The sequence below is a fragment of the Finegoldia sp. BIOML-A4 genome (assembly GCF_009679635.1).
Classification (GTDB): domain Bacteria; phylum Bacillota; class Clostridia; order Tissierellales; family Peptoniphilaceae; genus Finegoldia; species Finegoldia magna.
On the sequence record NZ_WKZC01000002.1, the window covers coordinates 1 to 57,671 of the forward strand.

At 31.6% G+C, this 57,671-nt stretch carries 60 protein-coding genes (1 of these 60 running past the window's edge); 22 read left to right on the top strand and 38 right to left on the bottom strand.

Annotated elements, in window-relative coordinates; all coding sequences use genetic code 11:
- The 18 genes from GKG01_RS02370 to GKG01_RS02455 form a co-directional block, all read right to left on the bottom strand.
- Positions 1-206: hypothetical protein (locus GKG01_RS02370; protein ID WP_154274621.1), on the bottom strand; the 206-nt coding region annotated here is incomplete at its 3' end.
- A complete protein-coding gene (locus tag GKG01_RS02375; protein WP_002838952.1) occupies positions 203-460 on the bottom strand; it encodes a hypothetical protein in 258 nt (85 codons plus the stop codon). The genes GKG01_RS02370 and GKG01_RS02375, both read right to left, overlap by 4 nt.
- A 17-nt stretch (positions 461-477) precedes the next feature.
- A complete protein-coding gene (locus tag GKG01_RS02380) occupies positions 478-3,444 on the bottom strand; it encodes a C40 family peptidase (RefSeq protein WP_154254037.1) in 2,967 nt (988 codons plus the stop codon).
- A 9-nt stretch (positions 3,445-3,453) separates the two neighbouring features.
- Positions 3,454-4,419, bottom strand: a complete 966-nt coding sequence (locus GKG01_RS02385; RefSeq protein ID WP_154254039.1) for a site-specific DNA-methyltransferase — start codon at positions 4,417-4,419, stop codon at positions 3,454-3,456.
- Positions 4,391-6,886 carry a VirB4-like conjugal transfer ATPase, CD1110 family gene (locus tag GKG01_RS02390; protein ID WP_022620875.1) on the bottom strand — a complete coding sequence of 832 codons (2,496 nt, stop codon included), beginning with the start codon at positions 6,884-6,886 and terminating at the stop codon, positions 4,391-4,393. The genes GKG01_RS02385 and GKG01_RS02390 overlap by 29 nt, the downstream gene beginning before the upstream one ends.
- The gene (locus tag GKG01_RS02395; protein ID WP_002838958.1) at positions 6,883-7,221 is read right to left on the bottom strand and encodes a PrgI family protein; all 339 of its coding nucleotides are present in this window, start codon (positions 7,219-7,221) and stop codon (positions 6,883-6,885) included. Before GKG01_RS02395 ends, GKG01_RS02390 begins: the two co-directional genes overlap by 4 nt.
- Positions 7,221-7,478, bottom strand: coding sequence for a hypothetical protein (locus GKG01_RS02400; protein ID WP_154254042.1), 258 nt, complete (start codon positions 7,476-7,478; stop codon positions 7,221-7,223). The genes GKG01_RS02395 and GKG01_RS02400 overlap by 1 nt, the downstream gene beginning before the upstream one ends.
- Positions 7,479-7,495: 17 nt before the next feature.
- Positions 7,496-8,359 carry a VirB6/TrbL-like conjugal transfer protein, CD1112 family gene (locus tag GKG01_RS02405; RefSeq protein ID WP_025194490.1) on the bottom strand — a complete coding sequence of 288 codons (864 nt, stop codon included), beginning with the start codon at positions 8,357-8,359 and terminating at the stop codon, positions 7,496-7,498.
- A gap of 1 nt (position 8,360) precedes the next feature.
- On the bottom strand, positions 8,361-8,576 hold the full coding sequence (locus GKG01_RS02410; protein WP_002838961.1) for a Maff2 family mobile element protein: 216 nt from the start codon (positions 8,574-8,576) through the stop codon (positions 8,361-8,363).
- Positions 8,577-8,900 carry a single-stranded DNA-binding protein gene (locus tag GKG01_RS02415; RefSeq protein ID WP_154254044.1) on the bottom strand — a complete coding sequence of 108 codons (324 nt, stop codon included), beginning with the start codon at positions 8,898-8,900 and terminating at the stop codon, positions 8,577-8,579.
- A gap of 191 nt (positions 8,901-9,091) precedes the next feature.
- Positions 9,092-9,955 (bottom strand): Abi family protein, encoded by an 864-nt coding sequence (locus GKG01_RS02420; protein ID WP_072470443.1) that lies wholly within the window; start codon positions 9,953-9,955, stop codon positions 9,092-9,094.
- Positions 9,956-10,111: 156 nt separating this feature from the next.
- Positions 10,112-11,899 carry a VirD4-like conjugal transfer protein, CD1115 family gene (locus GKG01_RS02425; RefSeq protein ID WP_346962827.1) on the bottom strand — a complete coding sequence of 596 codons (1,788 nt, stop codon included), beginning with the start codon at positions 11,897-11,899 and terminating at the stop codon, positions 10,112-10,114.
- 59 nt (positions 11,900-11,958) lie between these two features.
- The gene (locus GKG01_RS09295; protein ID WP_004829710.1) at positions 11,959-12,165 is read right to left on the bottom strand and encodes a hypothetical protein; all 207 of its coding nucleotides are present in this window, start codon (positions 12,163-12,165) and stop codon (positions 11,959-11,961) included.
- Positions 12,166-12,363: 198 nt separating this feature from the next.
- A complete protein-coding gene (locus tag GKG01_RS02435; protein ID WP_004837287.1) occupies positions 12,364-12,855 on the bottom strand; it encodes a PcfB family protein in 492 nt (163 codons plus the stop codon).
- Between the two features lie 4 nt (positions 12,856-12,859).
- Complete coding sequence (locus GKG01_RS02440; RefSeq protein WP_154254045.1) at positions 12,860-13,726, bottom strand: ATP-binding protein; 867 nt, start codon at positions 13,724-13,726, stop codon at positions 12,860-12,862.
- A 14-nt stretch (positions 13,727-13,740) separates the two neighbouring features.
- Positions 13,741-14,718, bottom strand: coding sequence for a replication initiator protein A (locus GKG01_RS02445; RefSeq protein WP_154271277.1), 978 nt, complete (start codon positions 14,716-14,718; stop codon positions 13,741-13,743).
- 86 nt (positions 14,719-14,804) lie between these two features.
- The gene (locus GKG01_RS02450) at positions 14,805-15,095 is read right to left on the bottom strand and encodes a CD1845 family protein (protein WP_154271280.1); all 291 of its coding nucleotides are present in this window, start codon (positions 15,093-15,095) and stop codon (positions 14,805-14,807) included.
- 43 nt (positions 15,096-15,138) lie between these two features.
- On the bottom strand, positions 15,139-16,344 hold the full coding sequence (locus GKG01_RS02455) for an ABC transporter ATP-binding protein (protein ID WP_154271281.1): 1,206 nt from the start codon (positions 16,342-16,344) through the stop codon (positions 15,139-15,141).
- A gap of 133 nt (positions 16,345-16,477) precedes the next feature.
- Between GKG01_RS02455 and scfA the strand changes: the two genes are divergently transcribed.
- From scfA to GKG01_RS02485, 6 genes are all read left to right on the top strand, one after another.
- Positions 16,478-16,627, top strand: a complete 150-nt coding sequence (gene scfA, locus GKG01_RS02460) for a six-cysteine ranthipeptide SCIFF (RefSeq protein ID WP_002835215.1) — start codon at positions 16,478-16,480, stop codon at positions 16,625-16,627.
- A gap of 149 nt (positions 16,628-16,776) precedes the next feature.
- A complete protein-coding gene (gene scfB / locus GKG01_RS02465; RefSeq protein WP_154253773.1) occupies positions 16,777-18,135 on the top strand; it encodes a thioether cross-link-forming SCIFF peptide maturase in 1,359 nt (452 codons plus the stop codon).
- Positions 18,128-19,372, top strand: a complete 1,245-nt coding sequence (locus GKG01_RS02470; RefSeq protein ID WP_154253775.1) for an aminotransferase class V-fold PLP-dependent enzyme — start codon at positions 18,128-18,130, stop codon at positions 19,370-19,372. The genes scfB and GKG01_RS02470 overlap by 8 nt, the downstream gene beginning before the upstream one ends.
- Before the next feature lie 60 nt (positions 19,373-19,432).
- The gene (locus tag GKG01_RS02475; protein WP_154253777.1) at positions 19,433-19,789 is read left to right on the top strand and encodes a GntR family transcriptional regulator; all 357 of its coding nucleotides are present in this window, start codon (positions 19,433-19,435) and stop codon (positions 19,787-19,789) included.
- Positions 19,786-20,490 (top strand): ABC transporter ATP-binding protein, encoded by a 705-nt coding sequence (locus tag GKG01_RS02480; protein ID WP_154253779.1) that lies wholly within the window; start codon positions 19,786-19,788, stop codon positions 20,488-20,490. The genes GKG01_RS02475 and GKG01_RS02480 overlap by 4 nt, the downstream gene beginning before the upstream one ends.
- A complete protein-coding gene (locus GKG01_RS02485) occupies positions 20,483-21,319 on the top strand; it encodes an antibiotic ABC transporter permease (protein ID WP_094206141.1) in 837 nt (278 codons plus the stop codon). The genes GKG01_RS02480 and GKG01_RS02485 overlap by 8 nt, the downstream gene beginning before the upstream one ends.
- A gap of 30 nt (positions 21,320-21,349) precedes the next feature.
- Here GKG01_RS02485 and GKG01_RS02490 read toward each other — a convergent pair whose 3' ends face one another.
- The 5 genes from GKG01_RS02490 to pfkB form a co-directional block, all read right to left on the bottom strand.
- Complete coding sequence (locus GKG01_RS02490) at positions 21,350-21,901, bottom strand: chromate transporter (protein ID WP_154253781.1); 552 nt, start codon at positions 21,899-21,901, stop codon at positions 21,350-21,352.
- Positions 21,888-22,451: a chromate transporter gene (locus tag GKG01_RS02495; protein ID WP_012290953.1), complete on the bottom strand. Its 564-nt coding sequence runs from the start codon at positions 22,449-22,451 to the stop codon at positions 21,888-21,890. Before GKG01_RS02495 ends, GKG01_RS02490 begins: the two co-directional genes overlap by 14 nt.
- 91 nt (positions 22,452-22,542) lie before the next feature.
- A complete protein-coding gene (gene fba, locus GKG01_RS02500) occupies positions 22,543-23,409 on the bottom strand; it encodes a class II fructose-1,6-bisphosphate aldolase (protein ID WP_002835224.1) in 867 nt (288 codons plus the stop codon).
- Positions 23,410-23,461: 52 nt separating this feature from the next.
- A complete protein-coding gene (locus GKG01_RS02505) occupies positions 23,462-25,333 on the bottom strand; it encodes a fructose-specific PTS transporter subunit EIIC (RefSeq protein WP_154271283.1) in 1,872 nt (623 codons plus the stop codon).
- Positions 25,323-26,246, bottom strand: coding sequence for a 1-phosphofructokinase (pfkB, locus tag GKG01_RS02510; RefSeq protein ID WP_154271285.1), 924 nt, complete (start codon positions 26,244-26,246; stop codon positions 25,323-25,325). The genes GKG01_RS02505 and pfkB overlap by 11 nt, the downstream gene beginning before the upstream one ends.
- A gap of 70 nt (positions 26,247-26,316) precedes the next feature.
- Between pfkB and GKG01_RS02515 the strand changes: the two genes are divergently transcribed.
- Both GKG01_RS02515 and GKG01_RS02520 read left to right on the top strand, forming a co-directional pair.
- Positions 26,317-26,955, top strand: a complete 639-nt coding sequence (locus tag GKG01_RS02515) for a nucleoside triphosphate pyrophosphatase (RefSeq protein WP_154271286.1) — start codon at positions 26,317-26,319, stop codon at positions 26,953-26,955.
- 11 nt (positions 26,956-26,966) lie between these two features.
- Entirely contained in the window at positions 26,967-27,404 is a 438-nt protein-coding gene (locus tag GKG01_RS02520) for a DUF523 domain-containing protein (RefSeq protein WP_110058567.1), read from the top strand.
- 213 nt (positions 27,405-27,617) lie between these two features.
- On the opposite strand, the gene GKG01_RS02525 is transcribed toward GKG01_RS02520, so the two are convergent.
- From GKG01_RS02525 to GKG01_RS02545, 5 genes are all read right to left on the bottom strand, one after another.
- Positions 27,618-28,643, bottom strand: coding sequence for a YeiH family protein (locus GKG01_RS02525; protein ID WP_154271288.1), 1,026 nt, complete (start codon positions 28,641-28,643; stop codon positions 27,618-27,620).
- A 104-nt stretch (positions 28,644-28,747) separates the two neighbouring features.
- Entirely contained in the window at positions 28,748-30,289 is a 1,542-nt protein-coding gene (locus GKG01_RS02530) for an ABC transporter ATP-binding protein/permease (protein ID WP_154271290.1), read from the bottom strand.
- Positions 30,290-30,344: 55 nt separating this feature from the next.
- Positions 30,345-31,199, bottom strand: coding sequence for a lipoyl synthase (gene lipA, locus GKG01_RS02535; RefSeq protein ID WP_094204063.1), 855 nt, complete (start codon positions 31,197-31,199; stop codon positions 30,345-30,347).
- Entirely contained in the window at positions 31,192-32,154 is a 963-nt protein-coding gene (locus GKG01_RS02540) for a lipoate--protein ligase (protein ID WP_154271292.1), read from the bottom strand. The genes lipA and GKG01_RS02540 overlap by 8 nt, the downstream gene beginning before the upstream one ends.
- A gap of 9 nt (positions 32,155-32,163) precedes the next feature.
- The gene (locus GKG01_RS02545) at positions 32,164-32,583 is read right to left on the bottom strand and encodes a PPC domain-containing DNA-binding protein (RefSeq protein WP_002835234.1); all 420 of its coding nucleotides are present in this window, start codon (positions 32,581-32,583) and stop codon (positions 32,164-32,166) included.
- A 145-nt stretch (positions 32,584-32,728) separates the two neighbouring features.
- Between GKG01_RS02545 and GKG01_RS02550 the strand changes: the two genes are divergently transcribed.
- From GKG01_RS02550 to GKG01_RS02570, 5 genes are all read left to right on the top strand, one after another.
- Complete coding sequence (locus GKG01_RS02550; RefSeq protein ID WP_094207516.1) at positions 32,729-33,199, top strand: acyl-CoA thioesterase; 471 nt, start codon at positions 32,729-32,731, stop codon at positions 33,197-33,199.
- Positions 33,196-35,442, top strand: coding sequence for an ATP-dependent DNA helicase (locus GKG01_RS02555; protein ID WP_154271294.1), 2,247 nt, complete (start codon positions 33,196-33,198; stop codon positions 35,440-35,442). The genes GKG01_RS02550 and GKG01_RS02555 overlap by 4 nt, the downstream gene beginning before the upstream one ends.
- A gap of 78 nt (positions 35,443-35,520) precedes the next feature.
- Entirely contained in the window at positions 35,521-35,781 is a 261-nt protein-coding gene (locus GKG01_RS02560) for a hypothetical protein (RefSeq protein ID WP_002835237.1), read from the top strand.
- Positions 35,781-37,124 carry a 23S rRNA (uracil(1939)-C(5))-methyltransferase RlmD gene (rlmD, locus tag GKG01_RS02565; protein ID WP_154271296.1) on the top strand — a complete coding sequence of 448 codons (1,344 nt, stop codon included), beginning with the start codon at positions 35,781-35,783 and terminating at the stop codon, positions 37,122-37,124. Before GKG01_RS02560 ends, rlmD begins: the two co-directional genes overlap by 1 nt.
- Before the next feature lie 238 nt (positions 37,125-37,362).
- Positions 37,363-38,664 (top strand): hypothetical protein, encoded by a 1,302-nt coding sequence (locus GKG01_RS02570; protein WP_154271298.1) that lies wholly within the window; start codon positions 37,363-37,365, stop codon positions 38,662-38,664.
- A 260-nt stretch (positions 38,665-38,924) separates the two neighbouring features.
- Here GKG01_RS02570 and GKG01_RS02575 read toward each other — a convergent pair whose 3' ends face one another.
- Entirely contained in the window at positions 38,925-39,878 is a 954-nt protein-coding gene (locus tag GKG01_RS02575) for an Abi family protein (protein ID WP_154271300.1), read from the bottom strand.
- A 295-nt stretch (positions 39,879-40,173) separates the two neighbouring features.
- Between GKG01_RS02575 and GKG01_RS02580 the strand changes: the two genes are divergently transcribed.
- The 8 genes from GKG01_RS02580 (at position 40,174) to GKG01_RS02615 (ending at position 45,944) form a co-directional block, all read left to right on the top strand.
- Complete coding sequence (locus tag GKG01_RS02580) at positions 40,174-40,566, top strand: ferritin family protein (RefSeq protein ID WP_154271303.1); 393 nt, start codon at positions 40,174-40,176, stop codon at positions 40,564-40,566.
- A gap of 87 nt (positions 40,567-40,653) precedes the next feature.
- Positions 40,654-41,217, top strand: coding sequence for a flavin reductase family protein (locus GKG01_RS02585; RefSeq protein ID WP_154271305.1), 564 nt, complete (start codon positions 40,654-40,656; stop codon positions 41,215-41,217).
- 151 nt (positions 41,218-41,368) lie between these two features.
- Positions 41,369-41,680 (top strand): hypothetical protein, encoded by a 312-nt coding sequence (locus GKG01_RS02590; protein ID WP_154271306.1) that lies wholly within the window; start codon positions 41,369-41,371, stop codon positions 41,678-41,680.
- Positions 41,681-41,694: 14 nt separating this feature from the next.
- Positions 41,695-42,135 carry a GNAT family N-acetyltransferase gene (locus tag GKG01_RS02595; RefSeq protein ID WP_154271308.1) on the top strand — a complete coding sequence of 147 codons (441 nt, stop codon included), beginning with the start codon at positions 41,695-41,697 and terminating at the stop codon, positions 42,133-42,135.
- A 248-nt stretch (positions 42,136-42,383) separates the two neighbouring features.
- A complete protein-coding gene (locus tag GKG01_RS02600; protein WP_154271310.1) occupies positions 42,384-42,800 on the top strand; it encodes a hypothetical protein in 417 nt (138 codons plus the stop codon).
- Between the two features lie 9 nt (positions 42,801-42,809).
- Positions 42,810-43,349: a DUF3783 domain-containing protein gene (locus tag GKG01_RS02605; protein ID WP_154271312.1), complete on the top strand. Its 540-nt coding sequence runs from the start codon at positions 42,810-42,812 to the stop codon at positions 43,347-43,349.
- 293 nt (positions 43,350-43,642) lie between these two features.
- Entirely contained in the window at positions 43,643-44,383 is a 741-nt protein-coding gene (locus GKG01_RS02610; protein ID WP_154271313.1) for an ABC transporter ATP-binding protein, read from the top strand.
- Complete coding sequence (locus GKG01_RS02615) at positions 44,370-45,944, top strand: antibiotic ABC transporter permease (RefSeq protein ID WP_154271315.1); 1,575 nt, start codon at positions 44,370-44,372, stop codon at positions 45,942-45,944. Before GKG01_RS02610 ends, GKG01_RS02615 begins: the two co-directional genes overlap by 14 nt.
- A gap of 65 nt (positions 45,945-46,009) precedes the next feature.
- On the opposite strand, the gene GKG01_RS02620 is transcribed toward GKG01_RS02615, so the two are convergent.
- The 4 genes from GKG01_RS02620 to cysK all read right to left on the bottom strand — a co-directional run bounded on the left by GKG01_RS02620 (position 46,010) and on the right by cysK (position 49,742).
- Positions 46,010-47,101 (bottom strand): glycerol dehydrogenase, encoded by a 1,092-nt coding sequence (locus GKG01_RS02620; RefSeq protein WP_154271317.1) that lies wholly within the window; start codon positions 47,099-47,101, stop codon positions 46,010-46,012.
- Positions 47,102-47,242: 141 nt separating this feature from the next.
- Entirely contained in the window at positions 47,243-48,244 is a 1,002-nt protein-coding gene (locus GKG01_RS02625) for a hypothetical protein (protein WP_154271319.1), read from the bottom strand.
- A 90-nt stretch (positions 48,245-48,334) separates the two neighbouring features.
- The gene (epsC, locus tag GKG01_RS02630) at positions 48,335-48,859 is read right to left on the bottom strand and encodes a serine O-acetyltransferase EpsC (RefSeq protein ID WP_154271321.1); all 525 of its coding nucleotides are present in this window, start codon (positions 48,857-48,859) and stop codon (positions 48,335-48,337) included.
- On the bottom strand, positions 48,846-49,742 hold the full coding sequence (gene cysK, locus GKG01_RS02635; RefSeq protein WP_154271323.1) for a cysteine synthase A: 897 nt from the start codon (positions 49,740-49,742) through the stop codon (positions 48,846-48,848). Before cysK ends, epsC begins: the two co-directional genes overlap by 14 nt.
- Before the next feature lie 108 nt (positions 49,743-49,850).
- Here cysK and GKG01_RS02640 point away from each other — a divergent pair, with 108 nt between their 5' ends.
- On the top strand, positions 49,851-50,516 hold the full coding sequence (locus tag GKG01_RS02640; protein ID WP_094206162.1) for a Crp/Fnr family transcriptional regulator: 666 nt from the start codon (positions 49,851-49,853) through the stop codon (positions 50,514-50,516).
- A gap of 358 nt (positions 50,517-50,874) precedes the next feature.
- On the opposite strand, the gene fusA is transcribed toward GKG01_RS02640, so the two are convergent.
- From fusA to GKG01_RS02665, 5 genes are all read right to left on the bottom strand, one after another.
- On the bottom strand, positions 50,875-52,932 hold the full coding sequence (gene fusA / locus GKG01_RS02645; RefSeq protein WP_154271325.1) for an elongation factor G: 2,058 nt from the start codon (positions 52,930-52,932) through the stop codon (positions 50,875-50,877).
- Positions 52,933-53,306: 374 nt separating this feature from the next.
- Positions 53,307-53,498: a hypothetical protein gene (locus GKG01_RS02650; RefSeq protein ID WP_172975081.1), complete on the bottom strand. Its 192-nt coding sequence runs from the start codon at positions 53,496-53,498 to the stop codon at positions 53,307-53,309.
- 438 nt (positions 53,499-53,936) lie between these two features.
- Positions 53,937-55,226 (bottom strand): DUF2254 domain-containing protein, encoded by a 1,290-nt coding sequence (locus GKG01_RS02655; protein ID WP_154271327.1) that lies wholly within the window; start codon positions 55,224-55,226, stop codon positions 53,937-53,939.
- 415 nt (positions 55,227-55,641) lie between these two features.
- Positions 55,642-56,991 carry an SIR2 family protein gene (locus GKG01_RS02660; RefSeq protein WP_347233091.1) on the bottom strand — a complete coding sequence of 450 codons (1,350 nt, stop codon included), beginning with the start codon at positions 56,989-56,991 and terminating at the stop codon, positions 55,642-55,644.
- 508 nt (positions 56,992-57,499) lie between these two features.
- A protein-coding gene (locus GKG01_RS02665; protein ID WP_154271332.1) for a UvrD-helicase domain-containing protein crosses the window boundary here: on the bottom strand, positions 57,500-57,671 show its 3' portion. 863 nt of this gene lie beyond the right edge of the window; the window shows 172 of its 1,035 coding nt (coding positions 864-1,035); the start codon falls outside the window, past its right edge; its stop codon occupies positions 57,500-57,502.

Genomic DNA, 57,671 nt, shown 5'->3' on the forward strand with positions numbered 1-57,671 from the left:
AATACTAGAATATTTGTCTTCTCTTTCTTTTCTAAGCCCTTATCACTAAAGGCAATTATATTTCCCTCAGAGGAATACATAAAATCATCTTCCGTCCACTCTACCTTATAATCTGTACTTGCATATACAGGACTTACAGCCACTATATTCACTAAACTTACAAGTAGCATTATCACAGCTAAAATTCCACTGGTTATTTTTTTCATAAATTTTCCTCACTTTCATTTGTATCTTTTCTTTTAAGTTCTTGTCTTTCTCTATTTTCTTCTTCCTTATTTTTTCTAACAATAAATAAAAATTCATCAAGAGATATTTTTCTACTTCGAAATTCCTTGATGACCTCTAAATTTTCTATTTCTTCTTGTTCCTCTGCTAATAACTGAAGTTCTATTTCAATTTCTTCTTTTTTCTTTCTTAAATTCTTCTGTTTTTCTATGTTTCTGATTAATTTTTTATTCATAGATTTTTACTCCCCCCTTATTTTGGTCTACCAAAGGAATAAAAGTGATTTTTCCAATACCTTGAGTTTATACTGGCATATTGGATAGGATCTCCTGCATGGAGCATCATTCCATTTCCGGCATATATCCCTACGTGAGAAATTGGCGTACCCGAATTATATGTGCCTTTAAAGAAAATAATATCCCCAGGTTTTGCCTCGCTTGGAGATATTGGATTACAATAGTTTTTATAAATAAGCCAAGCTGTAGTTCTTGGCATTCTCTTTACACCAGACTTTGTAAATGACCAACATACAAAACCTGAACAGTCAAAGTTAGATGGTCCACTTGCTCCAAACACATATCTTTTACCTATATGTTTTTCTGCTTCATTAAATAAGGCTTTGGCAGTTTCAGAATCAAAAGCAAGACCGGGATTTCCAAAGTTTGGATTGTCTATAATCTCTCCCAAGTTCCCATAGCTTGATCCAAAATATCCACTCATATTTCCCTGACTATCAAGTAATGCTAAATAATGAGCCATATTTGTTTCATAGTTTGCAAATTCTTCTCTTGCTATTTCATCAATACTTTTCTTTTTTATAGTTAATGTTAGAATTCTATAGGTGTATGGATTTCCTTCACTGTCATATTTTGTAATAGACTTTGAAGTATATTTTTTCTCATACATTTGATTAAATAGCTTTTTTAATTCCTTTTGTATCTCTTCAGCTGACTTAATCTCTCCATATCTTGCTGTTAAATAGCTAAAAAGCTCGTGTAGGTCATGACCAACAGAATCTCCTTTTATATGATATTCATCATAATTTGGATAATTTTCTTTAATACTATCTATTTCATCTTGTAAGGCATATTCATAACTTGTAAATTCATTGTTAATATCCATTAAAACTTCTTCTTTTGATAGATAGCTTGTAGCTATAACATTACTTGTTAATCCTGAAGTAAGACTGCCAACATTGCTAATTCCTTGAAATAGCATAAAAAAAAGTCCTAAAATACAAAGGGCAATTAAAATTTGCTTATATCCTTTGTTTTTTAAAGCTTCCAATGTTTTCTTTCCAATATTAGCGAAAGATTTCTTTACTCTATTTACTAAACCTTCCCCGTGTTTCTTCCTAAAATCTCTCTGAAACTTCTTTTTCATAAAAAATCGATTCAGTTTATTAGAGTTTTGATAAGCTTTAGTCTTCTTCAATTCTTCAAAATTTCTTTGAAATAGAAGTTTACTTTCTTTCTTATAAATTTTTCCTTCTAAAGATTTTATTTTTCTTTGAGTTTTTAAAGGTTTTTTTCTTCTAAAATGGCTAATTTCTCTACCTACAACTTCGGTAGTTCTACTAAGCTTATAAGCAGCGTTAACACCTGCATTATCATCTTTCCCACTATATAGATAGTTTGCCGTCATAGCACTCGCAAAAGTAATAGGTTTTTCTAAACCCGCTTTTTTTGACTTTTTCTTATACTTAATTAACTCTTTTTCTTTTTTATTCTTTTTCTCATATAGTTTTGATATTTTATCTTCCTTTTTATAAAACTTATCTTTTTCACTTTTGTTATCTTTTTTAGAATGGAATTTAGTTTTATTTTTTGTATCTACCTTATTTTCTTCAGATACATTTTTAGAATCCTGTACTTCTTTTTTTGTCCTGGTGTATTCTTTCTTTGGATCAAAGTTGCTTTTCTTTATAGTATTATCAAAAGCGTCTTTTATTTGTCTTTTCTTTCCCTTGTTTTTATTAGAAATTCCACTATGATTTAAATCAAGTTCATCTACTTCAAGATTCTCATTTTTTATTACGTTTTTTTCCTGTTTGAAGATTTCTTTTTTCGTGCCTATTTTTTCTTGATTCTTTTTATTTATATTATATTTATCTTTATTTTTTTCAGATTCACTTTTGAATCCTTCAGATAGGCTATCCTGTCTAAATTTCCCACTAGAAACCTTACCCATTAGCATATCTTTTTCTTCTAAATTTCTAACTTTGCCTTTGAAATATTTGCTATTTTGTTTTTTATTAGTATTCAGGTCTTGAATTATTTTTTTATCTTCTTCATTTGCCTTATATGATAGATATTTTCTTCTATACTTCCCATTTAAAGATTTTAATTCTACTTTTTCCCCTTTATCCTTAAACTGACTTTGAGATTGATAAAGTTTTTTAAAGGTGTTTTTTTGAAAGCTTTCTTTCCCTTTCTCACCAAGAATAGAATAACCATCCCAATTTTTTCTTTGCACATCAGAAGATGGTAAATACTTATAGTCATCTCTTGTGTCCCTATATGATACATTGCTATCACTAAAGTTCATGTCATAGCGATCTATGACACCATCATTATCTGAGTCCTGCGATAAGGGATCATATGTTGAACTTACCTCTATATTAAAATCCTTATCTTCTTCTTTTCTAAATCTCCTTATTTTTTTCTCTTGCACTCCATTAAAACTTTCACTCTCAACGTTTTTCTTCCATTTTAAATTACTATTCCCCTTGTAATTTTTTTGGGGAGAAGTGCTACTTTTTAAATTAGAGCTAGTTGAATTTGGTCTATCATTAAAATCTTCTTTAAAGTTACTTAGCCTGTATTCTGTTTCTTGCCCGTAATATTCACCATATCTACTTTCCTCATTTTCTTCCATTTTTCTATGCTGCTGTTGCGAATATTCTGGCTGATATTCATTATGATAGGAGGCTTCTGCAAATTTTTCCTCATGGTTTTTTCTTTGTCTTCTTCCTCTATTTGACTTATCTTTTTCGTTGAGTAAATCCTGACTATTTTCTTGCAAATGAGATGAATAATACTTAGAGTTTTCATCATTATTGTCTATGTTATTCCTGCTTTTTACTTTATTAATTTCTTTTTTTGAAAAATCTGATTTTCTCTCTGTACTACTGAATTTTTCATTGCTTTCTTCTTTCTTTTCTGATATAAGTTTGGTCTTTGGTACATCTCTTGGGTTTACTTTCCCTTTCTTTTTCATATATACCTCCTATTTCATATTTTTCTCTATCCTTTCTTTAGCTATTTGACAGTAGTCTTTGTTTATGTCAATTCCAATATATTCTCTGTCCATCCTAATAGCTACCATTCCAACAGTTCCTGAACCCATAAAGGGATCAAGAATTAAGCCTTTTTTAGGACATCCTGCTTTTATACAAAGTTCTACCAGTTTTGGTGGAAATACCGCATAGTGTTTTCCTTTAAACGCACTGGTGTTAATAGTCCAAATATCTCTATTGTTTCTAAACTTAGGGACATTATCTCCTATATATTCTCCATACTCTCTTGCTTCATTTATGCTCTGTCTTTTAGCTCCTGTGCCTTCTTGTAAATACTTATTATCTTTTCCTCTTGCCCTCATATATCTTTTCTTGCTTATTTCTTTTATTGGTTCTTTCATAGCGTCAAAGTTATAGAAATACTTTCTTGCTTTTGATAGTAGGAAGATATGTTCATAAGACCTTGATGGTCTATCCCTACAAGACTCAGGCATGGCATTTTCCTTATGCCAAATAATATCGCTTCTTAAATACCAACCATCCTCTCTTAATTTTAAAGCTAGTTGCCAAGGTATCCCCATTAAGTCTTTTGCCTTGTAGCCACTGAGTTTTTCTGTAATAGACTCTTTTTGACCACTTCTTCCTTCTATGTTTTTAGGATCTTTATATTTTTTTTTGCTTCTTGTACCTGCATAAGAATCTCCAATAACTACCCAAAGTGTTCCTTCTTTTTTTAATACTCTTTTTACTTCTCTAAAGACTTCAATTAATTTATTTAAATATTCCTCCGGACTTTCTTCTCTTCCAATTTGTCCTTCTGCTTTATAATCTCTAAGTCCATAATATGGAGGAGATGTAATACAGCAATCAAATATTTTATCTGGAAATTCCTTTAGAGCAGAAATTGCATCTAAATTAATAATATAGTTAGTTTTTAACTTCTCTCTGTCTATCAATTTCTATCCCTTCCTTTAATTCTTCTGGTTTAGTTGTCATTAACTTATACAATTTTGTATCTTTAGGAAATCTATCTACAAAAGGTACTATTGTGTTTCCATAGAATAGTAATCCCTCTCCCTCATTGGAATTTGTTACGTAGGATAACTGATAAAGAGATATATTTAACTTGTTAGCTAAAATTTCCCTATCACCACTAGCTTGATTAAGCATTAAGATAAAATCTGTATTATCAAATATATTTTCTATTTCGGGACTGGCTAAAAGGTCCTTTACATTTTGTGTTAATCCTGTTGGAATCCCGCCCCATTTTCTAAATCTCTTCCAAATTTCTATGGAATATGAGGCTGTTTGTTCTTCTCTTAAAAGCAAATGGAATTCGTCACAGTAATATCTGGTTTCCTTCTTATTTCTATTAATAGTTACTCTATTCCACACTTGATCTTGAACAATTAACATACCTATTTTTCTAAGTTGCTTTCCTAATTCCTTAATGTCATAACAAAGAATTCTATTTCCTGTATCTACATTAGTCCTATGGTTAAATACATTGAGGCTGCCTTTGACATAAATTTCCATTTCTACCGCTAATTTTTTCCCTACATTTTCTTCTTGTTTTAAAAGTAAATTATATAAATCTTCTAAAATTGGCATATTTTCAGAAATTGGATTGTCGAAGTAATCCTTATATAATATTGGAAGACATCTATCAATTACTGAAGTTTCTTCTGCACTTAACCCTTCCTTTCCTACTACAAGTTCAAACAGTGAAAGAATAAAGTCAGACTTTAAAGATAAGGGATTGTCTTCATCGGCATAGTCTACATTTATATCCAACGGGTTTATATAATCCTTACTTGTTGGCGATATTTTTATAACTTCTCCACCTAGTGCCTTAGTTAAATTTCCATACTCCCCTTCCGGATCACAGATAATGATGTCATCTTGTGTGATTAAAAAAGCATTGGTAATTTCTCTTTTAGCTGAAAAAGATTTACCGCTACCCGGTGTTCCAAGTATTAAACCGTTTGGATTCTTTAAAAGCTTTCTATCTGTCATAATGATATTACGACTTAAAGCATTTAATCCGTAATATAAGCTCTCTCCTTCTAAGCACAACTCTTCTGTTGTAAAAGGAATAAAGACTGCTGTAGAGCTGGTTGTAAGTCCTCTTTTTATTTCTATTTCATTTTTTCCAAGTGGCAGGGAAGAAATTAGTCCTTGTTCCTGTCTATAGTTAAGATTTTTCAATACACAATTATGCCTACCTGCTATTGAATTTAGTTGAAAGATTATATTACTCAATTTCTTTCTACTTTTTTCCATATTTGTAAACAAAATAGTTATGACAAACATTCTCTCATTATGATTTTGAAGTTCTACTAATAGTTTCTTAGCATCATTACCGTAGGTAATTAAATCGCTTGGAAGAATATCAATGTCATATCCTGATCTTATAGCCTTCTTATTTTCTTCAATTTTCATTTTATCCAAGTCTGTTATTTTTCTTTTAATCATCTTTATAGCTTCTGTTTGATCAATGGAATTTATATGAAATGTTACAATCATATTTTCTTCAACTCCTAAAAATTCTGATAATAATCTATCTGATAATTCAGGTGCTAGAATTTGTAGAAAGTTTACTTCTCCAAAGTATTCTCCAATTTTAAATTGATTGTTAGATGAAAAGTTAAATGATGCTGGTACTATATAATCCTTAGTAGATAGTCCACTATATTTTAGGTCTTCAAATGAAAAAACAAAATTCTTATTTGGATTTAAGATATCGTGAATAACCTTTAACCTTTCATATCCACTTAATACATAAGCTTTTACTCCCATCTGCTTAAAGTTATTTAATATATCCATTTCCATTCTTTCAAGTCTTGTAGTTGCCTCTTTTAAATCTTGTGCTTGTAAGCTAAAGGTGATATACATATATTTAGTAAGTCCATTATTTCCTTTTTGACTCTGATTTTTTAGCATTTCCCTGTACTCTTTTCGTATTTCATTATATGAATCGTTTCTATCCGGAACATTGATGTTTTTTTCTACTTCTTCATTTTTTCCTATGCGATTAATATATGAAAGTTCTATATCAACACTTGGATCAAAATAGTTTAAAAAACTTGAAAATTCATTAAATATACTTTCCTTATCTTCTTCTGTTGAAAGCTGGTAGTTAATATCTAAAAAACGTATCATTTTATTAAATTTGTTCTTCTCAACTTGGCAAATCCCATTTCTCAACATTCTTAAATAAGGGATTGTTTCCTGAACACTCTTTTTCTTCTTCCCACCAAAAAAGGAAAGCTTCTTTTTGGGCTTTCCTTTTTCTTTAGAAATATTTGCTTTTTTCATCTTTTTTTGACTTATACTAATGCTTTTTAAATCTTCTTTTTGTTTTTTTAAATTTCTTTTTTCTTGATTTAATTTTTTCTGTTGTTTTTTCTGTATTTGATTCATTTACTCCTTTCCTTTCTTTGTTTCTTTATATCATAAATACATTCTGTCTTGTATATCCTTATACTTGTCTGTCTTTTCTTATCTATAATATACTTTAAATATTTTTCAAAATAGATCCCGTCCTTTTCATAAAGAGTTGCAAATATTATAGGAAAAGACACACCTATCATAATTAACATAGATAGGTCATTAGGAAGCACTTTTTTTACCATTAAATATACTGGAAAGCCTATTAGACCTGCAATTGTAAAGCCAATTAATTGTCTTTTTGTTAGATTTAGAGCTACCTTTGTTTTTACTTTTGTTAAGTCCTTTGGGACATTTACATAAGCCATTATTCTAACCCCTCTAAGTAAAATCCATATATATCTTCTCTGTTCAGATCTTCTTGTGATTTTCCCATATTCACTGCTATTTCTAAGACTTTTTCATTCGTTTCTTCTCTATTATCTAAAACTTCCAATGTTTTTCTTATAATCATTCTATTTTGTATTTCTCTTGTAATATATCCCCCTATTAAAAGTATTGGGAGTCCTATTGTTCCAAGTGTTTTTAGCTTAATTTTTTTGTCCTTTTTTCTTCTAATTTTCATCATCTTCTCCTTTTTTATTAATGAGCATTTAAAATTGATTTTGCAATACTTCCTGATTTCATCATAGTTATACCAAGTATTAAGGTGTATCCTAGTAATTCAAAAATACTTTTGTGTATGTCTGATATATTTAAAGTCTTAACAAGTACGGCATAAATTCCTACGCATATAAGTAGGAATAAACCTTGCAAGCCAAGTGCGAAGAGCCCTCTTATATAGTTTGTTCCAATACTTCCCCATTCTTTATTGCCCATTGTGGCAAAAGGTATGGCGCAAACTGAAGTATAAATATATATTTCTATCATCCTGCCGTATAGAATAACTGTAATGAGTATTGATATCCCTTGAATTATCATCTTTACAATTGCTGTCTCTAATACTATAGTCATTAATTTTCCTATTGACTCTCCTTTTAGGCTATCTACCATATTAGCTATATCACCTGGAGAAACTTTTGCACTAGCATTTGCCACACCTGCTGCCTTTCCTATTAAATTCTGTGCCACATCAAATACTGCCATAGAAAAGTCAAAAGCATGAGATACAAGCCATACTGCTATCCACATTTTTATCATATATTTAAAAAAATCAAAGGTATCTGTGTCATGCATATTATTTTTGTTCATTACCATTTGAATTAATTCAATACATAGTACAGCCGTTATGATAAGACCTGCTATGGGAAGTATAACATTTTCTGAAATAGACTTTATGAAGTGGAAAACCTCCGAGTTCCATCCACTCGGAGTCTTTCCTACCTCATTTGCTATCGTTGATACTTTGTCATTTATATCAAGGAGCATTCCGCTTAAATTTTCCTTGATCATATCAATAAGTATCTCCGAAAAAAACTCTTTGATCTTATCTACTATATTAAACATTTTATTTTAACACGTTTGCTAATAGCGGTATTAGTTTTAAACCTATGAGTACAATTCCCCCTCCAGCCATAAGCTGCTTAATACCTTGAGATTTAGCACCAGGGTTGTCATTCCCATAACCTTCCATCAGATTGATAACACCCCATGCTCCAAGCCCTGCACCAATTGCTGTAACTAATATTTTTAATACATTTACTGCTTGTGTAAAAAATTCCATTTATATTTCCTCCTCTTTTTCTTCTTTTTTAATTTTATTTATGTGCTTTACGATAAAATTTTTAAATGTCTTGTCTTCTTTTTTTGTTTCCTTAAAATATCCAAAAATATGGATGTATTCTCCACTTTTAAATTCCTTCACACTTTTTGCCTTTTCTCCGTAGAGATTACAGTAGATATATTCTTTTTTAACCTTTTCTTCTTCTTTGTTCTTTCTAACTATTGTGAAGTTAGCTACTTCTTTTTCTCCTTCCTTTGTATCTATTGCAGTTGTTTTTATTTCTCCTACTAGATTTCCGTTAATATTTAGCATTTCTCTTTCCATTTGTTCTATCTCCTTTATTCCATAAAAAAAGCGATAGTTTTTTCTATCGCTTCTACTTCTAATTGATTAATATTTCATTTTTCTCTGTATCTTATTTTTTCGGCTCATCTCGTATATATTTCATTTTTCCTCCATTGGGCATAAAAAAACACCGAAATATTTTTTTTCGGTGTAAATTTCTCTATTTAATTTTATGGTTTTAGTAATTCTTTCCAGTTTTCTATAAAGCCAACATGTCTTAATTCAATATTTTCATATCTTGCTATTAGTGCTGTTAGATCATGATAAAAATTTTTGTAATTTTCTTCTTCAGAAACTATTTTAAGATTAACTAATGTAGCAAATATTGTATTGTTTGAAATATTATTTTTTAAATATTCTTTATATAGCTTTGGTGATTTTGTAAGCTTTGCTCCATATAGCCTGCCATAATGGGCACATATATTTCTTATATAGGCAAAATTTTCTATCCAAGATTCAAAGTAATGGTAGTCTGTATGAAAGACTTTTGCAATTTTACTTTTATCTTCATTTTTCATATTCTTATACATTTTAGATAAAGTTCCAAAACTTGCCACTTCTATCACTGCATAGAGTGGAATTTCTCCACCTTCATAATTGTCTTTAAAGTTTTTTATAAATGGTGAGCGTCTATTTCTTTTAACTTCCCTTGCTAATTCTTCTAGTACCCTTTCTTGTTCCTTTTGTTTCTCAAAATTATTCATATCTTTATATGAAAAGTTCCCATATCTTAAAGAAAAATAGTTTGTGATAACCGCTCTTAAAGAAACTTCAATATGCTCTATTGTTTCAAATATAAGCTGTCTAAGTTCTCTATCAAATTTATATAAACTTACAATATCTTCAAAACTTGTTCCTGATATATATCTTCCATCTTTTTTTAATGTGATACTATAAGCTTTAATCAGCCTGTAATAGGATATTCTTCCAAGAATTTTCTTAGCATAAGTTTTATCTTCTACTAAAAGTCCTAAGTCTATTAAGTTTTTTACTTGATTTTCTATACTAATCGGTTCTTGATGAATTTTTTTCATTTTTTCTCCTAAAATCAAATGACCCGACTTGGTCCGCATTGTTAAGAGGCGTGTCGGGTACTGTTGACATTATTATATGTTATAAAATATTTTTTGTCAAGTATTTTCTTTTAATCTTTCCTAAATATCTATCTTACTTCTTATTTAATTTTAAATTTATTCATCTAATATTTCAACTACCATACTCTCTTTTAACTTAACCTCATCTTTTCTCTGTAGGTATTTCTCTATGTCAAATATATTTCTCTTATCATAATCTTCAAGGAACTTATAATTCTTATGCTTGGTTATGTCAAATTTATCTGAAAGAAATGGTCTAACTCCTCTTAATTGGTAGATACATTTCCCACCATCCATTACAGTTATTTCATCTTGGCTCATTAATTCTTTTCCAGTTTTTTGATAGTTTAAACCAAAACTCTTTTGATTCGATCTTGTTTCTGATATGTTATATAGGTCTATTGTTTCTTTTCCCAAACTTTCAGATAATTCTTTTAATGTTGTTCTTTCTTTGCCTCCTAAAAATAACGTCGAATCACAATTGCCAACTATGGTATCTGCATTATCTTTATAGATACTTTTTAGTTGTGATTGTGCTTGTAATATTATGCAAGCTGATATTTCTCTACTTCTAATAGTTGCTATCAGCTTTTCAAATTTAGGAATTAAGCCGATATTTGCGAATTCATCAAGTAGGCATCTCACATGAACAGGAAGTCTTCCGCCATATTCATCATCTGCTTTATCACATAATAGATTAAATAATTGTGAGTACATTATTGATACTACAAAGTTAAATGTATCATCTGTATCCGATATTATTACGAATAAAGCTGTTTTCTTTTCTCCAAGTGTATCAAGTTCCAGTTCATCTTCTTTCATTAAGTCCCTAAGTTCCTGAATATCAAATGGAGCAAGCCTTGCTCCACAGGATATAAGGATTGATTTGGCAGTTTTTCCTGCTGCAAGTTTGTATTTCTTATATTGTTTTACTGCGAAATGGTTTGGCTTTTCTTTTTCTAATGCTTCAAACATATAGTCTACTGCATTTTTAAAATTTTCATCTTCTTCTCTTACCTCACTTGCATCTATCATAGCAAGTAGAGTTGTAAAGTTCTGTTCTTCTTTAGGAGCTTCATAAAAAATATATCCAATTAAGGCTGTATAGTAGAGTTTTTCAGCTTTTACCCAGAAATCCTCAGTTGATTTTTCTCCTTCTCCCTTAGTATTTGCAATTATTGTTTGTACTAATTTCAAAATATCTTTTTCACTTTTCAAGTATGCAAAGGGATTATATCTCATGGATTTTTTAAAGTTTATTGTATTTAGTATTTTTATCTCATATCCATTTCTTTCCAACATTTTTCCGCATTCCAAGACTAATGTTCCTTTTGGATCGGTCACTACATATGAAGAGTGCATTTGCATGAGATTCGGCTTTACAAAGAACCTTGTTTTACCACTTCCAGAACCTCCAATTACCAATACATTTTTATTCCTAGCATATTTTGGATTTTTAGGTCTATTGTTCATGGTAAGTCTTTCAGTTTGAGTTAGTAGCACATTGTTTTCAAACTTCTTGTCAATGTATGGCTCAATATCTTTTTCATTTCCCCATCTTGCCGATCCATATTCTCTGCCCTCTCTAAACTTTTTTGCTTTTTTCTTTTTCTGTATAAGGATTAACTTGATAACTACTGATAGAATTAGACCGGGTATCAGGTTTTTTATTTTTAATGATGGAATATATTTTAAAGTATCTATTTGACTAAAAGCCACTAGAATTCTATCTATTATATCTCCTCCTACATAAGAGTTGACATGGCTTGCAAAGATATTTCCTATATAAAAAAATAAGAGGTAAGGAAAATTTTCTAATACAAATTTCTTCTTATCTCTTATCTTAAAAACATTTTTTATATCTTTTATTATTTCATTTAGTATTTTCGAATTAATCACTTCCTCTCCATAAAAAAGAGTAGATTTCTCTACCCATTAGTATTTTATTTATCTTTTTTATATCTTATTACTGGAACTTGTTTTATTTTTTTACCTATCTTTTTTCTTTCCAAGACAAACATCATATTTTCATTTCTTTTAAAATATCCTAGATCTTTATGATAGCTTATACCACACTTGCAATGTAATAGACCTATAAACTGTTGCTTCATCTTTGAGTTACATATGGGACATATTCTTTTATGTGTCATTTTAAACCACCATTATACTTATATTTTACTTTCAAAGGTATTTTTTTAGTTTCTTTCCTAATGCTTCTGCTCTCATTTTTTATCTATAGATAAGAGAAATTCTTCTACTGGATGACTCCCATTTTCTTTTTCATAGTATTCAACGATAAAACTATTCATACCTTCTCATCATATATATTATATATCCAAGTGCTTTTATTATAAACTTTGTTCCTGATGCTTATGTTTAACCTTATCTCTGTCAATAGTATCTTTGACTTTATCCTTGAAGTTATTAAGCCTTTCTATTAAAGATTTTCTTTTTCTTGACTTATCTTTAGTAAATTTCTGGACTGTCTTTTTAAAAGCTTGTTCCATTACTTTTATATCTTTTGCTTGAAAAAAGATAATGTTGTTTCCATTTTCTAAATCTTTCTTTATGGAAAATTTAACCCCATATCTTTTTAATTCTTTTTTCAATGCTTTTAAGTCTATGTCATTTAATTCTAAGGTTTCTACTTTACCTTTTTTTACAAGGTCTTTTACTTTTACTTTTTTAAATTTTTCTAAGGGTCTTGAATGTTCTGTCTGCGCTTTATGTTTATTTATTTCTAATATTTTCTTCATCAAATTTATAACTTGCTTGGCTGTAACTATCCCCGCTTTTTTTACTATGGCTATTGTTCTGCTATTTATATCATCATTTTGCATTCACTCACCTACTTTCATTTTTTTTTAATATTTCATAGGCTAATTTTGATTTCTCCTTCATTTTTTCTATTCTTCTATTTTCTCCTGTAAATATAATGGGACTGCATATTTCAAGTATCCTTGAGTAAATTCTTTTATCTTTTATAGTTTCAGGATTAGTTAAAGCTGATATATTTAAGTTTGTTGTTATAATTAGAGGTTTCCCACTTCTATATCTACTATCTATTATGTTAAAGATATGCTCAGCTGCAAAATCTGTATCTCTTTCCATTCCAAAATCATCAATAATTAATAGTTTCTTATGATTTAGGTTATCTATATACTTGCTCTTATCAATCTCAAAGTTAGTCATATCATTTAAAATTACAGAAAAATTTGTCATTTTGACTGATATTTCTTTTTCTAGTAAAGCATTTGCTATGGCACTTGCAAAGTAAGTTTTCCCACAACCAACATTCCCTGTGAGAATTAACCCTATATTGTTTTCATATATTTCATCAAATTTTTCAACATAGTTTTTTGCTACTTTTTCATGCTCACTGTCTTTGTCCATATTTTTAAAATTCCAATTTAATAGGATAGGATCAGAAAAACACTCTTTTTTTAAGTGTTCAATTTTCAAAAGCCTTTTATTTTCTTTTCTTTTTTCTTCCTCTAATTTTTGTCTTTCTTTTTTACATTGACATAAAATACCAACTTTTTTTATTTCTCCAAAGAAGTCTATTTCTTTTTCAATTGGTGTTTTACATTTTGCACAATATTTTAATCCTGTTTCTTGATCTATATAACTCCTATTTTCTTCATCTTTTGATGGACTATTTGTTTCTGCATTTTTTATTTTCTGTTCTAGGATTTCTTTTATTAATTCCATATGCTCCTCTCCTATCAAGTATTTAAAATTTCTCTCCATATATCCTCATCGTTACTATAGTCATAGTTTTCTCTTTTCTGATTTTCTCTCTTTATGACTTCTATGTTTCTAATATTTTCATCTGCATTGTATAAGAGAGTCAGTAGATAAGCATTAATGTTTCTAATATCCTTTGGAGCATTTTCTCTTAGGTATTTCAAAACATAGTCTATGTGTTTATAGTTAAGACTTAGAAATCTTTCTTTAAAATTTTCATTGGATATATGCCTCCCTCCTATTTTAATGTTTGTAAAGCTAGTTAAGGCTTTTACAAGTACATTTATCATTACATCTACTTGCTTCTTTTCTTCTATTCTTACTTTTTCAAAGGTTTCATAAGATATATTCTTTTTTATAGTTTCTTTTAATTCTTCCTCCTCCAAAGTTTTTTTTGATTTTTCTCCTAGCTTTTCTAAGGGGGATATGGGGGTGATATTATTAAAATCAGTATTATTAGTTTCAGTATTATTAATATTAGTATTATTAGAGTCCTCTTTTGAAACTTCTAGAGGTTTGTTTTCTAAACTTCCTGAAGTTTGTTTTTTAAACTTCTTGAGGTTTGCTTTTGAAACTTCTGTAGTTTTATTATTTTCTGTGTAAATAAAGTTCTTTACATAAAGTAAATTTGGCTTTCCAAGTCCTAACCTCTTTTTTTCTAATAATCCTATTTCTTCAATTTCTTTCATTACTTTGACCGACTTATTTCTCCCCCAGTTTAATACTTCCATAATTTCTTCTATGGTATAGATGATGTATACCTTGTTTTCTTCATCTAACCATTTATTCTTAATTGACAAGCTCATTCTATCGAGTAGAATTCCATAAAGAATTTTTGCTTCTACGGATAGTTTTTTAAAATTTAAGTCGGTAAACAAAGTTTTGGGAATCCTAAAAAATGAATATTGTTCTGCTTCATTGCCATAATAGTATTCAAATTTAACTATTTTTTTCATCATAACCCCCTTTCTTTTCATATAAAAAGAGATAGCTTTGATTTTGCTATCTCTTTTTCATCGTTTTAATCTATTTATTTTTATATTTAAATTGCTTTTATTCTTTCATTCACCTCTTCTATCACTTCTATAATAAAATATCCTAGCACTGGTAAACCATAAGGACTAAAAAGATATGCTAGTATAATTGCCTCTATAGCGAGTGCTTTTTCTCCATGATAAACAGATCCCAAAAATCCCATAATAGCGATAAATGAAATCAGTTTAAAAAATATTGTACTAAGTCCTAATACAAACGTTAAAAATAGAGTGATGATACTTAACACTATACTAATAGGAAACAATATGATTTTGAAAAAAACTCTAAATATTATCATATTCTCTTCAATCCTTATTACTTATGTTTTCTTTTCTTTTTTGTTAATTTAATAAAAAAGATGACAGACTTAATCCTAAATCGTCTTGTTTAAAAGTTTTGTGGAAGCCTTTAAACTTTGATTTTAATGGATTTATTGTATCTGTCATCATTATATCACTGTCCCCCGTTCCACTTTCTCCAATAATAATGTATTTTTTGCCTTTTTCAAATGTAAAATCCAAATTTTTCAAAACGTATTTGTCACTTGTTGGATATTTGAACGAAATATTGTTTAATTTCAAATTATTAAATTCGAATTCATCTTCTACCTCAACAGGTTTTTCTTCTGAGATGAAATTCATAATTTTGTTTTGGACTGGTTTTGATGATTTAAAGCTTGTCATTATATCTGTGAAATTTAATAACGGTCCTGTCACATAAGCCATAAGTTGACTTGATTCTATTACTTGACCAATGGTTATTCTGTCTTTAAATACTAGCCAAATTCCGACCAACATACAACCCAAATACATTGCCAATGAACTAGCAAATGATAAAACGTAAATAGTTTTGCTCAAAGTTTCCTTAGTATTTGATGCGTTACGATATTCAATGGATTTATCTTGGTTAATTTTTTGAAAAATAATTTCTTTTTTGAAAAACTTAATCAAATTGAAATTGTTCACGAATTCTTGCAAACTAGACGTATATTCATTTCTTATATTCATAAGTTCTTCTTGTCTTTTTTCGATTAATTTTTCGAAAATAAATGGCACTGCTAGTTGCACCACGGAAAATATTATTATTGTGATTGCCATTATTATGTCGATTTTGACAAGCAAGACTAAGGATATTACGAAATTGAGAATTTCATGATATGAAGACACCATATTTTTGAAATAATCCATCTTCAAATCTTCCAAATCATTCAAAAACATCGATATATAATATCCACTATTTTGTTTGGATATTTTGATTAGAGATTCGTCTGTTATACTGTTGAACAAATCATTTCTAACATTATATATACAATTATTCGTAAGTTCTACTGTGCTTTTTCGATATAGCAAATCGGAAATACTTGCAAAAATTATGTACAACACAGAAATTAGAATTAATCTGGGCAAAAGTTGTTCTTCTCCATTAGTTCCTGCATCTGTTATAATTCTTAAAAGCCACGCCAAGCCAATATCAAATCCAACGGCAATAGGCGCTGTAAGAAGAGTTAAATAGAATAATTTTTTGTTATGAGTAATGTATTTGAACATTTTAATCTCCCCCTTTAAGTTAAATATATCACTTATTTTATTATTATGCAATGTTTTTTTTGATTATACACCCGAAATATTATCTCTCACATTTTTTTAGAATTTATGATATAATTATTTTGAGGTGAATATTATGGAAAAACATATTAAAACTTTAACACCTAACACTTTGAAAGAATCAGCTTGCAAAGGTGGTTGTGGTGAATGCCAAACATCTTGCCAATCAGCTTGCAAAACTTCTTGCACAGTTGCTAACCAAGAATGTGAAAACGAAAATAGATAATCTTGTTTACATAATGATTGAAGACTTTTAAGTAAACAATCAGATATGCGATTATTAAATTAATGCCACTCTTTTGAGTGGTTTTCGTTTTTTATTGACTTAATTCATAATTTTCTATAAAATAGTACGGTAGCTGAAAGGAGAATTATATGATACATAAATACAAAATGAATGGCCACAACATTGTTTTAGATGTAAACGGTGGAAGTGTCCATGTTTTTGACGACATAAGTTACGATGTACTTGATTATTACAAAGATTTAAGTGCAGATGAAATAGTAGAAAAATTAGCTCAATATCCTGAAGAATCTGTCAGAGATTCTATCAAGGAAATTGCAGAATTGGAAAAAGCGAATATGCTTTTTTCATCGGATGATTATCTTCACATTGAAGATTTCAAAAAGAGAGAACCTGTGTTAAAGGCAATGTGTCTTCACGTTGTTCACGATTGTAACTTGAAGTGCGAATATTGTTTTGCTTCACAAGGTGATTTCGGTGGACACAAAGCTTATATGACTGAAGAAGTCGGCAAGAAAGCTTTGAAATATTTGGTTGACAATAGCGGTTCAAGAAAATTCTTGGAAGTGGATTTCTTCGGTGGAGAACCTCTGATGGATTTCGAACTTGTAAAGAAATTAGTAAAATATGGCAATGAAATAGCCGATGAAAAAGGTAAGAAATTCAGATTTACGATAACTACTAACGGCGTTTTGTTGGACGATGACAAGATTGATTTTATCAACGAAAATATGCACAACGTAGTTCTTAGTCTTGATGGTAGAAAATCTGTCAACGATAATATGAGAAAAACTTTGAACGATAAGGGCTCTTATGATTTAATCGTTCCTAAATTCCAAAAGCTTATTAAAGGAAGAAAAGGAAAATATTATTACGTAAGAGGAACTTTCACTAAGAAAAACTTGGATTTCTCAGAAGATGTAAAACATTTCAAAGATTTGGGATTTGAATTGTCAAGTATCGAACCTGTTGTAGACAGCGATTATGACGATTACGCTATTACTAAGGAAGATTTGGACACTGTTTTGAATGAATACGAAAAATTGGCAGTGGATTATGCAAAGGATCAAGTTAATGGTTCTAACTTTAAGTTCTTCCATTTTATGGTTGATTTGACTCAAGGTCCATGTGTAATAAAAAGAATGCAAGGTTGTGGAGCTGGATGCGAATACATTGCAGTAACTCCAGAAGGAGATATTTATCCTTGTCATCAATTTGTCGGCAACGAAAAATTCAAAATGGGAAATATTTTAGATGAAAATCTAACTTTACCAGAAGATTTGCGTGAAGAATTCTTGAATTGTCACGTATTTACAAAAGAAGATTGCAAAAATTGTTGGTGCAAATTCTACTGTTCTGGTGGTTGCCATGCAAATGCGTACAATTTTAATAACGATATTTACAAGCCATACGAATTGGGTTGCGCAATGCAAAAGAAACGTACTGAATGTGCAATTATGGTAGAAGTGGAGAAAATGTTGAATGCGTAATTTGTATGAAAATCTGAGAAAAAGAAAAGAAAAAGTAAGCTTTCACATGCCTGGTCATAAGGGCAAGATGCTGGAAGGCATGAGCGATTTTCTTGAAAATATTTTGAAGATTGATGTAACTGAATTATCTGATACAGATGATTTGTACCATGCAAATAATATTATAGCTGAGGGCAGGAATAATCTTGCCCTTTTTTCACATGCAAAAAAATCAATGTATCTTGTCAATGGTTCAACCTCTGGAATAGTCGCAAGTATAATGAGCGTATTAGATGAAAACGACAAAATTTTGGTAGAGAAAAATTGCCACAAATCCGTAATCAACGGCGTACGACTTGCTCGCGGAGAATCTGTGGAGATTGACTGTGATGGAGTGTGTGAACAAGAAGTTTTGATAGAAAATTTGAAAAAAGATTCATCTATCAAAGCAGTTCTTATAACACGCCCCAATTATTATGGGATTTATCAGCCTATCGAAAAACTTGTAACTTACTGTCACGAAAATAATATCAAGATTATTGTTGACGAAGCACACGGAACGCATTTTGCATTGGAATGTTTTGACAAAAATGCAATGCAACTAGGTTGTGATATTTCTATTAATTCGTATCACAAAACGATGCCTGCATTCACACAAACTGCTGCGATTAATTTCAACTCGGAAGATAGATTGATAGATAAAACTATGAGTAATCTACAAATGATTATGACATCTTCCCCATCATATATTTTCATGACATCTGTGGAATATGCCGTCAATTATTGTACTAAAAATGAGAGCAAATACGCTGAATTAAAAGAAATAATAGATTGGTTTTATAGTGAGATTGAAGGCTTAGATTTCATAAGAAAAACTCCTATTCAAAAAAATTGCAAGAGAGATTTTACAAGAATTGTCCTTGAATGCGACAATCCAAGTGATGTGAATGAGCATTTGATAAAAAACGGAATTTATATTGAAATGATAGACTACAAAAATCTCGTATTGATTTCAACGATTGCCGATGATAAAAAAGATTTTGAAATTTTGCTGGAAGCTCTTCGTTCATATGAAAAATCAGACTCTACGAAAATTTATAAAACATACGATTATTTACTGAACAAAAAGATTACCAATGATATCGTGATTTATCCACCGGGAAAGATTTTCGCTAAGAAAAATTCCACAATTAATCAAGAACAAATCGATGAGCTGAATGATTTATCATCAAAGGGCGTAAATATTTTATTAAAATAGCTTGACTTTTTTATTGTAACGGTGTATTATTGTTATAGAACAGATGAGAAAGGAGATAATATGCAATTTGATGATAATAAGCCTATCTACATTCAAATCGTAGATTATTTTAAATACAAAATAATTAGGCAAGAATTAAAGTCTTCTGATAAAATTCCTTCTGTCAGAGAAACTGCGAAAGAATTAAATGTAAATCCTAACACAGTTCAACGTGCTTATGCAGAGTTGGAAAGCTGTGGAATTACTATGAGTAAACGAGGACTTGGTTCATTTGTCGATGTCGACGAAGATAAATTAAAAGCTTTGAAAAATGATATGGCAGAACAATTGATAGATGATTTCTTAAACGAAATGTATCAAATGAATATGCCAAAAGAAAAACTAATGGAACTTATAGATGAAAGGTGGAAAAAATGAGCGTACTCGAAATAAAAAATTTGTCGAAAAAATACGGCAACAAACAAGCACTTAAAGATGTATCATTTACAGCCGAAAAAGGAGAAGTCATCGGACTTCTAGGTCCAAATGGTTCTGGCAAGACAACTTTAATCAAAATTTTAGCTGGAATAATAAAAAAATACGAAGGCGAAGTTAAAATCGATTCACAAAATGTTAATTACAAGACAAAAGAATTCGTAAGTTATTTGCCGGATCGTTTTTTCCTAGATCCTAACCTTACAATCGCTCAAACACAAGCATTGTTCGAAGATTTTTATTCCGATTTTGACGGAGAAAAATTCACAAGTTTTATTGAACAAATGAGTTTGGACAAGAAAATGAAAGTCAGCAATCTATCAAAAGGTATGACCGAAAAATTGAACTTGGCACTTGTGTTATCACGTCACGCTAAGCTTTTCATAATTGATGAGCCAATCGCAGGAGTTGACCCTGTAGCTCGTGAACAAATTTTGGATGCAATCATTGATAACATCGACCCTGATTCTACTCTCGTCATTACTACTCACTTGGTTAGAGATATCGAAAGAATTTTCGACAGAGTAATCATGCTCAACAAAGGTTCTGTGGAATTAAATGATAGCGTAGAAAATTTGAGATCAACTTACAACAAAGGCATTGAAGATGTGTACAAACAAATTTTTGGAGGTCACCATGCTTAAACTTTTAAAACACGATTTAAAAAACAACTTGAAATTATGCTTGATATCATTATTTGTCGGATTGTTGGGAAACAGCTTGTTATATGCATTATTTAAAAATTCAATAATCGCAAATACTCAAACGATGGGATTTATCGAAATGCTTTTCTTGATTTTATGTATCCTTGCAGTTTTTGGAAGTTTCTTGGCATTGACTGTACAAATAGTTATGGTGTTCAGACGCGATTACTATTCCGACAGAGGCTATTTGATGTTCACACTTCCTGTTAAAAGCAACGACATTTTAATGAGTAAACTATTATTCGCTCTTATTTGGACAGTAATATTTGCAATAGCATTTTCTTTAATAAACTTCTTGGGAATGTATTTTGTTGGTGAATCGAAATTCTTAGAAATGATTAAATTGGCATTTAATAATCCGTACTTTACGATTTCTCCATTTACATTCATCATTTTGACTGTAAACTTTATTATAAGTACATTTATAGGATATATTGTAATGTATTTCTCAATAGTTGCTACAAAATCATTGTTTCCATCAAACAAAACTGGTTACTCATGGATTATAATTATGATTGTGATTAACGTGGTTATATCCCTAATCGACCAAGAAATATTCGCAAGATTCCCTTATCTAATCTCATATGTAGGTGAAGGAATCGTAGATGCTAGCGAATTAATAACGCTAAAAAATTCAGATACAATTACAATGAACACATTCACAAAAATAATGGGAATACCAATTACAAGCACTATTATTTGGATATTGACAGGTCTTGGCTTATACCAAGCGTCAATAAAAATGATGGACAACTCAATAGATATTTAAACGACAAAAAGCCTCATAGTGAGGCTTTTTTTAGATTACAAATTGATATATAAGTCCTATCGTTGCACACACGCCGATTATCTTAATAATAGAAACTTTTTTATAATACATTACAAATCCTACAAAAAATGAAATTACGGCGACAATGTTTATGTTTGTCGTATTAAATGTGCCATTAAACACTGCCGATTCGAACAAATCGATAAATGCAATGAATATCAGTGCTGCAACTGCAGGTTTGATCCCTTTTAGTATATAATCCAAAAACTTTAATTCTTTTCCCGAAAAAATTAGCTTAGATAACGGAAGTAGAATAATTAACGCCGGAAACACCAATCCAGTAGTTGCTACAACAGCTCCCAGCACGGAATATATTTTCATTCCAACAAATGTCGCAGAATTTATCGCTATTGGTCCTGGCGTCATTTGCGAAATCGTAAGTACGTCTGTCAATTCTCTAAGACTGATCCATTGATTTTCATTTACTACAAAATTTGTGATAAGTGGAAGTGTTGCATATCCTCCACCAAAAGCAAATAATCCAACTTTAAAAAACACCCAGAATAATTTAATCAAAATCATATTTGCCACCTACAATCTTTGAATACATTACCCCGATACAAGCGCAAGCAAGTAAAATTATCGCAACATTTATGTTAAATACAAATCCCATTACAAATGCTAAGATCATTATTCCAATTCCAAGTGCTCTGTCTTTTTTCAAATTTGATTTTGCCAAATCCACAACAGTTAAAAGTAATATCGCACTGATTGCTCCACTCATACTAATAAGCATCATGTTGATAAATGGATTGTCGTGAATTTTGTTGTAAATTAAACTTACAATCGAAATAATAACCAAACATGGAAGAGTCGCTGCAAGTACACTTGCAATTGCCCCTTTTGTTTTATTAATCCTGTATCCTAATAAAATCGACGTGTTAATAGCCATCGCTCCTGGACAACTTTGTGCCAAGGCGATTATTTTCATCATTTCGTCGTCGTCAATTATTTTTTTGTTCTTAACAAACTCATCTCTAATTATAGGAACTATTGTATATCCTCCACCAAACGTCACGGCATTAATTTTCAAAAGAGTTTTAAATAAATCAATGTTTTTCAAATTTATCACCTAGGTAATATTATCCTATACAATAAAAATTTTTTCAAATCAAAAAGCCGAATCTAAATTAATAGATTCAGCTTGAATTCTGATTTTTAAATTAGTTTGCTTTGTCGATTGATCCAAAAATTTCCATTTTTTCTTTAACTTTTGCTTTGATTGCTTCGTAGCCTGGTTTCAAAACTTTTCTTGGGTCAAATCCTTTCTTTTCTTTGTCTTTATTTTCTTCGAAATATTTTCTAGTTTCTTCTGTAAATACGATTTGACATTCAGTGTTTACATTTATTTTGGATACTCCAAGGCTGATTGCTTCTTTTATCATATCAGTTGGAATTCCTGTTCCACCATGAAGAACTAGGGGCATTTCTCCGATTTCTCCTTTGATTTCTCCAAGAGCATTGAAGTCTAATCCCTTCCAGTTTTCAGGATAAACACCATGGATATTACCAATTCCTGCTGCCAAGAAATCTATTCCTAATTCAGAAATTCTCTTGCATTCGTTTTTGTCGGCGATTTCTCCTTGACCGATTACTCCGTCTTCTTCGCCACCGATAGCTCCAACTTCTGCTTCAACGCTGATTCCTTTTGAGTGAGCAAGTTCAACTATTTCTTTTGTTTTTTCTATATTTTCATCAATTGGATATTTAGAACCATCAAACATTACTGACGTAAATCCTGCTTCGATACATTTTTTTGCTCCTTCGAATGATCCGTGGTCTAAGTGGATTGCTACAGGAACTGTTATGTTTAATTCTTCAATCATTCCTTTAACCATTCCTACAACTGTTTTGTATCCGCCCATATATTTTCCAGCGCCTTCGCTAACTCCCAAAATAACTGGTGAGTTGTTTTCTTGTGCTGTTTCCAAAATAGCTTTAGTCCATTCCAAGTTGTTGATGTTGAAATGACCTACTGCGTATTTTCCTTTTAATGCATCTTTTAACATTTTGTCTGCTGCTACTAACATAATTTCCTCCTTGAAAATTTGAAAATTTGTAAATTACAATATTATTATAACATTATTCTGCTTTTTGTTTCCACAATCCATAAATGATTGCTGAAACCAATGATCCCACTGCTACAGATAATACGAAGAACAACGCCTTGTCTACAGATTCCATAGCTGGTAAAATGAATATTCCTCCGTGTGGTGCTGGAGATTTTACTTCAAATGCTTGTGTAAGTCCACCTGCAATTGCACTACCTATTACAGATGACACAATTACTCTCAATGGATCTTTTGCTGCAAAAGGAATCGCTCCTTCTGTGATAAATGATGCACCCAAAATATAGTTAGTGACTGCTGATTTCTTTTCTTTTTCGTCAAATTTATTTTTAAATAAACTAGATGCTATAGCTATTGCAAGTGGCGCAACCATTCCTCCAGCCATTGTAGCTGCCATAAAAGCACCATTACCAGTATCTGTGAATACTCCTATTGAGAAAGTGTAACTTGCTTTGTTAACAGGACCACCCATGTCCACACTCATCATCGCTCCGAGCAAAGCTCCAAGTAAAATTGAGTTTGTAGTTCCCATATTTGCCAAAAATCCATTGATTGCTTTGTTAATTGTAGTAAACACTGGAGATATTACGAAAATCATACCCAAAGATGTTAATAGCAACCCAAATACCGGGAAGATTAACATTGGTTTAGTACCTTCAAGTGATTTTGGAAGATTTCTAGTAATTTTCTTCAAAAATAAAATAACATAACCTGCTAAGAAACCACCTAACAGTCCTCCCAAAAATCCTGCGCCTTGTCCTGCAATGAAACCTGCAACCATACCAGGCATTAACGCCGGTCTATCTCCAATACTCATAGCAATGTATCCTGCCAAAATTGGAATCAAAAATCCAAACGCAGCTTTTCCACCTACGGAGAATAAATTGTAAATTGGTGAAGTATCAGAGAAAAATCTTTCAACCAAGAATGACAACGCCAATAAAATTCCACCACCAACTACAAATGGTAACATATGACTAACGCCATTCATAATATCTTGGTATAATTTTGATTTCCAATTTGTCGTTTCTTCTTCAACTTCTTTTGACTCCGATTCATCTGCATGATAAATCTTCGCTTTGCCCTCTACTATTTTTTCAATCAAATCTTTTGGATTTCTAATCGCATCGGAAACAGGACATTCAATTACATTCTTGCCATTAAAACGTGCAGTTTCTACTTTTCTATCCGCAGCTATAATAATTCCCGTAGATTTTTCGATATCATCAGCTGTTAATTTGTTCTTAACACCATCAGATCCGTTTGTTTCTACCTTGATGTCAACTCCCATTTTAGATGCTTGTTCCTTCAAAGCTTCTTCTGCCATATAAGTGTGTGCAATTCCCGTTGGACATGCAGTTACAGCTAAGACGAATGGCTTTTCTGTATAAATCGAACTAGTTTCTACTGGTGCTACTTTCGGCTCGGATTCTTCTGCGTAATCATCAATGGTTTTGTAAACTTCTTCTGGAGATTCTGCTGCTTTTAATCTATCGATAAATCCTTCTTTTAATAAAAGCTTGGACAGTTTCGCCAAAGTTTCAATGTGCATTTGGTTTTGTCCTTCAGTTGCTGCAATCATGAAAAATATATAAGTATCTTCTCCATCTAACGCTTCATAATTCACGCCAGTTGTACTTCTAGCAAATACAATCGCAGGTTTATTCACTGCAGATGTTTTCGCATGAGGCATAGCAACTCCTTCTCCAAGACCTGTCGAAGATTCCAACTCTCTTTTCATAATTTCAGATCTAAATTTTAGTACATCATTAATAACATTGTTTTCGTACAATTTTTCAATCATCTCATCTATAACATCTTTTTTTGTTGTAGATTTAAGATTCATAATCATTAGATCTTTTGAAAGCAAATCTTTAATTTCCATTATTTTCCCCCATATTTATTATTTTTAATTTGCCAAATATTTCATTTATTTGATCCTTTTCTCCCATATCATATGAGAAAACAGTCGCAGTCGCACTAGCCACAGCCATTTTGAACATATCTTCTTCACTCATTTCATTCATATAAGCGTAGATAAATCCTGCAACCATACTATCTCCAGCGCCAACACTGTTGATAACTTCTCCTTTTACAATTGGAATGTAAAATGAATTATTTGCACTCACAAAAATCGCACCATCACTTCCCAAAGAACATATCACATGCTCTGCTTTTGGAATCATGGTCGATTTTATATACGAAATTATTTCTTCTTTTGAATTAAACTTGTCTCCGTAAATTTCTTCTAATTCTGCTTGGTTGGGTTTTAGCAGCAAAGGATTATAATCCAAGCTTTTCAATAACACATCACCAGTTGTATCCAATGTGAATCTAGTATTCGGAGATAATTTTTTTATCATCTCAACATAAATATCCTTGTCCATATTCGCTGCCACAGATCCAGAAAAAGATACTATTCCACCATCAATTCTAGAAAGTTTTTCGTAGAAGTCTTCTAATTCTTCTTGAGAAATATCTGGCCCTGGTGCGTTAACTTCTGTTTCAGAATCCATTTTTAATTTTACATTAATTCTGTTGTTTCCATTAATTTTTGTAAAATCGTGGAGAATTTCCATCTCATCTAATAATTTTTCGATGTAATCCCCTGTAAATCCTCCCAAAAATCCAATATTTTGGGTTCCTACATCCAAATTATGTAGCAATTTGCTAACCATAATTCCTTTTCCACCAGCGTAAAGTTCAGTAACTTTCGCTCTATTAGTTTCTCCATTTCGAAAATCATCCAATCGCATTATATAATCAATCGAAGGATTTAATGTCACTGTATATATCATATAATCACCATACTATATATACCCATTTGACACATTAATAAAAAGATAAGACAATATATTTGGTGATAAAATGAAATACGTAAAAAATGTTACAAAAATTGGGAAATTAGACGAATTTACTCATGTAATTTTGGTTAGCAAATCTCCAAGAAGAAACGAGTTATTGAAAAATATTTGTGAATTTGAAAGCACATCTACAGATATTGATGAGAGAAAAATAGAAAAACTAGCTTATGAAAAATACAAAGACCGTGAAACTATAGAAAAACTTGCACTTGTTTGCTGTGAAATATCCAAAGCAAAAATTCTTCCATTAAAATTAAAAGAAGACACGCTCTACATTTCTTCTGACACAATCGTAATTAATGACGGTAAAATTTTGAACAAGCCACAAGATTATGACGAGGCATTGGATATGCTAACATCCTATCTCGGAAAAGTTCACAAAGTTGTGACATCTGTTTGTTTGAAATCAAAAAATTACGAAGAAATATTCTACACTTACAGTAACGTAAAATTTTCAGAAAAAACAGATAAAAATATCCATTTAATCAAAAAATACATCGACGAAGGCACCGTTTACGACAAAGCTGGTGCTTACGGAATTCAAGATTTAAATCCAGTTCTTATAGAATACATCGAAGGTGATTTGAACACTATAATTGGCCTTCCTGTCAGTGAAATTAATAAAAGAATTAGCGATAAATAAAGGAGAAAAATATGCAAAATGTTTTAATTAGCGCTTGTTTATTGGGAGTTGATTGCAAATATAATGGTTCCAATAACAAATTAGACGATGAAATTATTCATTCACTCAAAGACAAATACAATTTAATTCCAGTGTGCCCAGAAATTATGGGAGGATTACCAACGCCAAGAAATCCTGTTGAGATTAAGGATGGAAAAGTTTTTGATTATGATGGAGAAGAATTCACAGAAGAATTTGAAAAAGGAAGCGACGAAGTGGTGAAATTAGCGAAATTATACAACCCTACAATCGCCATTTTAAAAGAAAATTCTCCATCTTGTGGATCCAATTATATTTACGATGGAACTTTCAATAACAAAAAAATTAAGGGAATGGGAATTACTGCACGAAAACTTTCAGAAGAATATGTGAGATTATTCAACGAAGAAAATGTTAAAATATTACTGTAAAATATAAAAATATTACTATTTGTTTGATTTTTTTAATTTGATAACCATTTTTAGTTGACAAATTGAAAAACCGTAGTATAATGATAATAGATATCAATTTATATCAAACAAACCCCTTGTAAGATAAAATTGTACTTAAGAATCACGGCTCCCCCTAAAGCCGTGATTTTTTTTCATGAAAAAAGCTACGCAAAATTTTTGCGTAGCTTTATGCTATATTAGTCCAAGTGCAAATTGCATTGCTATTGAAACTATAGCGATTCCTATCCAGCAACAAAATCCAAGTAGGATTGGTTTGCCACCTGTTTTTATTAATTTTACAATATCTGTTTTAAATCCAATTGCAGCCATTGCCATTACAATGAAAAATTTAGACAATTCTTTTAATGGATTAAAAACTTTCGCATCTACTCCCATTTTCAAAGCAACTGTAGTTATAATACTTGCAAGAACGAAATACAAAATAAACATAGGAAATATTTTTTTAAGTTCAACTTTTTCTGATTGTTCTTGTTTTTTAGTTCTCAAATACGACAATACCAATGTGATTGGAATAATCGCTAATGTTCTAGTTAATTTTACAGTAACAGCTTTGTCCAATGTTTGTGTTCCCAAATTGTACAATCCATCCCAAGTTGCGGCTGCCGCTGTTACTGATGATGTATCATTTACAGCAGTTCCTGCAAATATTCCGAACGCTTCTCCAGAATGAGTGGAAAATCCAATCACGCTTCCCAACAACGGGAAAATCAAAGCCGCAATTACATTGAAGAAAAATATTACAGAAATTGCCTGTGCAACATCTTCATCATCAGCTTCTATTACTGGAGCAATTGCTGCAATTGCAGATCCACCGCAAATTGATGATCCAACTCCCACTAATATCGCAATGTTTTTAGCAATATTCATTTTCTTTGAAAGTACATAAGAAATAATTAAAGATGTGGAAATAGTTAGTATAATTATTGGCAATGATTGTTTTCCAGTTTCCATTACAACCGCCAAATTCATTCCAAATCCAAGTAAAATTACAGCATATTGCAATATTTTTTTCGATGCAAATTTCATTCCGACTTCAAATTGTGATTTGTCTTTAATAATATATCCCATTACAATTCCAGCCAAAATCGCTAGAACTGCACCACCAATTACAGGGAATTTCTTCCCTAAGAAGTGACAAGGAATAGCTATTAAAAGACACAGTAATAATCCTTTATAATTTTTATTTAACCAATTCATAATTCCTCCAAAAATTTAATTACTAATATATTTTAACTCAAAAAATATTAATGTAAAGTTTCACAAAAAAACACCACGATAAATTATTTACCGTGATGTTTGAATTATTCTTGAACTAACAAATAGTCACTGTCGATATTTTTCACATGCAACACTTCGTCAAATTTTTCTTTGATAAATGGATGAACGTTCTTAGCACAATAAATTGAGCCGTTGAATCTCAAAATAAAATCTTCCAACAAAATATTGCCAGTATTTTCGTCCAAATTCTCAAACAAATTAACTACCATGTTGAATTCAGAATCTTGATTGATTATTCTCTTGTATCTGATCAAATTCTTGTCCCTGTCACTGTATTCAGAATATCTTTGTTTTGAAGTCAATTCTTCATCGAATATTTTTAGCAACGGCGGAATTTTCTTATCAGCAAAAGAATTAAACAATGTGACATTGTTTCTGAAATCAGTGTCGAAGATGTAACTTTCATCGTAAGTTACAAGCATATTAGAAGACAAATCAAACTCCTCTAAAGGTTCGTTGTTTACCAAAATCATTCCGCTTTGTGGAGACAACGTCTGAATAAATGATTTTGCTAGTAAGTTTACAACTTCATCATTATCGCAAATAATTAAGTATTTTTTGTCAGTATAAAATGTGTAGTTGATTTTAACTTTAACATTTGAAGAATACAATTTTACATCTCTGAACTCAATGTCTTTTATATGGTCTACAATTTTATCTGATTTTTTTTGATTTCCAAAAACTTCTTCCATTTCAAAAACTTTTTCTTCAGATTGCACAATCATGGATCTTTCTTTTACAATTTTTTTAATCATGTGATACAACAACATAATTGAACTTATAAGAATTATAACTTCACCAGTGTTGATGTTTGGTGATTTAATAATGTAAATTAAACTAATTATAAAATACACTCCGATAAATAATAATTTTAGGTTGTATTTTGTGAGTTCTTCCTTGTCAAGTTCAATAACTTTTTCTGATATGTCTTCAATTAATTTACTGTGAACAACTTCAAGTGCTTTGTTAGCCTTTGAGTTGATTACTTTCTTGGAGTTGAGCATATCATCAAGAAAATACACGTATCTTTTTCTCAAATTCGATGTATTTGTTTTCTTTTCTAAAATTGATTTGTCGATTCTCACATTAATTAAACTGAAAATCAACACTCCCACAGTTATAATTGACACTGGAATGAAAGACACGCTGTATCCTACTGTAACAAAAACTACAGCCAATAAAATTGCGTCAGATATCAACTCCAATGTCGGAATAACGTAATATTCCTTTAAGTAAAGCGATGTAGATGTTATGTCGTTCGAAAAAGTTTTTTCTTTTTGTTGTATTTCGTAAAAGTTTTGTGAGATTACGTTGTGAAACAAATCTTGTTTAAATCCTTCTACAAACAAAAGTCCCATGTTGTAAATCGTTCTGTCCTTGAGATAATTTATTCCTGCGAACAAAATCAACGACGCACTAATTACAATCAGTGTGAATGTCTTGTTCTGAACTTCAAATAATCTTTTAGTAAATACAATCGCCACCGCTAAAAAACACGACAACAAAATTGTCAGTAAAATTTGCATTAGCAAATTGATTTTCTCTCTAAAAATGTACTTATTCATATATTCCCTCATATAATACAAAATAGAGCTTGCGCCCTATTTTGCATTACTCATTTTATTTTTCTTCTAATGATTTAAATACATTACCAGCATTGTAGGAACTTCTTACGAATGGACCGCTTTCTACGTGTTTGATTCCTATTGATTCTCCGTATTTTTTGTATTCTTCGAATTCTTCCGGAGTAACATATCTGTCCAACTCTGCATGTTCTAATGTTGGCATCAAATATTGTCCAATTGTAACTATATCCACCTTCAATTCGTTTAACTTGTCTAACATTTGATGAACTTCTTCATTTGTTTCTCCAAGTCCAACCATAAATCCAGATTTAGTTACAAGTCCTTTTTCTTTTGCATATCTTAAAACTTCAAAAGAATTGTCCAAGTTACCTTGAGGTCTCATTTCTTTGAAGATAGAACGAACTGTTTCAACGTTGTGATTTAATACATCTGGTCTTTCATCAAAAACAATATCCAATAATTCATGCTTTGCGTGCATATCAGGAATCAAAACTTCTACTAATGTTCCTTCATTGTATTTTCTAATTTCCTTGATAACATTTTTGAATTGAGTTGCACCTTCGTCTTTTAAGTCATCTCTGTCAACTGAAGTAATAACAGCGTATTTCAACCCTAATTTTTGCACAACTTTTGCAACATTTTCAGGTTCCTTTTCATCAACAGCTCTTCCTCTTCCAGTAGTTACGTTGCAATATCTACAGTTTCTAGTACAAATATCTCCTAAAATCATAAATGTAGCTGTACGTGATTCGTAGCATTTCATTCTGTTAGGACAATTTGCTTCCTTACAAACTGTGTTCAATTCAAAACCATCTACTAAACTTTCTACTTCGTGAAGGTTTTGGCTACCTTCTATCTTTACTCTCATCCATTTTGGTTTTCTAATCAAATATATCACCTAAAAACACTTTCTCATCCATTCCAACAATGTATTCACCGATATTTACATCGTGTAAAACATTGTGGAAACCATCTATTGTCATAGCCTTCCCAACAAACATATCGCAAAATTCTGAAATATCTTTGTTCGAAAAGAAATCTCCTTCTATTTTGAAACTATCAATCAAATTATCCTTGATATTATAGCTGTATTCCACAACTCCAAACTTATGCTTTCTTTGATAATTTGCGGTAGTTTCTCCTTTTGAGTAAATAAATTCTTCATTTTTAAATAAATCGATGTATTTATTCACTTCTTCTTTTTCAGAATCGTTAAGCACGTATTCTTCTAAGTTATTATCTTCAATGATTCCGTTTTTAATTTTATTGAAAAACTCATCGTATTCCATATCAATCATATCATTAATAGTTGTAATTCTGGATTCTACAGATTTAATTGCTTTTCCTTCGAATTTTATTTTTTGAGGAGTAAGTGAATGCATCATCTTTTCGACACCAATATCGAAAAGAATTGTACCATGATGAACAACCATGCTGTTTTTCATATATTGTGCATTGCCACTTATTTTCTTTCCATCAATCAAAATATCATTTCTACCGCTGAATTCTGGATTAAGTCCCATTTTTTTCATTTGATTGATTATCATATTAGCGAAATGTTTGAAGTCATTTGCGTAGTTTTGACTTTCAATGAAAGTGTATTGCATATTTTTTTCATCAGTATATATGCAGCCACCGCCAGATAACCTACGAACTAGATTAATTCCATTTTCTTCAGTGTATTTCAAGTTAACTTCTCTGTAAATATTTTGATTCTTACCTAGTAAGATTGAATCCTTATTTCTCCACAAAATAAACACTGGAATGTTATGCTTTGCGAAAAAATATTCCACTGCAAAATTATAATATGGATCTACGCTGTCATTATTAAAATAATATTTCATTTATCTCCTTTAAATATCGTATAAATTTAAACCTGTTTCAGAATCTTTGAATCTATCAACTTTTTCGTCTATTTTATTAATTATGATTTCACAAGTTGCTGATATGATAGCCTCGTTCAAATGTCCGCCGTGAACATTCAAATTCTCATCTGCAAATGTAATATGCATGTGCAAATAAGGTTTGTCATTCATAGTAGAGATATTTCCAAGGATGCTCGTGATTTCCATTTCACCTGTGAAATTTTTCTTAGTGTATTCTTGTTTTTCGACACTATATAATCCCACAGTTATATTATCACTGGCACCAATACCAGAAATAGAACCATTTTTTAGTTGAAGTTTTTCAACTAATTCGAATAATTTTTCTACAACGTCTTCGCCCTTTTCAATTCGGACTAAAACATTATCATAATATTCTCTATATTTCAAATCATTAACCTCCTGTAAAGTTCATACAATCTAATTATACATTTAATTTCTTTTTGTTTCAATTTTAAAATCTTGCGATTGATTTCATTTTTCCGAAAACAAAATTTTATACTATAATAGAAGTAAGAATTAAAAGGTGGAAAAAATGAAAACAAAACAAGATACAAAAACAATTGTAAAATTCAGAGCAAATGGAGATATGGGAAATTTTTACGGACTTCTCCACGGAGGAGAATTGTTCAAAATGATGGACACAATCGCAGGTGTGTGCACGAGAAGATTTTGTTCTAATAAAACATTGACAAAAGCTGTAAATAATTTGACATTTAATGCTCCAACAAAATTAGGTGAAATCATAAAAATCACAGCAATCATAGATTACGTTGGCAAAACAAGCATGGAATGTTTCGTTCGTGCAAAAGTCGAGGGAACAGATATCATAAAAGCTTCGGGATATTTCACAATGGTAAGTGTGAATGAATACGGCGAATCGGATATTGTAAATGAAACAATAGAATATGTAACAGATGAGGATAAAATGTATCGCGATTTGGCGATTGAAAGAAGGAAAATTTACAAGGAAGTAAATTTGCTTCAACAAAATTATAAGCTATGAAAAAAGAAATCAAACTTTCTGTCAGAGATTTGGTTGAATACACTGAACGAAGTGGCGACATTGACGATAGATTCAGAAATGTGTTCGACAGGGCAAAAGAAGGACAGAAAATCCACAAAATGATTCAAAAAGAATACGATATTGGATTTCTGCCAGAAGTTACTCTCAAAAACACTACCCTCTATAAATCGGTAAATTACATCGTGGAAGGTAGAGCTGACGGAATAGGAATTAAAAATGGTAAAACTTTAATAGATGAAATAAAATCGACTACGCGTGATTTGGAAGAATTGGAATACAATTCCAACAAATATCACTGGGCACAAGTAAAATGCTACGGGTATTTTTACGCATTGGACAACGACTTGGAAGATATTGATTTGCAACTAACTTATTATCAAACTGATACCAAGAAAATAAAATTTATCAGGCAAAATTTTACTTTTGAAGAATTAAAAGAATTTTATTTTTCATTGTTAGAAAAATACTCCGTTTTCACAGAATTAATCACACAACACATAAAGAATCGTGACGAATCCATTCAGAATTTGTCATTTCCATATCCTGCATTTAGAGCTGGTCAGAAGTATTTGAGCCAAAACGTGTATTCTGCAACCAAACAGGGTGTAGATTTGATGGTGGAAGCTGCAACAGGAATCGGCAAGACCATCTCCACGCTTTTTCCTTCAATTAAAGCTATGGGAGAAGATTTGACGGACAAGATTTTTTATTTGACTGCAAAATCTACGCTTAAAAAAGCTTGTAACGACCAGTTGTATTTAATGAAACAAAAAGGTTTGATAATAAAATCAGTCGAGATAATCGCAAAAAACAAAGTCTGCATCAATAATGAAGTCAAATGCAATCCAAATGATTGTGAATTTGCAAAAGGTCACTACGACAGGGTAAACAAATGCATTCTCGATATGCTTGAAAACGAAGATATTATAGTGGAAGAAATCATCAAAAAATATGCATTCAAATACAAAGTTTGTCCATTGGAGTTGGAGCTGGATTTGTCGAATTTCTGTGACATTGTGATTTGTGATTACAATTACGTTTTTGATCCGGTAGTTTATCTAAAAAGATTTTTCGAAGTTCCTTATTTGAGAATGTCGCTATTGGTTGATGAGGCTCATAACTTGGTGAGTCGAGGACGTGATATGTATTCGTATTCATTGAGTTTCAACCAACTTATGGACTGTTGTGATGAACTTTTAGATGATAAAAAAGAACTCAAAATCAAACGCAACTTGAAGAAACTCGCAAAACAAATCAAAGATGAAGCATTCGGAAAACCAGTAAACACTTACAAGGATTTGTCAGTAGATTTGATTGATTATTGTGTGCGTTGCAAAGAATCCATGACGAAATTCTTGGTCGAAGAAAAGGACAAGCCATACTACGACAAAGTATTGGATGTGTATTTTGAAATCAATAAATTTTTGAAAATTTCTGATTTTTACGACGATTCTTTCGTTACTTTAATAAAAACAGAAAACGATGATGTTATTTACAACATCATGTGCTTGAACACTCACAATATTTTTAAAAATCTTTTGAAAAAGTGTAAATCAAACGTATTTTTCTCAGCTACTTTGTCTCCTATGACCTACTTCGCAGATGTATTGGGCTTGGAAAAATTCTACAACATAAGATTGGAATCTCCTTTCCCAAAAGAGAATTTGAAAGTAAATCACATCAACATTTCAACTAGATTTAAAGACCGTGAAGATACGAAATACAAAATCGCAGAAATTCTTCGAAAAATTAACGAAAAGCCTGGAAACAAACTCATATTCTTTCCTTCTTATTCGTACTTGGAATCTGTGTATGAGATTTGTGGCTTCGATATTTTAACACAAGAACGAACGCTAACTGATATGGAAAGGTTGGAATTTTTGTCCCAATTTACAACTAGTTCAAACATAATGGCGTTTTGTGTTTTAGGTGGAGTGTTCAGCGAAGGCGTGGATTTGAGTGGCGACAGATTGAATACTGTTGGTATAATTTCTGTAGGTCTTCCTGGAATTAGCATAGAAAATGATTTGATCAAAAAATATTTCGACGAAAATGGAAAAAACGGATTCGATTACGCTTATGTGTATCCAGGAATGAACAAGGTACACCAAGCTGGTGGAAGATTGATTAGAACAGACACCGATACTGGAGAATTATTTTTGATTGACGATAGGTTTGACTCCTATCCTTACAAATCACTTCTTCCGAATAGCTGGAAATAATTTTTCTGAGAAAATTACAACACAATATGGTAAAATTAACTTAATCCCAATGGGAAATTTAAAAATGAAGGTGAAATTATGTCAGAACAAATAGAATTTAGATTTGATACACAATTATTAATAGCAGGAGAAAACTTATCAAGCGATACAATTAGTGAATATATTACAGAACATTTCAAGGGCGATTGCCTTTTGGTTGTAGGTGGCGATGATTTGATTAAAATTCATTTCCATACTAATGAACCTTGGCAAGTATTGGAATACGGACAATCAATCGGAGATATTCACGATATCGTCGTAGAAAATATGCAAAGACAAGCAGACGGTCTACAAGGATAATGAAAAAAATTTTAGAGGCAAAAGTAGAATACAATGTATTTCCCAACAAGGGAATTTGCAAAATAGACGATAATTTGTATTCTATAAAGAACACAATTCAAGGACAGACAATCTCTTTTCAACGAAAAAGAAAGAAAAAGGGATTTATTGAGGGAAAACTAGTTGAAAAACTAGAAAACTCCCCTCTTGAAACTATTGAAGGTTGTCCTGTAAATGAAAGATGTGGCGGTTGTATTTATCAAAAACTAGAGTACGATGTGGAATGCGATTTGAAGAAAAAAACACTCACAGAATTGTACAAAGATATTTACGATGAGGATATTACTTTTCATCCATCTCCTATTTTACAAGGCTACAGAAACAAAATGGAATACACTTTTGGAGATAGTGTCAAAGGTGGTCCACTTGTTTTGGGACTTCACACTAAAAACAAATTCTACGAAATAACAGACACCGTAGATTGCAATATCATTGATGAAGGCTTCAACAAAATCAGACAAGCTGTTCAAGAATATTTTCGTGACAAAAATTACGAATTTTTCAAAAAAATAAAACATACTGGACTTTTGAGACACTTCATAATCAGAAAAAGTTTCAGTGATGATGAGTACATGATTAATTTGGTAACGACAAGTGATGAGTTTGATGTGAATGATTTCGTTGAATTTGCAAAGCAAATCGACAACAGAATTGTGTCTATTTATCACACAATTAACGATAATATTTCAGATGCGGTAATTGTCGACAAATTAGAATTGTTGTACGGCAAAGAATATTTGACAGAAAAAATAAACGGCTTGGAATTTAGAATATCTCCATTTTCCTTTTTCCAACCAAATCCCGCACAAGCAGAACAAATTTACAACAGAGCCTTGGAATTAGCTGGAGATTTGTCAGGAAAAAACGTCTACGATTTGTATTGTGGAACAGGAACCATCGCACAAATTTTCGCAAAAAAAGCTGAAAGCGTGATTGGAGTCGAAATAGTAGAAGAAGCAGTCGAAAAAGCACAAGAAAACGCAGAACTAAATGGATTGACTAACACAAAGTTCATCTGCGATGATTGCTTGAATTTTATGGAAAAAGTTGAGAAAAAAGACGTAGTAGTCCTAGACCCACCAAGAGATGGAATTCATCCAAAAGCAATCGATCGATTAATTGCCATCAATCCGGATAAATTCATCTACATTTCTTGCAATCCCATAACACAAAGAATGGATTTGGACAAATTTATCGAAAAAGGGTATAAAATTAAGTCATTGGAATTCTTCGATCAGTTTCCAAGGACTTACCACTGCGAAGCTGTTGTGTTGATGTCAAGAGTGAAGGAAAATAGTCGCTAAAGCCCGATAATACTGCGGTTTTCGGGCAATTGAGCAAATTTGCTATCTGACAGGGCGAACACTTATCGGTAACTTACCCAAAGGCAAATATGGTCAAAAAGTATGAGATTTGAATTGCCGAGTTAGATGTCGGGGAAGTTGTGGCTGTGAGATAGATGTCAGGGCTTAAAAGGCTTGATATATTTATTCGCAAAATTTACGTGTCTATTATAGAACGGTAAAAGGAGGAATTTCGTCAATGGAGTATGTAGTCGTTGGAATATGCATCGTGGCAGTGGTGGCCATTGCTGCATTGTTAATATATAGGAGAAAGAGAATGAATTCTCTCGAAGGTGAGTGTAAATCCGATCAGGATAGTGGTGCGATAATTACACAGCAAACCATTGAATTATCTCAGTCAGACCCGAAGCTTGATGAACTTGTTATTCAGATGGAAATGCTTCCTGTAGAAGCAATATCCGATGAGAGTAAGCTGGTGGAGATAACTGATAGTAAAGTTCTGGCGCGTGTGAATAATCTTGTTCCCGGATTGTTACAGGCCGGTTTATCAGGTTCAAATGCATTCCAAACCGCAAAAGCGGGAAGCGAGGTTTTGTACCGCGCTATAATCCCGGCCGGTGCTAAACTTACCAATTCTAAGGCTATGAAAGGAGCGGTTCGCGGATTCTATCGTGGTGCTGATGGAATCAAGGGTCATGCAAACCTTGTAGCGGTTCAAGCTCAAAATGGAACGGCTGTTGCAGCAAATACTGCGGCGGCAGCTATGGGAGTGGCATCAATGGTTGTCGGGCAGTATTACATGACGCAGATAAATGCAGAGCTTGGAGAAATCAGTGATGGAATTTCAAAAATATCTGATTTCCAAGATAACGAATTCCGAGGTCGTATTTTTTCACTCGTTGCTCATATTAAGAAAATTGCTGACTTTCAGGTAGAGATCCTTGAGAATGATGAATTGAGACTATCAAAGATTACTCAGCTCGATAATCTGGAAGAAGAATGTACTCAGTTACTTGGTCAGGTTAATTTAACTTTGGCGGGTTTTGCAAAGAAAAATGATCTGGATTATGCATCTTATGAAAAGAAATTAAAAGAAGCGCAAAGCCGGTATACATACCAAAAAGCATTACTTGATGTGCTGTATAAGATTTCCGACTTGAGGTATACGCTTCATTTGGGGGCTGTCTCAAGAGAGCAGTGCGCAGCGCTTTTGCCGACATACACAAAGCAGGTGGAAGATACTCAAGCATTATTGACTGGGCGGCATCAGACATCCGTAAATCGCTTAGGCATTGATACAGACGAGATCAAGCGTAAAAGAGTTGGATTCGATGGCGTCATTCATTTTATTCCCGGATTATTCAATGATGACCTCAAATTTAAGGCGATAGATGAAAGAACTGTAGAAATGATAACGGATCAAGCTTCAGTAAAATCTATTGTACATTCGCAGGATACTTCTGATCTTTATGCCGATGATGTGCAACTTATTTCTAAAGACGGCAAAATTTACTACTTACCGATGGATAAGGCGGAGTAAGGAAAGATCCGCATGAGTTTATCAGCGAGAAGGCGACGGGAAAAGAATATGGATTAACAGCTGAAGAAATGAATGTTATTCTTAAAGAAGAAGGGTTTCTTTATGGTGAGCCCGTTCATTAAGCCAAAAAAATTTATATTTAAATTTAAAACCCGGCTTTATCACAATTGATAATTGTCGGGTTTTTGTATAGTAGAACTCTAGTTAATATTAAATGCCAAATCCATGAATGAAATTATCATCATCAAATACTATATTTTTTATTTCAAACTATTATCGCTAAATCCTGAAATTTTAAAAAAATAATCAACAGATATACTTTTAAATTTTCTCCTGTATTTGCTTTTAATATTTGCTAATGCTGCCACTAAATACTCGTATTCTTCTTTAGGAATTACTAGTTTAAGAACTAAAATTAAGTCATGCAAATTTTTTCCTGTATATTTCTCATCAAAAAACTTTTCAAAAACAGCTGTTTGCCCCATTTTACTCAAAGAGAAAGAATACATTACTTCATCGTGAGCACAAACATTTCTAAAAAAATTGCAGATTTTAATTATTTCTGTAAGTTCTGTCTTACTAATTTTTTCTTTGGATTTATAGCTTTCCTTGTATCTTTCACCAAAATCTCTAGCAATCATATTTTGAAGTGACTCATCAAGAGAGTTGTAGAAATAAGATATATTTCCTAAAGTAAGGAAGTTTACAAGTACCCAAAGAGGTATACTGTCATGTTTTTTTATATAATGTTTAATCGGTTTCTTACCGTTTAAATTCTTATTCTCTCTACTTATAGTATTGGACAAATTTGCTATTGTTTTTAATACATAATTTAATTGGTGTTTTGAGTTTGAATAATTTTCGATTTGTAGGTAAGGATACAATCCATCTCTATGTATATCCGAAAAATGATACGCACATGAAGTTTTTAAAAGCTTTTCAAAACGAAGTAATGAAGAAAAAACTACTTCCTTCAATTCACGATCCATTTCGTGCAGGTAAAAAATTTCTTGAAAACTACTACCATCCTTATATTTATCCTCATCTTCAGTTGAAACCTTAAGGTCCAAAAATGGAGTTTTATATCCATTAATCAAATTATAGTAATTCAATTGTGATAAAATAATTTTAGCATTATCTGGATTATCAATATTTAGACCTCTTGAAGAAAGAATTTCAATTTGCTCATCATAAGTTTTAAATGGCTTGCTCATGTATCCACCTCACAAAAAATGCCCTGCCACGTATGGCAAGGGCTTGTTCCTTATATATATTATAGTAAAAAATTTACGTATAGTCAATTATAACTGGTTAAATAGTTCGATTAAAATCTAATACATTTAAAATGTATTGCCAAACAAGAACAAAAAATTTACAATCAATGAATCAATTGCCTTTAAATACATAAATGGAATTATTTCCACTGAGTATTTGTGATAAAAGTAAATTAGTTAAAAATTTATTCTATGAATTTAAGGGAACTAATTGAATCTAAAAAAGGAGAAAAAAATGAATATAACACAAAAAGATATGAAAATACTATTGAAATCTCAACAAGGTGAATTGGATGTTGTGTTAATGTATCGTGCACTTGCAGATACTGTAAAGGATGCAAATGACCAAGAAACTTTTCGTAAGCTTGCTGCAGAAGAAGGTCATCATGCATCGGTATTCCACAATCTTACAAAAGAAAATCTGAAACCTAAAAAAACCAAGGCGATAATTATTCCTTTGCTTTATAAGATAATAGGAAAGAAAAAATTATATAAACTAATTGCAAACGGTGAATACAATGCAGCTAATACCTATGCACCAGTTGCTGAAAAATTCCCAGAAATAGAAAGTGTCAAAAACGATGAAAAAAGACACGGTGATATTGTAAACTCATTAATTAAGAATTAATTTGGATTTTGATAAATAATACTATTAGCGTTATAATTTTCTTGTGAGATGAATTAATAAATATCACAAAATAAATAGGAGGAAACGATGAAAAAAGAAATTGAAACAACTTATTCTATATTCCCTATGCCAGTTTTAATGGTGGCGACTTTTAACGAAGATGATACTGTAGATGTAATGAATGCTGCATGGGGAACTATGCTCAACAGAGACACAGTAGCGTTGAATTTGTCAGAAACTCATAAAACTGTTGAAAATATCAAAGCACGTAAAGGATTCGTAGTGCATGTGGCAGATGCAAAACATGTTGTTGAAGCTGACTATTTCGGAGTCGTTAGCGGAAATACTGAGAAAGACAAGTTCAAAAAATCAGGATTAACATACGAAAAGTCAAAACTTGTAGATGCTCCAATAATCAACGATTTTCCAGTTGCTATCGAATGTGAATTCATAGAATACCAAAAAGATAATAGTGGAATTGGGGTCATTGGAAAAGTAATCAGAACATCAGTAGATGAAGAACATTTCAACGGTGATAAAGTTAACGTTGATTCATTGGAAGCCATAGCTTTTGACCCATATACTCTTGGTTACTACAAAGTAGCTGGAAGAGTAGGCAATGCTTACAAAGATGGTTTACAACTCAAATAAACAAAAAAACTTTTAGGGTTTTGTAATCTTAAAAGCTTTTTTTGTTATTAATTAAAGTTTTTATTAAAAATGATTTTCATTTTTAATTGTTAACAGTATTAGTGTTATAATGTAAGTATAAGAAATCATAAAATACACAAAGGATGATATTATGAAATTAGAAGATTTTACAGAAAAAGAACAATCAGAAATCAACGAAGGACTATCTTCAGCAGAAATCAGCGACAAAGAAGCCTCCGATAAAATATTAGCATTAATGCCAGATGAATGGATTAAGAAAATTCCATTTTTTGTAAGAAAACATTCAACAACAAAAACAATCGAAAGAATTGCCAACCAATATCCTGAACTTTTCGCTGTAGCAAAAAGAGAAGGCGAACTTCCTGAAAAAGAACGTGACGAATTGCAAAAAATCATTACAGATATTTTTAAGGAAAAAATGGAAAAACACAATATAAAATAATTAGAGAATTTCCTATGGACACTATAATAGTAAATGAAGACATCAAACTTGTTCCCTATTTCGAAAATTACGATACTACTTTGAAATGGTATGCAGATAAGGATGTATGTAAACAAGTCGATAACATTGATTTCGTATACGATGTTGATAGGCTTCAAAAAATGTACAATTATTTGAATACTCATGGAAATTTGTACTACATTGAATACAATAACGAATTAGTTGGAGATATTTCCTTGACTGATGACAATGAAATAACGATAGTTGTGTGCAAAGAATTTCAAAACAAACACATCGGTAGAAATTGTGTCAAAAAGATTTTGGAATTAGCAAGAGAAAATGGATTAAAATCTGTCACGGCAAGCATCTACGATTTTAACCACCAAAGCAGAAAAATGTTTGAAGCTGTAGGCTTTAAGCAAATCGATGAAGAATTATTTGAATACAAATTTTAAGCGACGAACTTGTCGCTTTTTTTGTTTCAAAAATTTACTAAACTATTTCAAAACTTTTTAACTCATTATTATATTGATATTTTAAATTCAACATCGTAATATACAATATCGTAATATTGCATTGAACGATATTGTGTTTTTTGATTTAATTACCGTAATTTATTTGATTTGTGGTATCATTAATGTATGACAGAATAAATGGTTAATTTTTACAATGTAATTTGCAATACTAATTTAAGGAGGTTTTTATGCTTGAGTTTTTGAAAAAAGGAGTTTTTAAAGGAACTGATGAGTTTTTGGAACAAAAGAGTAAATTGATTTTAAAAACTTCAGAAAAAACATTTGACTCTCCCTCTTTTGATAAGGTTATAGATGAGATAGACAAGATTTCAGAGGATGCGCTTAGAAATTACAAGGAAGTGAGATCTGGTAAGAAGACTTACTTTTTCTCTTTGGAATTTGTGGGTAAAAGTTTCATTCAAGCGACTTTTATTCCTGCAGCAGATGAATGTGATTATCATATTGAATATATGAAGGATATCACCGATAGTTTGGTGAAGTGTGTCGATGATGTGAGTGTCGAAGACACTAAGGATTTGTTCAAGGACTTTTATGATGAAAAGCCTTTGAGTGATGATTTTGATTGGGAAGATATGAATATTTAAGGAGGTTTTATGGCTAGATCGATTTTAATTTACAATATGCCTGAAAATATTAAAGAATTTTTGAAGATTGAATCTGAGAAACACGATTTTGAAATAATTGAATGTGACGATTCTGATTTGTGCACTAAAATATCTGTGCTTTTAAAAGAAGAAGATGGAGAGAAAATTGAGTGTGCTGAAAAAGGTGTGGATATTAATTTTCTAATGATCAATAAGTTCAACAACCAAATTTTGAATAGATTTTTGAAGGATATGCAACGTGAGAATGTATACATTCCGAACAAATGCGTGACAACTGAGCACAATATCAATTGGCCACTTAAACAACTTCTTTTGGAAAATAAGGAAGAACACGAAGTGATGATGATTTACAAGGAACTTGCAGCTCTTAGGTCACAAGCTATCCAATTGTACAAAGAAAATGACGATGATGAACTTTATGAAACTATCAACGAAGTCACTGAATACATGCAACCGAAAGAATTTGAAAAGGATGAGCTTATCAGAAGGTTCAACCATTTAAAATCAGTTATAGAAAGAATTGGCTAGATTTATTTAACTCATAGTCAAAGTAACAAACCCTCATGCTAAGAATATCATACGGAGAAAATTGCTTTGATTTCAATTCGAAAAAATCCGTAAAAATCGAACTGTTTGAACGTAAGTGAGTTTTCGATTTTAGGATTTTGAGATTTAGAAATCAACAATTTTTGTAGTCCAGATATTCGTGTATGAGGGTTTGCTTACGTATTAGAATTAGCAATAGCTAATTCTTTTTTATTTGACATGATATCTATAGTGTGCTACGATTATGATACAGTATGATACAAGAGGAGGTATGTATGATTACTTTTGAGAATGTGACAAAAAAATATGACAAGAAAATCGCTTTGGATAATTTGAATCTTACAATTAATAGCGGCGAAATCTTCGGTCTTATTGGACATAACGGAGCCGGTAAATCAACTACGATAAAATCCTTAGTTGGTGTTATAAAACCTGAAGAAGGGACTATCAAAGTTGACGATATTGATGTAAAAGATAATCCAATGGAAGCTAAGAAAAAAATCGGATATGTATCTGACAGTCCAGATATGTTTCTGAAGATGACTCCTTACGAATTTTGGAGATTTGTAGGAACGATTTATGAAGTTGAAGAAAACAAATTCAATGCTACTTGCAAGATGCTTTCCGAAAAATTTGATTTGACAGAATTCTTCCAACCTATCGAATCTTTTTCACATGGTATGAGACAAAAAGTTTTCGTAATAGCTGCTCTGTTATCTGATCCAGATGTGTGGGTATTGGACGAACCGTTGACTGGACTTGACCCACAAAGCTCGTACAATTTGAAGGAAATGATGAGAGAACACGCCAACAAAGGAAATACTGTTTTGTTCTCAACTCATATTTTGGAAATTGCAGAAAAACTTTGCGACAGAATTGGAATTTTGCAAAAAGGAAAACTTATATTCTTGGGTACTGTTCAAGAATTAAAAGATTTACATCCGGATAAATCTTTGGAAGAAATTTATCTTGAAATGATAAAATCACACGATGAGGTTCCAGATGAACAAAACTAAATTAAAAGAATTGATGAAAATCGACTTATTGAATATAAATCCTATGCTCACAGGTCAAATCAGACAGAAGACCAAGCCTGCTGAGAACAAAAGTATTTACAAGAAAATTATCAGACAATATGTAATGTCTGCTGTGATGATGCTTGTAATTTACGGACTTATGTTCGGACTTATATTTGATTACAGCAAGGCTCCTAAGGCGTATGATTTGTTCGTGCTTTACTTAGTAATTTTGGGAACTTTGCAAAACTTCATCAGCGTATTCAATCTGTTTTATGAAAACAAGGATTCGTTGAAGATGTCCTATTTCCCAATCAGTCAGAAGGAAATGTTCGTATCCAAGACTTTCTTAACGATGTTGAGTTCGTTGACAGTTCTAAGTCCGATTTTGTTGTTGTCGATAAAGTTTTTCATTGATTTCAAATTCAATATATTCTTGGCAATTTTGTTCGGAATTTTGAATTTCGTAGTTTTATTCGCTTTTACAATAATTTTGAATATTGTCGTTGCGGAGCTTTTGGTGAGAACATCTGCATTGTACAAATTCAACACGCAAATAATGGTTGGACTTAATATTTTCATTCAAGTCGTTGCCATAGTATTTGTAATTTTTATTCAAAATTCAAACATCATGAAAAACACTACAGGACTTGGCCCTATTTCAGGATTACTTCACAATCCATTATCGGCGATTATTTTCATAGCTGTATTGGCAGTTGTTGAAGTGATTTTAGGAAAAGCGATTCTAGAATTTGCATCGAAGAACTTGTACGAACACATGAGCGATATTCAAAACAGTAAAAATTCTGTCAGAAGAACTAAAGTTAACAAAGAACCAAGCAATATCGGCAAGGAAATGTTCAAATACAACAAAATGCTTTTGAGTGATGCTACAACTATCACATCGTGCATTTTATTCCCAGTGATGTTCCCAATAATAATGACATTTGCAAACTTGTCAAATATGAGAAGTGACCTCGGTACAAATATTTCCGATTTGCAATCACTTGCAGTAGCACTTAGCATTTCATTTATGTACAGTGTGTTCATTGGACTATTTCCTATGAACCTACAATCTATAATAGTTTCATTAGACGGACAAAATCACGATTATTTGATGAGTCTACCAATGAATAAGAAAACTTATTTGAACGAAAAAGTAAAATTCTCAGCTCTAATTATGGGAGCATTATCTGCACTTGCAATATTAGGATGTTCCTTATTCTTCAGAGTAAAAATCTATTTCGTAATCGTTGCAATTGTGTTGAATTTAATATCTATATTCGTATTTTGTAGATTCAAAGTCGCAGGAGATTATAAACACAAGTACGTAAATTGGTCGAGCATTTCAGATATAATGAACAGACAATCCAAATTCGCCTACGTTATTAAAATGATGGGACTTTCATTTTTGACGATAGCAATATTCTCAATTGTAATGTTTAGCATTCAATCAGCCCCAATTAAATGGATTCTCATGGGAATATTAATTCCATGGGCATTAATAGTAATAGGAATTGAACTTTACAATCAAATCGGTTTTTGGAGAAAAATAAAATAGACACACAAAAATCATCCTCTTTTTAAATAGAGGATGATTTTTTAATATGCTATTAATGTGTAAATTTATTTGTGCTCTTCGTAGTATCTTGTTCCCAATACATCAGCTGTCAATACGAAATCTCTTAATTTTTCCGGAGTGATTTCTCCAACTACGTTGTGAATAGTTTCTCCTTCAACACAGGCTTTTTCACAACCTACCATTATATTTTCAGCTTTTATATTCATATCTTTCAAAGTGATTGGAAGTCCAACTTTGTAGCAGAAATCCATTACCTTCATCAATTCATCTTTTGGAGCTGATTCCATCAACAATTGCACGATTGTACCAAAAGCTACGATTTCTCCGTGCATTGCAGACACACCTTCTATTTCAGTAAATCCGTTGTAGATAGAATGTGCCGCTGCAAGTCCACCATTGTCTGCCCCAACGCCACTTAGATAAGTTGCTGCTTCGATAACTTTTTCTACAGATTCATTCAACAAATGATTATCCACAGATTTCTTGGCAATTTCTCCATGTTCAAACAAAATTTCATTGCACAACTTGCAAAGTGCCATTGCTGATTCGCTAATTCCACCATTTTCAAGTGAAGGTGCATCAACCTTTTTACAACTTCTAGCTTCGTAATAAGTTCCCAAAGCATCGCCCATTCCTGCAACCAAAAATCTCACAGGAGCGTTGGCAATTATTGTAGTATCCACGATTACCATGTTAGGATTATCTGGATAGAAAATATATCTGTCAAATGTGTGATCGTCATTGTAAATAACTGAAAGTCCAGTACAAGGAGCATCAGTCGCTACAACAGTAGGAACTACCAAAACTGGTTTGTTTTCATAAAATGCCGTAGCCTTTGCAGTATCAATAGCAGATCCTCCACCAATTCCAACCACTGCATCGATTTTTTCATCGACGACGATTTTTCTCATTCTCTCTATTTCTCCATTAGAAGAAATCCCTGAGAAAATTTCATATTTTCTAAAAGCGTCAGTTCCTTCAAAACTTTTTTCGATTTTTTCCTTACAATCATTCAATCCTCTTTTTGAAGATACGAACAAAAACCTGTTTCCATAATCTTTTGCGTATTTGGCAAATTCATTCAAAGCGTCTTTACCTTGAACGTATTTTTGAGGTGTTCTAATTAATTTTAACATTTAATTCTCCTTTCATATTTTTGATAAACAAGGTTATTTATTTAACATTTATGTCCAAATAACCTCTAAAATATTTATACCCAAACAGATAAAACAAAAACAGCGACAAACTTTTTTCGTTCATCGCTGTTCATAGTTGAATTATTTTGGTTGAATGTAGTCTACTAAGAAAAGTTTTTCTGTTCCATCACTTGTAACTCTTACAACTACATCTTCTTGATCTTTATCGTTGTATTGTCTGGTTAATATGATGTCTCCTTTTTCAAAGCTGAAATTATACGGAAATGATTGATTGTAACCTGTTGTCGTGAAATCTTTGAAGTATTCCTTGTCTTTAATTCGGTATAATTTTTCGTGAGGATATAGGGAGTATTTGTGACTTATAATTCCATAATAATCCGCTTCAAATTCTCTTCCATTATATGTTATTTTTTCTGTTGAGATTGGTTTGAGATTTTTACTTTTCAACAAATTAACTGTGTGAAGATTTTTAATTTTATCTTGTATAATCTTCGTCATATAATCGTTAACATAACCTACACCATCTATATGTGCCAATCCAAAAAATCCAATAACATCTCCTTTTGTCTTGTTATATGTATCCATAAAATTTTCTGCCATCATTTTATCTCTGTACTCACTAGCTTCTAAATCATCAACTTTCGCCTTATCATAATAATTCTTGCCTTGTTCTATAGCCCTTTCAGTAAGTTCGATATCTTCTTTGTCTCCCTTTTCTTTTGCTAATTTAAGATAATCGTTGCCTATAATATCGTATGAATGTCCCACATCTACACCGTAGAATTTAATATCATTCATTTCTTTTTTTATTGTCTTTAAATATTCGATATCGTAATCATAATCATAGTTTCCGTATTTTTTAATAACATCATACATTTTGTTCAAATACTCATCATTATCTGATTTCATCCACAAATTAAGATATTGTGCACCATAATGAGAATCCTCCAAAAAATAATTCCTACCACCTTTTTTGTAGTAATCTCTCAAAATGTTTAATTCTTCATTATAAATAGGTTTTATATCGTGGTCTTCTCCATACAAATACACTTCTCTTTTTCCAATGCTACATGAACACAACATTAAAAGCGCCATTACAATTGCAAATATTTTCTTTTTCATAAAATTCCTCCTGCTTGCTTATACACCCATTTTATCACAAATAAAAAATCTCCTCAGCAAATAATTTGCCAAAGAGATTTAAATTCAATATTAATTGTGTCTTATTATTTTTGCAGGCATCCCAACTGCTGTGCAATCACTTGGAACATCATGTAAAACAACTGCTCCTGCACCGATTTTCGCACGATCTCCTATTTTAATCGGCCCCAAAACAGTCGCTCCAGTTCCAATTACAACATTATTTCCTACAATCGGGTGACGTTGGTGATCTTTTTCGTTGCCAGTACCACCAAGCGTTACGTTATGATAAAAGTGGCAATTGTCCCCGACAATCGCAGTCTCTCCAATTACAACTGCCATCGCATGATCTATGAATAGATTCTTGCCGATAGTCGCTCCTGGATGAATTTCAATTCCTGTTTTACTCCTCGCTCTTTGCGAGAAAAATCTCGCAACAGTTGTGTGCTTTTTTCTGTAAAAATAATTTGCGATTCTGTGATAAATCAGCGCCCTCACGATTGGATACATAAATAACGCTTCAAATTTCGTGCGACATGCAGGATCTTCTTTTAAAATAAAATCACCGTATTCAGATAATCTTTTAATTAGCCTCATTTTCAAATAATTCAGTCGACAAGTACCTTTCTCCAGTGTCTGGAAGAACAGTAACTATCGGACCATCAACTTTCTCTAACATTTTTAATGCGCCAAATACATTTGCGCCCGAAGAAATCCCCACCAAAAGTCCTTCTTCTTTTGCAAGTCTTCTTGCCATATCCAAAGCATCATCACCCTTTACAGTGATAACTTCGTCTAACATATCCCTATCTAAAATTTCTGGAACAAAGTTTGCTCCAATTCCTTGGATTTTGTGGCCACCAGCTTTTCCAGTGCTCAACAAAGCTGATTCTTCTGGTTCAATTGCCCACACAGCTACATTTTCATTCTTTTCCTTTAAGAAATGACCAACACCACTAACAGTTCCACCTGTTCCTACACCAGCGATAAATCCTTTAACCTCTGGTAATTCAGAATAGATTTCAGGACCTGTGTATTTTTCGTGAGCCAAAGTGTTGTAAGGATTTGCAAATTGATTTGGCATAAAATATTCGCCAGTAGCTTCCAATTCCTTCGCCTTATCAACGGCTGCTTGCATACCACCTTCGCCAGTCAAAATAATTGTAGCGCCATAAGCTTGCATCAATTTACGTCTTTCGATAGACATTGATTCTGGCATAACAATTGTAACTTCGTATCCCAAAGTTTTACCAATCATTGCAATCGCAATTCCCGTGTTCCCACTTGTTGGCTCAACAATCTTCATGCCTGGTTTTAATGAACCATCATCAATCGCACCTCTAATCATTTCAAGAGCTGCTCTGTCTTTGATTGAACCAGTTGCATTTTCCTTTTCAACCTTAACATAAATATTTCCATTTCCTATGTTTTTCAATCTAACAAGTCTTGTATTTCCAATAGTATCTAAAATATTTTTCATTTTTCTCTCCTTTGTTTCCATATATAATAAACAACATTTGATTTTATGTCTATAGTTTAATATAATTTAATGAAAAAGTACGTTGTTAAAACAACATAAGAGGTAGAAATGGAAATATTAAAATCAGAATTATTTAAAAACTTCTCAAAACAAGAAATCGAACAACTATTAAACTCAAATTTTATTTACCAAAAATCCTATAAAAAACACCAATACATATACAAATCTGGAAACACAACAGACACATTCGGGTTAATACTCAAAGGAAAAGTTAGATTAGAAATCACAAATTATTGGGGAAGTAGAATGATACTTTCAAACAGAAACAAATTCCAAATAATCGCAGAATCATACGCAATCAGTGGCGAAAAATTAATCATAGATGTAGTTGCAAGTGAAGACTGTGAAATCCTGTTCATAAAAACAAACGAAATTTTCGCAAATCACAACAACTACAACGACAAATTAATCAAAAATCTTCTCGTGATATTATCGAACGACAATTATTCACTATCACAAAAACTTTGCCAATCCTCCTTCAAAAAAATCCGCCAAAAACTAACCGTCTATCTAAGCTCTGTCGCCCTAAAAAAAGAAACCAACGAATTCGAAATACCATTTAATAGACAAGAACTAGCAGATTACCTAAACGTCGACAGAAGTGCACTATCTAAGGAACTAATGGAAATGAAAAAAGAAGGACTACTTGATTACAACAAAAACCACTTCTCACTCCACAAAAACTTCAAGGAAGAATACTTCTACGTAATCTAGTCCCGTCTACTCTACCAGAATCTGACAATACGGATTTTCTAAGCGAATTTTCTCAGCACTCCAGCAAACAATCGAAGCTTAAGAATATCCTATGGAGAAAATAATCATAAATTCAAGTGAAGTTAGCCGTTAAAAAATTGTGCTGTTTGAGTGCGCAGCACGAGTTCACAATTTTAGGCTAACGAGCTTAGAATTTATTTATTTTCGCAAGCGAGATATTCGATAGCGAGATGTTTGCTCTTATCCCAGCAAGTCCTTCCCATCTGACGAAATTTCTTAGCACAAACTTTGCTCTTACGTCAGCAAGCTTTTTGTCACGAAAAAATGCCCCTATCAAACGATAAGGGCATCTCTAATTTTATTGTTCTTTAATTATTTCTTCTGTAACATTAGAAGGAACTTCTTCATATCTCACAAATTCCATTTCAAATTCTCCCCTTGCTTGAGTCATTGATCTCAAATCTATTGAATATTCGAATAATTCTTTGTGTGGAGCTTCTGCGATTACTACTTGGTTACCATCTTCGTCAGATTCCATTCCCAAAATTTTACCACGGCGTTTGTTCATATCTCCCATTACATCTCCCATGTATTCTTCAGGGATTTTGATTGTAACTTTCATAATAGGTTCTAATAAAATTGGTTTCGCTTCTTCAATTCCTTTTTTAAATGCGATTTGAGCTGCGATCTTGAATGCCATTTCATTTGAATCTACTGGGTGATATTTTCCATCGTAAAGTATCGCCTTGACACCAACTACAGGATATCCTGCCAAAGGTCCCTTTTCCAAAGATTCTTCCAAGCCTTTTTCAACTGCTGGGAAGAAATTCTTAGGAACAGCTCCACCGAATACTTCTTCTTCAAATACGAAGTTTTCTTCAGAATCTGTCAATGGTTCAAATCTAATAAATACATCCGCAAATTGTCCAGCACCACCAGATTGTTTCTTGTGTTTTCCTTCGACGTCTGATTTTGATTTGATAGTTTCACGATATGCAATTCTCAATGGAACAACTTCCGTTTCTACTTGGTATTCATCTTTTAATCTGTCCATCATTACTTGAAGTTGAACATTGCCTCGTCCACCAATTAATAATTGCTTAGTTTCATTATTTCTTTCAGATACAAATGACAAATCTTCAGTTTGCAATTTAGTTAATGCTGTTGAAATCTTGTCATCATCTGATTTTGATTTTGGTTGAATTGCAAAGAATAATGTCGCAGGTTTTAATTTCAAACGTTTGTAAACAGTTGGATCATTTTTATCAGAAATAGTATCTCCTGTTTCTGTTTCAACCAATTTGCTAATTGCACCGATGTCACCTGCGTGAACTTCATCGGTTTTTATTTGTTCCTTGCCACGTAAGAAGAACAAATCACCAATTTTTTCGTCAACTTCCTTGCTTGAATTATATATTAAAGTATCTTTGGTTATTTTACCTGATATAACCTTGAAAATTGAAATCTTTCCAACAAAAGGATCCACAATTGTCTTAAATACAACTGCACTCATTGGCTCGTCAACTGAGAATTTACGTTGCTTGTCGTCAGCATGTCTGAATCCGTATTTTGCTCTTTCATCATCTGGTGTTGGCATGTATTTTTCGATAATTTCTAATAAAACATCAACACCTACTCCTGTAAGCGCACTTCCTGCAATAAGTGGCACACAGCTACCTTCAAGTAAAGCTGATACCAAAGCTTTTTTGAATTCTTCGTGTGTAAATTCTTCTCCGTTGAAATATTTTTCCATCAATTCGTCGTCTGTTTGAGCGACAACTTCACAAATTTCATCGAATACGACATTAACTTCGTCCACTCTATCTTCCGGAATAGGAACTTCCTTGAATTCAAAACCATTATATTCGTATGCCTTTTTGTCGATAACATCGATAACTCCCTTAAAGTCTTCGCCTTCTCCAAGAGTCAAAGTGAACGGAATAATATTATTACCAAATTCGACGTGCAAATCACTAACGCATTTGTTAAAATTAGCATTTTCTTTTTCCATTTTATTTACGAAAATAATTCTTGGAAGATCTATTGATTGAGTGTAGCGAAGAACTTTTTCTGTCCCTACTTCTATACCATTAACAGCATCAATAACAATAAGCGCAGCTTCAGATGCTCTTAGTGATTGATACACTTCTCTTTCGAAATCAAAATAGCCCGGAGTGTCTATGAAATTGATTTTTATGTCGTTATGTTCGATTGGAATAACAGAGCTGGATATAGAAATACCCCTCTTCATTTCTTGCTTAGAATAGTCAGAAACTGTGTTTTTGTCCTCAACTTTTCCTACTCTGTTAATCACATTGGTTAAGTATAGGCATGCTTCAGTGAGTTGAGTTTTTCCACTTCCGCTATGTCCAACCAAGCTAAGATTTCTGATTTTGTTTGTTGGATAAGATTTCATAATTGTGCCTCCTATTATTTATAAGAAAACATTTGCATTTTTATTGCATAGTTTAATACGCAAATTGATAAGTAAATTTGCCAAACAATATTTATAATATCGTTTGCAAAATGACCGCAACGTTTCTCTTATATTATTAAAATATATATACCCAAAAATCAAAATTCCTAACAATTTAAAAAATATTATGCAAAAATTCCTCCTTACATATTTATATTTTTTTAATGAGATTTTATTTTGCTTGAATCTAAATCTAATATCTTACATCTACATAAGTTGTGGTTTTTTTCTCTGACATCATTCGCTCAACACACTTAAGAGTACAAAAAAAGCACAGCTAAGATCTAACTGTATAAATCAATTAGTGTGCTTAATTAGTCTAATATTTCTATCGATTTGATGTCTGATTCATAAAAAACCCAAATATCTCCATTAACTCTCATCTCTAAACCATCTTCTTCGACTTCATAGTCATATTTTGCGCAATAGTGTGCATACCCATCATAGCTATTTCCCTTTATATCTGTTAATCTAATATATTGTGCATTGTATTCTAATAATTTCACATTTTACTCCGTTCTTTTAATATATGTTGGAATTAAATGCTCTCAACTCTTACTATAGTGTATAGTAAATCCATTTATGTTTATTAGTTATTGTTTGTAACATCATCCCTGTATTTGGAAATTAATCAATCCTCTTTAACATTATAAAAATTAGGATCACACCTGCATTGCAGGAACTATCCTATGCTAACTGAAGCTATAAAAGGTAGACTTACTCTTAGAGCACATTTTGTGGATATGTCCAGGGAATAAAGTTATAGGATGGAAGATGCAATGGAGTGGTCAAATAATTTATTAAATGTATGTAAACGCCTTTACCTTATGGGAAAGGACGAATGTGGTCAACTTTCTACTATATGTAGATCAATTTTCGGTTAACATTTACAATCAAATGACCACATTTTCCATTTTATTCTGAATCGATTCAGATGTATTTTCCTATAAGCTTACGTGCTCTTCCATTTTGTTTCTTATTCTTTTAAAAATATCCAAATGAATTTCGTGAGTAAAATTTTCTATTAAAATTTCATAACTATCATCAAAAAATTCTTTTATGCTTTTTTTAGCACCTATATCAGCCATTGTGTATATGATAAAAATTCCTTCTAAAATTGCTTTGGTAACCAAAGGATCACCTGCTGAATAGGAAATTATCTGGCTGAAACCAAGATATAGTTCATCCTCCACAGAATAACTTTGATAAATTATTTTTACATCTTCGTCCTCTTTCATGATTATAAAATGATTGCCTGCAGATAAGAGTTTCCCAAGCAATGATGACATTTTATTTATACAAATTATTGCAGTATTTGGGTCATTTGTGCCAGGACTTAGCGCCATATTCGCAATTTCCGTTAAGTTTACAATTCCACGATGATAATCTTCTTCTCTATTATTGTAAGCATTAATTATAAACAATGGACTTAATTTTTCTTTTAATTCTTTTTTATTATTATCATCTAACTCACATTCAAAAATATTTAATTCCCCTACGCTTTCTCCTTTGGTTGTGTATTCACCAATTCTTTTGTTTATAACAAGTTCTGCTCTTATGCCATCAAGCTCTTTAAAAATCTCATCTGCTTTTATTTCAAATAAATAACCTGAGCTCTCAGCTACAATTGATAACTTTGTAGATTCGTCATCTACTTCATAATGCTTAGCTTTTTTTCTTAGTTCTACCTCTTTATCAATAAGTTTCTCGCAGTCATTAAAAATATTTTCTATTATATTTGATACTTTTAGATTATCAAGAACCTGTCTTGAGAAAGCTATAAAACTTAGCATCGCAATTATGGAATAAGCAATTCCAAGACTTCCAGCGACAACATGTTGGTATGGAGCAATATCTTGCAATAATAGGATACTGATTACTGAATAGAAAAAACCACTGACAAATATACCATATAAACCAAGAACTCCGGTCCTATCTATGAAACTCTGAAGCATCCTAGGTGATATGCTACTGCTATATTTATTAAGTACAGTGACAATAATTGTAAAACAAAAAGTACTTATAGTCAGAAATATTCCAGATATATTAGAAAGGAAATCTATCGAAACTTCAACCGACAGCAATAGTTGTTTGGGAATATAAGATTTAATTGCAATATATTGATGATCAAAAATCCAGGTAACTAAAAGAAGCGACACTGTTAAAATTAAAAATCTTGACATCCTTAAAAAATTCTTATGATTAAAAAACCACAATTTAATTTTGGACAACATACATCAATCCTCCTGTTTAAATATTTTAATTATTGGACTATATTATCATATACTTGATTTTTGTACAATATGAATTTATATATTTATATCCTTGTCATTGAAATTTCACTCGCGATTTTCTCGCTTAGTGTTTCGGACTAAGATTCGTTTCATACCAAAAATGACCGATGCTTTAGCATCGGTCACCCTTTGATGTAGCTATTTTCCCAATTCTTCTTTTTCTAATGTACGATATATCCCAAATCATTCAAAATACTATATTCTATTTTTTCTAATATCACCAAATCCACCTAATTATAGGACGATTTCAGATTTTTAGTCCCGTCCCAGTCCCAGTACCGGAGAAAATTTTTACCCCACTAATATACCGACAGCACCATTTAGGTATGAATAGAATAACTGAAATAACTTTCAACTAAATAAACCAAGGCATAAAATGAGGAACTAAATCATTCATGTTTTGTACTTTTCCTAAACAATATTCAAAGTGTTTTTTATTTCTATTTTCTGATATATATTTAAACAGATCATCTTTTGTTTCAAAGTAGTTCTCTTCATATATAAATAATGGAGGTATATTTGATTCTTCCGGATTGTTAACAAATAATAATAGCGAGAGCAAACCATCACAATATCCCAGATTGTAGAACGCTTGATCGTAATTTTCTTCTGATATACGCTTTTCATAATAACTCTCGTATGATTGAATTTTAGGCTGAAAGTAACCAGGAATCAAATATTCTCCATTACTTCTATGCGCAACACACCTCTCTAAAGCATGTATAAATGCATCTTGATAAGCTATTGATAATAGTAATTCAGGAAAATCTTTAATCTCGTTTCGATAAGTATTTGATTCAAAAAGCTTTATATGCTCTTTTTTAATGAAACACAAAAGTTCTTCTGCATAATCATAAATATCACTTGAAACAAGTCGCCCTTCTGCTATTAATATATTGTTTAATTGGTGAATAAAATATGTTCCATCAGTAATAATTGGGATTACTCTTGAGTCTACATTTACTTTCCATTTTTCATGAATTGTGACTAAATAAAATTGATTGCTAAAATCCCCCATCTTCTCGGATAATATATCTAACAATCTATTAAGATCCTCATCTCCGAAGGAAAAACCAATAAAGACAACAGTACTACTTGCCAGAATAGTTTTTAGCCTATCTCCTATTAATTCGCTAGAAAGTCTACTATATGATTCCTCATAATCCTTTTCGGTAGCTACTATTGACCCAACATTATTAATCGATCCATGTATTTTAAATACTCTTTTTTTAAACACATTCCACAAAGTAACATCAGTATCATTAATTACGGGAGTACAATCACAATAATCTTCAAAATATGTATCCCAATTTGTTGTAATTATCGTTTCAATGAAAGGATTTGCAGCAACTTCTCTATGAAAACTAGTAGCTGCATTTAATAACTGAGGGAAAGAATCTATGAAATCAAATTTTTCTTTGATTTTATTTAGCAATTTCCTACGACCATTGGGAAATGTATCAATATATAAACTCATTAGCCTAGAAAAACTGGTGTCTAAATCAACTTTCTTATTTGTCTTATCTTCTATCTCACGTAAAACACTTTTGTAAAATGATTCAGGGAAAGCAGATTTTGACTCTGTGCTTATACCTGCACCACAAAAAAGAACTAAATTGTTTTTCAAAACGGACTCAATAATCTCTTCAGGCATATCAAAATTTTTATTATTTTTACAAATCATACATTCACAAGGTTCATACACATTCAAACTTTATCCTCCTTATTCTCTTCATTTCCATAAATTTTATAAAAATACTAGTGATAATTTTTCACTAACTTTCTTCTATTTACTGGTCCTACTACCTCTTTTCTTTTTATAATGTTCGCTGTATTCAAAAACATCCAAAATACAGGTTTTTAGTTTATCTCGTGATTGAAAATTCATTCCATTTAAGTGTGTTTTTGAAAAATTTTCCCAGTCCCAGTTCCAGTTCCAGAATTTTATAAAAAATACTCATTCTTTATTTCATCACACCATTTGTTCAATTCTTCTATAATATTACCAAGATGTGCGATTACATGCATGTCATTAAGTAAATACATAAAGCAAAGTATATCTTTTGCAGTTCTTACTTTTCAAATTTCCGATTTTTACAAAACCATTTAAAATAATACATTATAATTTTTCTTGAATCACTAAATCCACCTAATTATAGGACATTTTCAAATTTTTAGTCCCGTTCCAGTACCAGTACCGGAGGATAATATTCTTACTTCTCAATATACTTTAAATTTTTATAACTTATCAAAAATGTATTCCTTCTAGATCTTGTCAATGCAACATATAATTTATTCTTAGTAGATGCAGGTAATTTGTCTAGCGTGTTATCTAAGAATAATTTCTCTGTTTTTCCATTCAATATTATGCAAATATCTTTATAG

Bases quoted from the DNA above. Each gene is read 5' to 3' on its own strand.
- GKG01_RS02375 (WP_002838952.1), bottom strand. From the start codon at position 460: ATGAATAAAAAATTAATCAGAAACATAGAAAAACAGAAGAATTTAAGA.
- GKG01_RS02380 (WP_154254037.1), bottom strand. From the start codon at position 3,444: ATGAAAAAGAAAGGGAAAGTAAACCCAAGAGATGTACCAAAGACCAAA.
- GKG01_RS02390 (WP_022620875.1), bottom strand. From the start codon at position 6,886: ATGAATCAAATACAGAAAAAACAACAGAAAAAATTAAATCAAGAAAAA.
- GKG01_RS02395 (WP_002838958.1), bottom strand. From the start codon at position 7,221: ATGGCTTATGTAAATGTCCCAAAGGACTTAACAAAAGTAAAAACAAAG.
- GKG01_RS02400 (WP_154254042.1), bottom strand. From the start codon at position 7,478: ATGAAAATTAGAAGAAAAAAGGACAAAAAAATTAAGCTAAAAACACTT.
- GKG01_RS02405 (WP_025194490.1), bottom strand. From the start codon at position 8,359: ATGTTTAATATAGTAGATAAGATCAAAGAGTTTTTTTCGGAGATACTT.
- GKG01_RS02410 (WP_002838961.1), bottom strand. From the start codon at position 8,576: ATGGAATTTTTTACACAAGCAGTAAATGTATTAAAAATATTAGTTACA.
- GKG01_RS02415 (WP_154254044.1), bottom strand. From the start codon at position 8,900: ATGGAAAGAGAAATGCTAAATATTAACGGAAATCTAGTAGGAGAAATA.
- GKG01_RS02420 (WP_072470443.1), bottom strand. From the start codon at position 9,955: ATGAAAAAAATTCATCAAGAACCGATTAGTATAGAAAATCAAGTAAAA.
- GKG01_RS09295 (WP_004829710.1), bottom strand. From the start codon at position 12,165: ATGACACATAAAAGAATATGTCCCATATGTAACTCAAAGATGAAGCAA.
- GKG01_RS02435 (WP_004837287.1), bottom strand. From the start codon at position 12,855: ATGCAAAATGATGATATAAATAGCAGAACAATAGCCATAGTAAAAAAA.
- GKG01_RS02440 (WP_154254045.1), bottom strand. From the start codon at position 13,726: ATGGAATTAATAAAAGAAATCCTAGAACAGAAAATAAAAAATGCAGAA.
- GKG01_RS02445 (WP_154271277.1), bottom strand. From the start codon at position 14,718: ATGAAAAAAATAGTTAAATTTGAATACTATTATGGCAATGAAGCAGAA.
- GKG01_RS02450 (WP_154271280.1), bottom strand. From the start codon at position 15,095: ATGATAATATTTAGAGTTTTTTTCAAAATCATATTGTTTCCTATTAGT.
- GKG01_RS02455 (WP_154271281.1), bottom strand. From the start codon at position 16,344: ATGTTCAAATACATTACTCATAACAAAAAATTATTCTATTTAACTCTT.
- scfA (WP_002835215.1), top strand. From the start codon at position 16,478: ATGGAAAAACATATTAAAACTTTAACACCTAACACTTTGAAAGAATCA.
- scfB (WP_154253773.1), top strand. From the start codon at position 16,777: ATGATACATAAATACAAAATGAATGGCCACAACATTGTTTTAGATGTA.
- GKG01_RS02470 (WP_154253775.1), top strand. From the start codon at position 18,128: ATGCGTAATTTGTATGAAAATCTGAGAAAAAGAAAAGAAAAAGTAAGC.
- GKG01_RS02475 (WP_154253777.1), top strand. From the start codon at position 19,433: ATGCAATTTGATGATAATAAGCCTATCTACATTCAAATCGTAGATTAT.
- GKG01_RS02480 (WP_154253779.1), top strand. From the start codon at position 19,786: ATGAGCGTACTCGAAATAAAAAATTTGTCGAAAAAATACGGCAACAAA.
- GKG01_RS02485 (WP_094206141.1), top strand. From the start codon at position 20,483: ATGCTTAAACTTTTAAAACACGATTTAAAAAACAACTTGAAATTATGC.
- GKG01_RS02490 (WP_154253781.1), bottom strand. From the start codon at position 21,901: ATGATTTTGATTAAATTATTCTGGGTGTTTTTTAAAGTTGGATTATTT.
- fba (WP_002835224.1), bottom strand. From the start codon at position 23,409: ATGTTAGTAGCAGCAGACAAAATGTTAAAAGATGCATTAAAAGGAAAA.
- GKG01_RS02505 (WP_154271283.1), bottom strand. From the start codon at position 25,333: ATGGAAATTAAAGATTTGCTTTCAAAAGATCTAATGATTATGAATCTT.
- pfkB (WP_154271285.1), bottom strand. From the start codon at position 26,246: ATGATATATACAGTGACATTAAATCCTTCGATTGATTATATAATGCGA.
- GKG01_RS02515 (WP_154271286.1), top strand. From the start codon at position 26,317: ATGAAATACGTAAAAAATGTTACAAAAATTGGGAAATTAGACGAATTT.
- GKG01_RS02520 (WP_110058567.1), top strand. From the start codon at position 26,967: ATGCAAAATGTTTTAATTAGCGCTTGTTTATTGGGAGTTGATTGCAAA.
- GKG01_RS02525 (WP_154271288.1), bottom strand. From the start codon at position 28,643: ATGAATTGGTTAAATAAAAATTATAAAGGATTATTACTGTGTCTTTTA.
- GKG01_RS02530 (WP_154271290.1), bottom strand. From the start codon at position 30,289: ATGAATAAGTACATTTTTAGAGAGAAAATCAATTTGCTAATGCAAATT.
- GKG01_RS02540 (WP_154271292.1), bottom strand. From the start codon at position 32,154: ATGAAATATTATTTTAATAATGACAGCGTAGATCCATATTATAATTTT.
- GKG01_RS02550 (WP_094207516.1), top strand. From the start codon at position 32,729: ATGAAAACAAAACAAGATACAAAAACAATTGTAAAATTCAGAGCAAAT.
- GKG01_RS02555 (WP_154271294.1), top strand. From the start codon at position 33,196: ATGAAAAAAGAAATCAAACTTTCTGTCAGAGATTTGGTTGAATACACT.
- GKG01_RS02560 (WP_002835237.1), top strand. From the start codon at position 35,521: ATGTCAGAACAAATAGAATTTAGATTTGATACACAATTATTAATAGCA.
- rlmD (WP_154271296.1), top strand. From the start codon at position 35,781: ATGAAAAAAATTTTAGAGGCAAAAGTAGAATACAATGTATTTCCCAAC.
- GKG01_RS02570 (WP_154271298.1), top strand. From the start codon at position 37,363: ATGGAGTATGTAGTCGTTGGAATATGCATCGTGGCAGTGGTGGCCATT.
- GKG01_RS02575 (WP_154271300.1), bottom strand. From the start codon at position 39,878: ATGAGCAAGCCATTTAAAACTTATGATGAGCAAATTGAAATTCTTTCT.
- GKG01_RS02580 (WP_154271303.1), top strand. From the start codon at position 40,174: ATGAATATAACACAAAAAGATATGAAAATACTATTGAAATCTCAACAA.
- GKG01_RS02585 (WP_154271305.1), top strand. From the start codon at position 40,654: ATGAAAAAAGAAATTGAAACAACTTATTCTATATTCCCTATGCCAGTT.
- GKG01_RS02590 (WP_154271306.1), top strand. From the start codon at position 41,369: ATGAAATTAGAAGATTTTACAGAAAAAGAACAATCAGAAATCAACGAA.
- GKG01_RS02595 (WP_154271308.1), top strand. From the start codon at position 41,695: ATGGACACTATAATAGTAAATGAAGACATCAAACTTGTTCCCTATTTC.
- GKG01_RS02600 (WP_154271310.1), top strand. From the start codon at position 42,384: ATGCTTGAGTTTTTGAAAAAAGGAGTTTTTAAAGGAACTGATGAGTTT.
- GKG01_RS02605 (WP_154271312.1), top strand. From the start codon at position 42,810: ATGGCTAGATCGATTTTAATTTACAATATGCCTGAAAATATTAAAGAA.
- GKG01_RS02610 (WP_154271313.1), top strand. From the start codon at position 43,643: ATGATTACTTTTGAGAATGTGACAAAAAAATATGACAAGAAAATCGCT.
- GKG01_RS02615 (WP_154271315.1), top strand. From the start codon at position 44,370: ATGAACAAAACTAAATTAAAAGAATTGATGAAAATCGACTTATTGAAT.
- GKG01_RS02620 (WP_154271317.1), bottom strand. From the start codon at position 47,101: ATGTTAAAATTAATTAGAACACCTCAAAAATACGTTCAAGGTAAAGAC.
- GKG01_RS02625 (WP_154271319.1), bottom strand. From the start codon at position 48,244: ATGAAAAAGAAAATATTTGCAATTGTAATGGCGCTTTTAATGTTGTGT.
- epsC (WP_154271321.1), bottom strand. From the start codon at position 48,859: ATGAGGCTAATTAAAAGATTATCTGAATACGGTGATTTTATTTTAAAA.
- cysK (WP_154271323.1), bottom strand. From the start codon at position 49,742: ATGAAAAATATTTTAGATACTATTGGAAATACAAGACTTGTTAGATTG.
- GKG01_RS02640 (WP_094206162.1), top strand. From the start codon at position 49,851: ATGGAAATATTAAAATCAGAATTATTTAAAAACTTCTCAAAACAAGAA.
- fusA (WP_154271325.1), bottom strand. From the start codon at position 52,932: ATGAAATCTTATCCAACAAACAAAATCAGAAATCTTAGCTTGGTTGGA.
- GKG01_RS02655 (WP_154271327.1), bottom strand. From the start codon at position 55,226: ATGTTGTCCAAAATTAAATTGTGGTTTTTTAATCATAAGAATTTTTTA.